Raw genomic sequence first — 57671 nt, forward strand, 5'->3', positions numbered from 1 at the left:
AATTCAGAGGAGCTTGATCTCGAAAAGAAATTAAGACCTCTTTCTTTTGATGACTTTGCTGGACAAGATCAGGTACTTGAAAACTTGAAAATATTTGTTCAAGCAGCGAACCAAAGAAATGAGGCGTTAGATCACACTTTGTTTCATGGTCCTCCAGGACTAGGGAAAACTACGCTTGCTAATATTTTAGCTAATGAGTTACAAGTAGGTATCAAGATTACTTCAGGTCCTGTTTTAGATAAGCCGGGAGATTTGGCTGGTCTTTTAACCAACTTGGAAGAGAGAGATGTGCTTTTTATTGATGAAATTCATCGTTTAAGTCCCATAGTGGAAGAATATTTATATTCAGCTATGGAAGACTTTAAAATAGATATTATGATAGAATCTGGTCCGAACGCTCGTACGGTACAGATAAATTTAAACCCTTTCACATTAATTGGTGCTACTACTAGATCTGGGTTGCTGACTGCTCCAATGAGAGCTCGTTTTGGAATCGCATCACGTTTGCAATATTATACAACTGAGTTGTTGACAACAATTGTAGAAAGAAGTGCGACGATTTTTAAAATGCCAATATCTATGGAAGCAGCTATCGAAATTGCAGGTAGGAGTCGTGGTACGCCACGTATTGCCAATGCTTTGTTACGTCGTGTTAGAGATTTTGCACAAATAAAAGGCAACGGAACTATCGATATTGAAATTGCACGTTATGCATTGAAAGCACTAAATGTAGATGCTCATGGTTTAGATGAAATGGATAATAAAATACTAAATACTATCATTGATAAATTCAAAGGTGGTCCAGTAGGATTATCCACTTTGGCGACAGCCGTATCAGAAAGTAGCGAAACAATTGAAGAAGTTTACGAACCGTTTTTAATTCAGGAGGGTTTTATTATGAGAACTCCAAGAGGTCGTGAAGTTACTGATAAAGCGTATAAGCACTTAGGTAAACTAAATACTAATATTCAGGCTGGTCTATTCTAAAGTTTTCTACATACTATAGTTTTATTTATTCTACCCTACAAATTAAACTATTTATTGCAATAATATTTTAATCTAAATTTGATATTAGTACAAAAACAACATATACAAAATTCATTAAATCCGAGGCCATACGTCTTGGATTTTTGTCTTGTGGAATATCGAAAGCTGGTTTTCTAGAGGAAGAAGCACCTCGTTTAGAAAACTGGTTAAATCAAAATCGTAATGGTCAGATGTCCTATATGGAAAATCATTTTGACATACGTTTAAATCCAACCTTGCTTGTTGAAAGTTCAAAGAGCGTTATTTCGCTTTTACTAAACTATTACCCCGAGGATTTGCAAAATTCTGATAGTTTTAAAATTTCTAAATATGCTTATGGTGAAGATTATCATTTTATAATTAAAGATAAGTTAAAAGAATTTTTGCACTCTATTCAATTCGAAATAGGAGAAGTTGGCGGACGTGCATTTGTTGATTCAGCTCCAGTTTTAGATAGAGCTTGGGCTGCAAAAAGTGGATTAGGATGGATAGGAAAGAATAGTAATTTAATTACACAAAAGGTTGGCTCTTTTTACTTTATCGCAGAGCTAATAATTGATCTTGATTTAGACTATGACCATGCCGTTACAGATCACTGTGGGAGTTGCACCGCTTGCATCGATTCCTGTCCTACGGAAGCTATAGTTTCTCCTTATATCGTAGATGGTAGTAAATGTATTTCGTATTTTACGATAGAGTTGAAGGAAAGCATTCCAGCTGCAATGAAAGGTAAGTTTGATGATTGGGCTTTTGGCTGCGATGTTTGTCAAGATGTATGTCCGTGGAACAAGTTTTCAAAACCACATAGTGAGCCATTACTTACTCCTCATCCAGACTTACTTTCGATGACTAAAAGGGATTGGATCGAAATTACTGAGGAAACCTTTAGAGCTGTTTTTAAAAAATCCCCTATAAAAAGAGCGAAATATCTAGGTTTAAAAAGAAATATTGATTTCTTAAAGTAGATTGTTTTTGCTTCTAAAAAATTTGATTATAGTCATGTTTAATATTCCGCTAAGACAAACAGATTACAATAAAATGAAATGATTTTTTTGTTATTTATTTATTTTAGTTGCTTTATGTTATATTTTTTTTAACTTTATGACTCACTAAATGAATGAGTTATGACGGTAAATCAAATTTTAAGCACTAAAGGAAAGGAAGTGTATTCCATTCTTTCAACAAACACTGTTTACGAAGCGCTGACAGTTATGAGTGAAAAGAACATTGGTGCAATTCTAATAATAGAAAACACGATTTTAAAAGGTGTTCTTTCTGAAAGAGATTACGCTAGAAAAATTGTTTTAAAGTCTAAGTCTTCTAAGAAAGCGTTTGTTCACGAAATTATGGAGACTGATGTTGTAACAGTAACTCCTTCAGATAATTTAGAATTTTGTATGGAATTAATGAGCAAAAGGAGAGTGAGACATTTGCCAGTTTTAGAAAACAATATTGTTATTGGAATTATTTCGATAAGTGATGTTGTAAAAGCAATAATGGAAATGCAAAAAGATACGATAGAGCACTTAAACTCATACATTACTCAATAAAATCCTTAAAGCGTAATATTTATAATAGCCACAGATATTGTGGCTATTCTTGTTTGTTTCTATTGATAGTACGGTGATTTTTAGAAAAGATTAAGATAAATGACAACTTTTTAAACCAAGTCCTCTATCTTTGTCGGCTAGAATAAAATCTAATATCAATGGAAAAGAATAGTAAAAGAAGAGAAGCGTTATTGTACCATGCGAAACCAACTCCTGGTAAAATTCAAGTAGTTCCTACTAAAAAATATGCAACACAAAGAGATTTATCTCTAGCTTATTCACCGGGTGTCGCGGAGCCTTGTTTAGAAATTGTAAAGGATGTAAATAACGTTTATAAATATACTGCAAAAGGAAATTTAGTTGCAGTAATCACAAATGGAACAGCAGTTTTAGGTCTTGGCGATATTGGTCCAGAGGCTTCAAAACCAGTAATGGAAGGAAAAGGCTTGTTGTTTAAAATATTTGCTGATATTGATGTTTTTGACATCGAAATTGGAACAAAGGATATCGAAGAATTCATTCAAACTGTAAAAAATATTGCTCCTACTTTTGGTGGAATTAACCTTGAGGATATTAAAGCTCCAGAATCTTTTGAAATCGAAAGAAGATTAGTTGAAGAATTGAACATACCGGTTATGCATGATGATCAGCACGGTACAGCAATTATCTCTTCAGCAGCATTATTAAACGCACTAGAATTAGCTGATAAAAAAGCAGAAGATGTAAAATTAGTTGTTTCAGGAGCTGGGTCAGCGGCGATAGCATGTGCTGATCTATATCTTTTATTAGGTGTGAAAATTGAAAATATTTTTATGTTTAATAGTAAAGGACTGTTGACAAAAGATAATCCTAAATTATCTAATTTGCAGTTGAAGTATGCTAAAGACATTCCACAAATGAATTTAGAGGAAGCATTGGTTGGTGCTGATGTTTTCTTAGGTTTGTCTACTGGAGATATTATGTCTGCTCAAATGCTGCTCGGCATGGCTGAAAACCCTATCGTTTTTGCGATGGCAAATCCTGATCCAGAAATTGATTACAATCTTGCAATTGCAACGCGTAGTGATGTAATTATGGCAACCGGTCGTTCTGATTATCCTAATCAAGTTAATAATGTTCTTGGATTTCCATATATTTTTAGAGGTGCTCTTGACGTTAGAGCTACGACAATTAACGAAGCTATGAAGATGGCAGCCGTTAGATCGTTGGCTTTACTAACTAAAGAGTCAGTTCCAGAACAAGTAAATGTTGCTTATGGCGCTACAAAATTAAACTTTGGAAGAGAATATATCATTCCAAAACCTTTTGACCCACGCTTAATTACTGTTGTTGCTCCGGCTGTTGCCAAAGCAGCGATGGATTCTGGTGTAGCTCAAAATCCAATTACAGATTGGAATAAATACGAAGAAGAGCTTTTAGACCGCTTAGGTAATGACAATAAAATGTTGCGTTTAATGACTAACAGAGCTAAAACAGATCCTAAAAAAATCGTTTTTGCTGAGGCAGATCATTTAGATGTCCTTAAAGCAGCTCAAATTGTGTGGGAAGATGGAATTGGTTTTCCAATATTACTTGGTAACAAACAAATAATTTTAGAATTAAAAGAGGAAATTGGCTTTAATGCTGATGTTCAAATTATAGATCCGAAAACAGACGAAGAAGAAGCACGTAGAAATAAATTTGCAACAACGTATTGGACTGCAAGAAAAAGACGTGGCATTTCATTTTTTGATGCCCAAAAATTAATGCGTGAAAGAAACTATTTTGCCGCAATGATGGTGAATGAAGGTGAAGCTGACGCTTTGGTTACTGGACATTCTAGAAGTTATCCTGCAGTGGTAAAACCAATGCTTCAACTTATAGAAAAAGCACCTGGAGCTTCGATTGTAGCGACTACTAATATGATGATGACTTCACGTGGTCCAATGTTTTTATCAGATACTGCAATAAATATCAATCCATCATCTGATGATCTTGCTAAAATTGCAATTATGACTGCAAAAACCGCAAGGATGTTTGGTGTAGAACCAGTTATTGCAATGATATCGTTTTCTAATTTTGGTTCTTCAACAAGTGAAAGTGCGACTAAAGTTAGAGAGGCAGTTGCTTATTTACATAAAAATCATCCAGATATAATTATCGACGGAGAAATTCAAGTTGATTTTGCATTAAACTCAGAGTTGATAAAAGATAAATTTCCGTTTTCAAAATTAGCTGGTAAAAAAGTTAATACATTGATTTTTCCAAATCTAGATTCTGCTAATATTACTTACAAGCTTTTAAAAGAGTTAAATAAAGTGGAGTCTGTAGGTCCAATTATTTTGGGATTAGATAAACCAGTTCACATTTTTCAACTAGGTGCGAGCGTAGAAGAGATGGTAAATATGGCTACTATCGCAGTTATTGATGCGCAAGAAAAACAGAGTAAAAAAGTAAAATAGTCTACTGTTACGTAACAAAGAAGTAAAGTTAAAGTTGTAAAATTAAGTTAATCGTATGTTAAATTTGTTATATTTGAACATATTTTACTACTCATGATAGCACATTTACAAGGCAAGTTAGTTGAGAAATCACCTACGCAAATAATTATTGATTGTGGAGGCGTTGGTTACCATGTTAATATCTCATTACATACTTATTCTTTGTTACCCAATACAGATTTCATAAAAGTGTATACGCATCTTCAAATTAAAGAGGATGCGCATACACTTTTTGGTTTTATGGAAAAGTCAGAAAGAGAAATTTTTAGACTTTTATTGTCCGTTTCAGGAATAGGTGCAAGTATAGCGCGTACAATGCTTTCCTCATTAGATCCGAAGCAAATTACTAATGCTATTGCATCTGCTGATGTTCTTACAATTCAATCTATAAAAGGCATTGGAAGCAAGACTGCTCAACGAGTGATATTAGATCTAAAAGAGAAGGTCTTGAAATTATATGATTTAGATGAAGTTTCTATGCCACAAAGCAATAGAAATCGAGATGAAGCGTTATCAGCTTTGGAAGTTTTAGGTTTTGTACGAAAAACTTCAGAAAAAATAATAGAAAAAATTGTTAAAGAAGATCCCGATGCTTCTGTGGAGACAATAATAAAAAAAGCATTAAAAAGCCTATAAAAAGTTATTTAAGAAACAAGAGTTATATGCATAAAATTTGTACTTTTTTACTTGTTTTATCTTGTGGTTTTGCAGCACGCGCACAAGTAAAAGAGGTTACTCAGGATACTGTTCAAACTGGTTTTTCTGTCGGAAAACTGCAGCTAAAAAATCCGCAAAGCATTCTCTCTGCGTACACTTATGATCCGGTAACAGATCGCTACATCTATACTAATTCAGTTGACGGTTTTTCTATAAATTACCCTATAATTTTGACCCCAAAAGAATATGAGAGCTTAGTCTTAAAAGAGTCTATGCGCGATTATTTTAAGAAAAAAGTTGATGCAGTTGATGGAAAGAAAGAGGGAAGTGAGCTTGACAAAAGAGATTTACTACCTCGTTATTATGTTAAATCGGGTCTTTTTGAATCTATATTTGGAAGTAATACAATAGACGTTAGACCTACTGGATCTGTAGAAATGGATTTAGGAATGCGTTACACGAAGCAAGATAATCCGTCATTTTCGCCTCGAAATCGATCTAATACTTCTTTTGATTTTGATCAAAGAATAAGTATGAGTTTAATGGGGAAGGTGGGTACACGATTAAATGTAAACGCCAATTATGATACTCAATCTACATTCGCATTTCAGAATTTAATTAAATTAGAATATTCTCCTTCTGAGGATGATATTATTCAAAAAATTGAAGTTGGAAATGTAAGTTTACCATTAAACAGTTCATTAATAAGAGGAGCGCAAAGTTTATTTGGAGTTAAAACAAAATTACAATTTGGCAAAACCACTATCACAGGTGTTTTTTCTGAACAAAAATCACAAACTAAAAGTTTAGTTGCTGAAGGCGGTGGAACAATTGAGAATTTTGAAATGTTTGCATTAGATTACGATTCAGATCGTCACTTTTTCTTATCTCAATATTTTAGAAATAGATACGATAAATCATTGGCAAATTATCCGTTTATTGATAGTAGAGTTCAGATTTCGCGAATTGAAATTTGGGTAACCAACAAGCAGAATAGAATTACTACAACAAATAATAATCTAAGAAATATTATTGCATTACAAGATTTAGGTGAAGCGCAGCTTTCTGGTTTAGCAGATAATGAGGTTGTTGTTTTAGATCCTGCTGCAGGAATCTTTAATAAGCCATTTGATTCTCCTACCGATAACACTAATAACGATTACGATCCCGCTCAAATAACTGTAGGAACTGGTTTATTAAATCCTAATATTCGCGAAATTGTAACTGCTAATTCAGGATTTAACGCTACTGTGAGTGAGGGTCAAGATTATTCCAAATTAGAAAACGCAAGAAAGCTAAATCCGAATGAATATACTTTTAATCCGCAGTTAGGTTATATTTCGTTGCAGCAACGTCTAGCTAATGATGAAGTGTTAGCGGTTGCCTATCAATATACGATAGGAGATAAGGTGTATCAGGTTGGAGAATTTGGTAACGACGGCGTAGATGCTACGATTGTCACAGGAAATACTCCAGCAACCACTGCGATTATTTCTCAAAGTTTAGTTTTGAAAATGCTGAAAAGTAACTTGACAAATGTTAAAAATCCAGTTTGGAATTTGATGATGAAAAACATCTACCAGATTCAAGGAGGTTATCAATTGAAGCAAGAAGATTTTAGATTTAATATCCTTTACACAGATCCTTCGCCATTAAATTATATTAGTGAAGTTCCTGGAAGTCCTTTTCCAGCAAATCCATCTAAAGAAAATGAAATTGCAGAAACTCCTTTACTGAAAGTATTCAACTTAGATAAATTAAATTATAATAACGATCCGCAAGCTGGTGGTGATGGGTTTTTTGATTTTATGCCAGGTTTAACTATCGACGCGCAAAATGGAAGAATAATCTTTACAACTAAAGAACCATTTGGTGAATTGCTGTTTTCCAAATTAGCAAACAACGGCGCTGGAGAAACGTATAGCAATCCGTCTTCATACAATGCAAATCAAAAGAAATATGTGTTTCGCAATATGTACAGAAATACACAATCTGGCGCGCTACAAGACAGTGATAAAAATAAGTTTTTATTAAGAGGAAAATATAAATCTAGCGGAGGCGACGGTATACCAATTGGTGCATTTAATGTTCCACAAGGTTCAGTGGTTGTAACTGCAGCTGGAAGAGTTTTAGTCGAAGGAATAGATTATAGTGTGAATTATCAATTAGGTCGCGTTCAAATTTTAGACCCATCTTTACAAGCTTCAAATACACCTATAGAAGTTTCTCTTGAAAACAATTCCGTTTTTGGTCAACAGACTAGAAGGTTCATGGGTTTAAATGTAGAGCATAAAATCTCAGATAATTTTGTAGTAGGTGGTACATTTTTAAAAATGTCTGAAAAGCCATTTACACAAAAATCAAGCTTTGGACAAGAGTCTGTAAATAACACCATATTTGGTTTTAATACTAACTTTTCTACAGAAGTTCCTTTCTTAACTCGTTTAGTGAACAAATTGCCAAATATAGATACTGATGTGCCTTCAAATCTTTCGATAAGAGGAGAAATTGCATTTTTAAAACCTGATTCTCCAAAAGCCGATCAGTTTCAAGGTGAATCTACTATTTACGTAGATGATTTTGAAGGTTCTCAATCTACTATTGATATGCGTTCTGCTTACTCATGGAGTTTAGCATCGACGCCTGCACGTAATTCGAGAAGCACTTATGATTTTAACGCTAGCGCCAATGACTTGAGTTACGGATTTAAAAGAGCGAAATTAGCTTGGTACACTATCGATCCAGTTTTTTATACACAAAAGCCATCGGGTATTTCTAATGAAGATCTTTCTTTGAATTCGACTAGAAGGATTTTTAGTAGAGAATTATATCCACTTACTGATATTGCACAAGGTCAAACTCAAGTTGTAAATACACTTGATTTGAGTTATTATCCATCTGAAAGAGGTCCATACAATAACAATGCAAATGTTGCTGCAGATCCAATTTCTAATTATGGTGGAATAATGAGAGCTATTAATTCAACAAATTTCGAACAAGGAAATGTTGAATATATTCAGTTTTGGGTATTAGATCCTTATGTAGGAAATGGCCAATCAAATCAAACCAATACTGGAAAAATCTACTTCAATTTAGGAGAAGTTTCAGAAGATGTTTTAAAGGATGGAAGAAAGCAATACGAAAATGGACTTGGACCTGACCAAATACTAACCAACCCAAGACCACTTTGGGGAGATGTCCCAGCTTCTCAATCATTAATTTATGCTTTCGATACAAATGCCGATAACAGAAAAAATCAAGATGTAGGTTTAGATGGTTTGTCAAATGCTAATGAAGGGTCAGTCTATACTAATTTTGCTACAGAACTAGATCCAGCAGCTGATGATTATACTTATTATTTAAATACTACAGGTGGAATTGTAGATCGTTATAAAAACTATAATGGTACAGAAGGAAACTCGGCAGTTAATATTAATGATCCTAATAGAGGATCGACTACACTTCCTGATGTAGAAGATATCAATAGAGATAATACAATGAATACCATCAATGCTTATTATGAATATAGTATTGATGTAAGACCAGGAATGAATGTAGGTCAAAATTATATTACTGATGTTAGAAATACTCAAGTAACCTTGCCAGATGGTTCTAGCACTGAGGCTAGATGGTTGCAATTTAAAATTCCAGTTTCACAGCCAGAAAATACAATTGGAAATATTTCTGACTTTAGATCCATTCGTTTTATGAGAATGTTTATGACTGGTTTTAGCTCAGAGGTGACGGTTCGTTTTGGAGCATTAGATTTAGTGCGAGGTGAATGGAGAAGATACACAAATACACTTGATTTTAATGATACAAATTTTGCAGATGACAAAACTGTTTTAGACGTTTTAGCTGTAAGTATTCAGGAGAATAATGAGAGATGTCCTGTAAATTATGTTTCTCCACCGGGAGTTGAAAGAGAACAATTGTATAATAACAATACAATTATCAATCAAAACGAACAAGCATTGTCTTTAAGAGTTTCAGGAGATGGTTTAGAACCTCAAGATTCAAGAGCGGTTTTTAAAAATGTAAGTATTGATATGCGTCAGTTCAAGAAATTGAAAATGTTTTTACACGCTGAATCATTGCCAGGTGAGATTGCTCTTCAAGACGATCAAATGGTAGGTTTTATACGTTTTGGAAATGACTTTACGCAAAATTTCTATCAAATAGAAATTCCGCTAAAAGTGACGCTTCCATCAGGAACATCTACTTCAGACTGTAGTTCTTTAAGTTCAGAATCTGTTTGGCCAGAAGAAAATGAGATTGATTTATCATTAGCATTATTGACCAAATTGAAAATACTAGCAATGAGTATTGATCCAACTACTTTGCCAACGGACGGAATTTACTATCCCGATTCAGATCCTAACAAACCTGAAGGTGACGGAACAAATAGACTGCGATTAGGTATAAAAGGAAATCCAAACTTTGGTTTAGTGCGTACTCTTATGGTTGGTGTTAAAAACAGCGATCTTCGTAATGATATTAAAGGAGAAGTTTGGTTCAATGAGCTTCGTTTAGCTGATATGGATAACCAAGGTGGTATGGCTGCAGTTGTAAACGTTGATTCAAACTTAGCTGACTTTGCTACTGTATCTGCATCTGGTAGAAAAAGCACTATAGGTTTTGGAGCTTTGGAACAAGGACCAAATGAACGTAGTAGAGAAGATACGAAGCAGTACAATATCGTTACAAATATGAATCTTGGAAAGTTACTTCCTCAAAAATGGGGAGTAAATTTGCCTTTCAATTATGCTATTGGAGAAGAGACTATTACTCCTGAGTATGATCCTTTCAATCAAGATATAAAATTAAAACAGTTACTTGAAAACACAACAGACCAGAATAAAAGAGATAATATAACAAGTCGCGCAGTTGATTACACAAAAAGGAAAAGTATAAATTTTATTGGTGTTAGAAAAGAGCGTCAGCCAGAGCAAAAACAGCATGTTTACGATGCTGAAAACTTTACTTTTTCGCAATCTTTTAACCAGGTTGAAAGACATGATTTTGAAATTGAAGAGTATGTGGATCAACAAGCAAATTCATCTGTTGACTACGGCTATACTTTTCAATCGAAACCAGTTGAGCCTTTCAAAAAGATGGAGTTTATGAAAAAAAGTAATTACTGGAAGTTATTAAGTGATTTCAATTTTAATTACTTGCCTTCAAATATTACATTCAATACTAATATTAATAGACAATACAATCGTCAACAATTTAGACAAGTTGAAGTAGAAGGAATAGGTCTTGATCCTTTATATCGTAGAAATTTTGCCTTTAATTATCAGTATGGTTTTAATTATAACTTGACTAAGTCTTTGAAGTTAAATTATACAGCATCATCAAGTAATATCGTTAAGAATTATTTAAACGAGGATAATGAACCTATTGATGCCTTTACAATTTGGGATAGCTATTGGGACATTGGAGACCCTAATCAGCACATGCAGCAGCTTGTTATTAATTATGAGATTCCAATTAACAAAATACCATTATTTAGTTTTGTAAAAGCAAATTATTCGTACACGGGTGATTATAGTTGGCAGCGAACTTCAAATGCACTTTCTCAAATACAAATTGATGGAGCAGATTATAACTTAGGAAATGTTATTCAAAATGCAAATTCTAATAATTTGAACGCCACGTTCAATATGGAAATGTTATACAAATACTTAGGTATTTCAAAGAACAGTGCTAAAAGTTTGCCGAAAGCTAAGATAATTGCTCCAAAACCAGGAGAGAAAATTGTCAGTGCTAATGTTAATCAAGTACAAAAGAACAATCCTTTTGTAGATGGATTGCTAGGAATATTGACAAGCGTGAAGAATGTACAAATGAACTATACGTATAACAGTGGTACAATTTTACCAGGTTACACACCAGGAATTGGATTTTTAGGATCTTCAAGACCATCATTAGGATTTATTTTTGGAAGCCAAGATGACATTCGATATGAAGCCGCAAAAAATGGATGGTTAACAGATTATCCTGATTTCAATCAGAACTTTACACAGGTAACTAATAAATTATTTAAAGCTACTGCGAGTATCGATTTGTTACCTGATTTAAAAATTGATCTGACACTAGATAGAGCTTTTTCTGAAAACTCTTCAGAGCAGTATGATGTAACTAATGGAGTTTATAATCCTAGATCTCCATACAGCGCAGGTATATTTTCTATATCAGCTGTTCTAATTAAGACTTCATTTGCTGCAAGTGATGAGAATGGTTCTGCTGCATTTGACGATTTTAGATCAAACCGACTTACAATAGCAAATCGTTTAGCATCAGATAGAGGAATTGATATTAATAATCCAATAAATAGGGATGCTGAAGGTTTTCCTTTAGGCTATGGTAAGAATAATCAAGCAGTATTATTGCCAGCATTTTTAGCAGCGTATTCTGGTGGTAACGCAGCTGATGTTTCACTTGGAATCTTTAGAAGCTTTCCTATCCCCAACTGGGCAGTTAAATACAATGGATTAATGAAATTCGGACTTTTCAAAGAAAATTTCAAGCGCTTCTCTTTACAACATAACTATAGAGCATCGTACACTATAAATGCATTCAGATCAAATTTCGAGTTTGACAATACGCCAAATGGGGTAGATGCAAGTGGTAATTTCTTTAATCAAACGATCATGTCTAATATTAATTTAGTCGAGCAGTTTAGTCCACTTATTCGTATGGATTTTGAATTGAAAAGTTCTTTAAAAGTACTGACAGAGATTAAGAAAGATAGGGCGTTATCAATGAGTTTTGATAATAATTTATTAACTGAAGTAAAAGGAGTTGAATATATAGTAGGTTTAGGATATCGATTTAAAGATGTGATTTTCTCATCGCGACTAGCAGACAGCCCAACAGGAATAATAAAAAGTGATATTAATATTGCAGCAGACATTGCTTATCGAAATAATCAGACTATTGTTCGTTATTTAGATTACAACAATAATCAATTAGCGGGAGGACAAAATTTATGGTCTTTGAAGGTAAAAGCAGATTACGCATTTAGTAAAAATTTGACAGCAATTTTCTACTATGATCATTCTTTTTCGAAAGCAGTAATATCAACTTCTTTCCCTTTAACAAATGTTCGTTCTGGATTTACACTTCGTTATAATTTCGGGAATTAATTTTTTAGATTCTGAACTATATATGTACAGAAGATTGTTACATTTGTAACAGAAAACATATAGTATCAATTAATAATTATCAATTACAATTTAGATGAATTTACCAGCAAATTTAAAGTACACAAAAGATCACGAATGGATTAGTATTGAAGGCGATATCGCAACAGTAGGAATCACAGATTTTGCACAAAAAGAACTAGGAGATATTGTTTATGTTGAAGTAGAAACTTTAGATCAAACTTTAGAGAAGGATGAAGTTTTTGGAACAGTAGAAGCAGTTAAGACAGTTTCCGATTTGTTTCTTCCTTTAGCAGGTGAAATTATTGCTTTCAATGACGATTTAGAAAGTAATCCAGAAAGCGTAAATTCTGATCCATACGGAGCAGGATGGATGATTAAAATTAAAATAGCAAATATGGATGAAGTAGAAGGTTTACTTTCTAGCGAATCTTATAAAGAACTAATAGGTGCATAAAAACCTTTATTTTTGGGCCGCATTAATCTGGTCTGGAGTAATTGCTTTTTTCTGTTTGGCACAATTTGAATCGGTTCCTTTAGGAGATGTCACAAACATCGATAAGTTGGTTCATTCTTTTTTTCATTTTGTATTGACTACTTTAAGCTTTTTATTTTTTAAAAGTAAGTTGGCTTCAAAGAGTTCTATAAAACCATTGTTGTTTTCATTTCTCTTTTCCGTTTTATTTGGAATCGGTATTGAAGGAGCGCAGAATTTAATGACTACCACCAGGCAAGCCGATGTATATGATGTAGTGGCAAACATGACTGGTGCGACTTTATCACTATTATTTATTATTTTATTTGGTTTGAATAAAAAAAGCAGATAAAAGTACAACCTAAAAATCCCGCAATAGCGGGATTTTTTGCCTTTAAAATATCCTACATTTCAATTTCAAAATTCTTAAAATGCTGTCTCTAGAATAGTACAAAGAAATCATAAGGTGTTTCAATTCCCCTAAAGCTATAAATGGAAGTATTATTTAGAAATTATGTGATATAAAATGTATTTTTGTCAGTCTGGATTTTTGTAATTACAAAAGAAAAAAATTATGAATATTAAGCAATATTTAGATTCTACTTATTTAAAAACTGCCGAACAAGCTGATATTAGTGAAGCAGAAAACATTGGCATATTCACAGAATTTATTCAGGAAGCTATCGACGAAAATTTCAAGCTAATTATGATTCGTCCTAATCGAGTTGCCTTAGCTAAAGAAATGATTGCTGAAGCTAAATCTACTGTGCAAATAGGAACTGTGATTGATTTTCCAGAAGGAAAATCTTCTCTAGAGGAAAAGCTTCACGAAGCTAAAGTCGCAATAAATAACGGTGCAGATGATCTTGATTTTGTTTGTAATTACGAAGCTTTCAAAAACGGAGATATAGATTTAGTAAAAGAAGAAATTAGGGAATGTACAGAGTTAGGACTGCTAAATAATAAAGTTGTAAAATGGATTATTGAAGTGGCTGCATTAAATGAAAAAGAAATAATTCAGTTGTCAAGCTTAATTAAAAATGTTGTTATTTCTACTTTCCAAGAAGATTGTTTTTCAAAGGTTTTTGTAAAATCATCAACTGGATTTTATAAAACAGAAAATAATTTACCGAACGGTGCAACCATCCCTGCAATAAAAATGATGGTAGAAAACGCATCGCCACTTCCTATTAAAGCCGCTGGAGGAGTTCGTACTTATGACGAAGCTGTTGCAATGATTAAATTAGGAGTAAAGCGCATAGGCACTTCTGGCGCAAAAATGATAGCAAATGGTCAAAGCTCTAATGATGAATATTAAATTGAAAAAGCAAATGCGCATGAATAAAATACTGATAGCATTATTTGTAGCATTTTTTTCTTGTTCAATGTATGCACAAGATGTTTCTAGTATTTCTGTCCAATCCGGTAATTCTGCGGAGCGCTTTCCAGTTTTTCCTAACTGTCAAAATTTACAATTTAAAGTACTAGAGAATTGCTTTTATAATGAAGTTCAAGATTTTGTGTTTAGTAATTTTGAGGTTCCGGCCCATTTGAAAGAAAATAACTTTCAAGGAAATGTAAAAGTACTTTTCGAAGTGGATAGCAATGGTATATTTAAAGTCATTTACGTAAATGCAAGTGATGAAAAATTAATCCAAGAGACTGGAAGAGTTTTTTCGAAAATGCCAAAAATTGAGCCGTCAACTTATAATGGCAAACCTACCTATGCAAAGTTCACAATGAACATTGCTATTCCATTAAAATCAAGCGAACTGCTCTCGCAGGAAGCTTTGGCGAAAGCCGAATTCGTACCAAATAAAACAGCGCAACTAACAGAACTAGATAGCATCGTTTATAAAAAATATGATAGTCCAGAATTTGACAGTCATTTAAATGTTCCGTTTTCCCATAGTTACTATGCTCAATTTGACGCATCGCTAAATCAAATGGGAAGTAATAATCATACTGCATCAAAACCATATACGTACGCAGAAGTTTCTAAATATTATAATCTTAAGGCAGTTAATCAAGGACTGAAGAAGAAAGCTACCAGCTGGTGGGAACGAAAATTATGGAATGAGAATACTGTCGAAATTAAAGGCGAAGATTACTGGTTTACACTAAATCCTATATTCGATTTGCAAGTGGGAAAGGCTTCTAAAAGCGAATCGTCTTATACTTACGTAAATACTCGTGGTATTAATTTTCGTGGAGGATTAGGTTCTACACTTAATTTTACTACAACTGTATTTGAAAGTCAAGGCCGTTTTGCTGATTATTACAACCGTTATGCTGAATCTATAAAGCCCGCAGGTGGAAATCCAGCGATTGTTCCAGGAATGGGAATTGCTAAAGGTTTTAAATCGGATGGATATGATTTCCCTTTGGCGGAAGCTAATTTAACATTTGCGCCAAGTAAATACATTGATTTACAACTAGGGTACGGAAGAAACTTTATAGGTGATGGATATCGTTCTTTATTGGAAAGTGATGGCGCGAGTCCTTATCCTTATTTCAAACTAAACACCAAATTTTGGAAAATTAAGTATACTAATACGTACATGTGGCTTAAGGATGTTAGACCAGATGTTACAATTGAGCGCACTTATGCGACAAAATTTATGGCAAATCATTATTTGAGTTGGAATGTTTCTAACCGTTTAAATCTTGGTTTCTTTGAATCAGTTATATGGACAAATACAAATGATAGGGGATTTGATATTAGTTTTGTAAACCCAATAATATTTTATAGATCAGTAGAATTTGCATCTTCTGCTCGAAGTGGAAATGCAGTTTTAGGATTGACTTATAAGTATAAATGGAGCAATCAAATTAATTTTTATGGACAGTTTATTTTAGATGAATTTTCTCTTAGCGACATCAAAGCGCGAGATAATAGTTGGAAAAATAAATATGGATATTAACTAGGAGTAAAATATTACAATGCTTTTAAAATTGATAATCTATTACTTCAGTTAGAATACAATCATGTACGTCCATATGTTTATTCTCACAGTATTGCAATCACTAATTATGGACACAATAATCAAAGCATTGGTCATCAATGGGGTGGTAACTTTCAAGAGTTAATAGCTATTGCAAGATATCACAAAGGAAGATATTTTGCTGATGCAAAATTTACAATGGGAACGAGAGGTTTGGATTTTGACACAACGGATAATTCTTTTAATTATGGAGGTAATATTTATAAAGATTACGATGAAAATCGCCCATTTGACAGTGGCGTAAAAGTGGGACAAGGAAATAAAACTTCGTTATTTATTGCTGATGTTCAAGCAGGTTATTTAGTAAATCCTGCAACTAATTTAAAGCTTTATGGAAGTGTAATTTATAGAAGTTTTGACCCTACTAAAAACACAGCTACGACATTTACGGAAAGTACAAGTTGGTTTAGTTTAGGACTACGAGCTGATATCTTTAATTGGTATTTTGATTATTAGTATTTATTTTAGAGATTGATATTCTTTTTATGAATTGTTTTTTGCCAAATCCCTTTTGATAACCTACTTTTGCAAAAGTTTTTACATAGCAAATAAACATTAGCATTGAACGCAACACAAAGTACACTTTCATTAAAATCTGTTTATATTGATTTCCGCGAGATCACTAAAGCACGTCTTGCTATTAGTGTAGTTTTTTCGTCGATAGCAGGATTTATGCTTGGAATCGCTGGTTTCGATTCACTGAATTGGATGACTTTGTTGAAGTTGGCAGTTGGTGGTTACTGTATGGTTGGTGCTTCTAATGCTTTTAACCAAGTTATTGAAAAAGATCTAGACGCTTTGATGGATCGTACTAAAAACCGTCCAGTTCCTGCGGGAAGGATGAGTAAGAGTACAGCATTGATTATTGCTAGTCTATTGACAATTATTGGAATTGTTTTACTGTACACCATCAATCCGAAAACAGCAATGTTTGGAGCGATATCAATATTTTTATATACAAGTCTTTATACGCCTTTAAAAACAATGACTTCGTTGTCTGTTTTTGTAGGAGCCTTTCCGGGAGCGATACCTTTTATGTTAGGTTGGGTTGCTGCAACTGGAGAATTTGGGATAGAAGCTGGAACTTTATTTTTGATACAGTTTTTTTGGCAATTCCCACATTTCTGGGCAATTGGATGGTTTTTGTATGAAGATTATGAAAAAGCGGGTTTCTTTATGTTGCCAACGGGTAAGAAAGACAAAGGAACTGCATTACAAGTTATTTTATATACCGTTTGGCTTATTCTAGCATCGCTATTACCAGCTTTAGGATTTACTGGTCAATTATTTATTACGCCAGTAGCAGCAGTGGTAGTTTTCTTGCTAGGATTATGGATGTTATTTTATTCCGTTAAGTTATACAAGTTGCGAACTGCAAAAGCAGCTAGGACCTTGATGTTAGTTAGTGTTATGTATATTACATTGTTACAGTTAGTTTATATATTTGATAAATTTTTAAGATAATTATGGAAATGATAATGACGGCAGAGGAGCAAAAATCTAGAAATGCAAGATCATATAAGTTGATTTTGTTATTTTCTATGGTTAGTATGATCATGATGTTTGCGGGACTTACGAGTGCGTTTGTGGTAAGTAAGTCACGAGTGGACTGGTTGAAGGATTTTCAATTACCCCCAGCATTTTATTACAGTACTATTGCAATTATTGGTTGTAGTGTGACTTTTCATTTGGCTAAAAAAGCGATTATGAAAGACGATCAAAGTAAAACGACAGTTTTTCTTTTAAGCACATTACTTCTTGGATTATTGTTTGTAGTTTTACAGTTTGTAGGTTTTGGGCAAATAGTTGAAAATGGCTATTATTTTACTGGTAGTGGAAGCTCAATAACTAGTACTTTTTTATACGTTGTTACGGTTGTGCACTTGATTCACCTTGCTGGTGGCTTGATTTCACTTCTAATTATAATTTATAATCATTTTAAACAAAAATACAATTCATCTCAAACCCTTGGAATTGAACTAGGTGCAATGTACTGGCACTTTCTCGACTTATTGTGGGTTTATTTGTTTTTATTTTTATATTTCTTTAAATAAGAAAAAAACGTAAATTTGTGAACTTTTTAACGAATAACTTATATGGAATCGACAGTTACTACTGCTAATAGTGAAGAAAAAACTTGGGGAGGCAATAATGAGCCAATGGGAGCAAGTTATGGTAAATTGATGATGTGGTTTTTTATCGTATCGGATGCCTTAACGTTCTCAGGATTTCTTGCTGCTTACGGTTTTTCTAGATTTAAATTTATTGATACTTGGCCTATCGCTGATGAAGTGTTTACTCACTTTCCATTTTTCCACGGTGTACCGGCTCCAATGTATTACGTTGCATTGATGACATTTATTTTGATTTTCTCATCTGTAACAATGGTCTTGGCTGTTGATGCAGGTCACCAGATGAAAAAAAATAAAGTTATTCTTTATATGTTTTTAACCATTATTGGAGGTGTAATCTTCGTTGGTTCACAAGCATGGGAATGGAAAAACTTTATCAAAGGGGAATATGGTGCTGTCGAAACAAAAGGAGGTTCATTACTTCAATTTGTTGATAAAGATGGTAATCGTGTAGCTTTAGATGATTTTGCAGCTGATTTAGGGGAAGTAAGAACGCAATTGACTAGAGACAAAGCAAAGTGGTTTATGAGTGAACCAAGCTTGCCATCGTATTCTGTTGCTGAAGTACAAGCCGGATTTAAAGCGCATCCTGAACTTTTGATTAGAACTGAGGTTTTGAATAAGGAAAAGCAAAAGACTATTTTATCTAGACAAGATTCAGAATCAAGATTAGGAGAAGCGCATTATGTCGTAGAAGGCGCTAACTTGATAAGAAATGAATACGGGAATAAATTATTTGCTGATTTCTTTTTCTTTATTACTGGTTTCCACGGATTTCACGTCATTACAGGTATTATCATAAATATTATAATCTTTTTTAATGTTCTTATCGGGACTTATGAAAAGAGAAAAAGTTATGAAATGGTAGAAAAAGTTGGTCTTTATTGGCACTTTGTCGATTTAGTTTGGGTATTTGTATTCACAGTTTTCTATCTAGTTTAATTTCAAAAAGTAATTATTATGTCACACGAACACGTATCAAACATAGGTAGAATCTGGAAAGTTTTCGGAATATTGTCTGCCGTTACAATAGTAGAGGTTTACTTAGGAATAGTAAAACCAGATTTTCTTTTTATGAATGACTTTTTAGGTATGAATATACTGAACTGGGTCTTTTATATCTTAACGATCTACAAAGCATATTACATTGTATGGGCATTTATGCACATGGAAGGTGAAAAAAGTACTTTACGAAGTGCAGTTGTTTTTCCAGTAATTTTTCTGATTTTATATTTGCTCTTTATTCTTTTGACTGAAGGGGATTATATTTATGAGGTGTTTAAAAACTCTAGTATTAAATGGAATTTTTAAAAAAATATTAATTCATAAAGAGGGTATCCATTTCGAGGGATACCTTTTTTTATATAATAAAATTGAAGCACAGTAATGAAAAAAAATATTGTCCTTTTCGTTCTTTTCATATTACCTATAGTGGCTTATTTGTTTTTTGCCTCTGGTGTAAATGGATATACTAAATTACCAGTTCTAACTCCCAATACTACTGATTTCGGTAAATGGAATACGCTAGATGGTAAAGAAATAACCCTTGATGGAAAAGTTACTATTCTTGGTTTCTCAGGAACAGATCTTAAAAAAAACAGAGGTAATCTTTTCAACTTGAATCAAAAAATTTATCAAACGTATCATAAATTTAAAGATGTGCAGTTTGTAATTCTATGTCCAAAAGGTACAGAAGACGATGCCAAGAAAATAGTAGATGCATTTGCAATGTTTACTGATGTTGCACAATGGCGTTTTGTATTTGCATCCCCTGAAGAAATTGAAACCTATTATTCTCAATTAAATTTAATAGAGAAGCTTGATGATAAATTAGGAACGTCAAAGGTTTATATCATCGATAAGAAAAGAAATCTACGTGGCAGAAAACAAGAGAAAGATAACAAAGAAGGCTATAATACATTTCATCCTGCTGAATTAAGCAATGAAATGTTAGACGATTTCAAGATTATTCTCTACGAATATAGAGCTGCATTTAAGAAAAATAAAAACGCAACTAGAAAAATTTAATTTTAACAGTTATGCTTAAAAATAAATCATACATAGGTATTTCATTTATCATCTTAATTTTTGGAATTTATGCTATTCCAAAAATAGTCGAACGAGTAAAGAATGGAAGTACAGTTCAAGGCGAAAGATTAGACCGTGTGAAACCAAAATCGGCTAACGAAGGGAAACTTATTAAAATTGGTGCTGTCCCGAAATTTGAATTAATAAATCAGGATAACATAAAAGTGACAAACGAGACCTATAAAAATAAGGTTTATGTTTTGGAATTTTTCTTTTCGACCTGTCCAACAATTTGTCCTAAGATGAATGAGAGTATGTTGATTCTTGAAAATACTTTCTTTGGTAATCCTAATTTTGGTATTGTTTCTATAACTATAAACCCAGAATTTGATACTCCGCAAGTACTGAAAGCGCACGCTAAAGAACTTGGAGTAAAATCTTCAAACTGGAACTTTTTAACTGGTGACAAAGATTATATTTTCAACTTAGCAAATAAGGGATTTAATTTATATGCAGGCGAAAATAAAAAAGTTGCAGGTGGATTTGAGCACTCAGGACTTTTTGCTTTAATCGATAAAAACGGTAATATTCGTTGCAGAAGTGACGATTATGGAAATCCAATATTATACTATGATGGTTTAGATAATAAAGGTGTTAGAGATATTCAACAGGATATTAATATTTTATTAAAAGAGCAGTAATGGTAGATAATTCTTTAGAAAAGAAATATAACAAGTTGATTATAGCAGTTTCAATTGTGGTGCCACTAGTGGTTGCTATTTTATTTGGCGTTAAGCTTAAGGATTTTGGATTTGACGTGGAGCCACTTTCGTTTTTGCCGCCAATATATGCTACTACAAATGGTTTTACCGCGGTACTTCTAGTTGCTGCAGTGATTGCGATTAAAAATGGCAACAGAAAGCTTCATGAAAGGTTGATGACTACCGCAATTTCTCTGTCTGTTGCTTTTCTTGTAATGTATGTTGCTTATCACATGACTGCTGATTCCACTAAATTTGGTGGAGAAGGAACGATTAAATATGTTTATTTTTTTATCTTATTTACTCATATTGTTTTGTCAATCGCAATAATTCCAATGGTTTTGATAACGTATGTTAGAGCATTAGCGAAAAATTTTGACAAGCATAAAAAGATTGCTAGGATTACATTCCCAATCTGGCTATACGTTGCTGTTACTGGAGTGGTTGTTTATTTAATGATTTCCCCTTATTATGTTAACTAAAACAAATTATAGAATGAAGAAGATGTCAATTTATTTCACACTTATTCTATTTATCGTCTTTTCATTTTCGTCTAATGCGCAATGTGCAATGTGTCGCGCAGCGTTAACTAGCGAAGGAAATACGGCTAAAGCAGCCGCAATCAATGACGGGATTGTCTACTTAATGGCAATTCCATATATATTAGTTGCAGGAATTGGTTATGCCGTTTACAGAATGAGAAAAAGTAAAGCCGCGAAGTAGTTAGTTTTATTTTAAACCATTTACCGATACGTTTACATTTCCTTTTACCTTAATGAAGGCAATAATAGCTTGATTTGTCAATTGGATTTTTTGGAATTGTATCTCGTCCATTTTTCCATTTACAAACACACCTGGCATTGGTGAGTAGTTTTTTAAGTACGTCATCATGCTTTTTTGACCTTCCTCTAAATTTGGTTTTATAGAGTAGCGGCAACTTTGCTCGATTTTCTTTAGTACAATCCCTTCAACGAGCCAGTTTGCAGTTCGCATCAATTTACTTTTTGTGTCTAATACATAAGTAAGTTGATCAAAATATATTTCTTTAGTTTGTTCATTATATTTGGGTGATCCCGAAAGATAAATAGTGCCGTTTATTGATCCTAGTAGATCTAATGCAATTATCATTTTTTCATTTTTGTTCCAAATGTTAACATTTTGAACCTTAACTTTTTTAGATCCTGAACCAAATTCTTGTCCAGAGAAGTTCTTAGTCATAATTTTTGAAGCTTCTCTATACGTTGAAATTGCCACGATGTTAGCAGTTATATCTTGAGGGATTTTCAATACAGGTTTTATGTTAATCTTCGAAGCATTGTATTTTGTTTCTGGTTCTTTTCCTACTATCGTTTCCATGTAGCATTTCATTCCCATATCTAAGATGAATGTGTCGTTTTTAAGTTTGGCATTAGTCGAGTATATTTCGATAGGAACAATTCTAAGCCAGCTTTCATAAGTATCACTCATTTTGAAAGGCGCTGAGATCTTTTCCACTGCGTCCAGAACGTTTGGTTTAAAATCCATTGATTTTGCAATGATGTCATCAATTTTATTTTCGATCTTTGTTTTAAAAAGCTTTACTCCCGGATTAATCAAATAGGTCACTGGTACATTTTTCCCAAAAACTGTCATAGTAGGATTCTCGTTCCAGTCTAAAGATTTTAATTCAGATTTAGTATTTAGCTTCCAGTTCACCAATGCTACATCGCTCACTACGGTTACGATTCCATCAAGATAAAATTCTCGAATGTCGTACATTTTTATGCCTAGTCTTTCTGTGCCAATTCTATATTTTACAGTGGCTCGTAATGGCATAACTGTTTTTATGCGATTTGTTTTAGTTCCATTGTCATTTTTAATTGTAATTGGAGCTGATTTCCATATTTTCATTTCAATGTCATCATCTTCTATAATATTGTCTTCATAAATTAAACCGTTCAATAAAAGATTAGTTTGATTTTCTATATCTTTTAATTTTACTGAAATAGGTAAGTTTATAAATGAAGGTGTGTTGTCATAGACTAGAGGCGTTGCATCATCCGGTTCCGGTTTTAAAGCATCAATTCTATTTGAAGTTGCACAACTTGAAAGAATTAGTATGGTGGAAATTATAATAAGTTTATGGATGAGTTTTGACATTTTATTATTTTTTAGTATTACAAAATTAACAAAAGAATTCTTTTTCTATTATTTTTTGTAACAAATGCTAAATTCTAAAGTCTAATAGTTTTATAACTTATTTATGGAGTAAAATATTTTCTATTAATACTTCAATCTTTGTTAGAAAAACTTAAATTTGTTTTGCAGCGATACTGCGCTTTTATTCAAAAAGATATGAAAAAAAGAATTTTACTCAGTTTGATCACCGTCGTAGTTGGTTGCGTAACTATGCAGGCTCAATCTAAAAAGTGGACTTTAGAAGAATGTGTGCAATATGCGATACAAAATAATATTTCAATCAAGCAAACTGAATTAGACTCTAAAACTGCATTGATAGATAAAAAAGGAGCAATAGGAAACTTTCTTCCTTCCTTAAATGCAAGTGCTTCTCACTCTTGGAATATTGGATTAAATCAAGATATAACTACAGGTCTTCTTCAAAACCAAACTACTCAATTTACTTCTGCTGGTGCAAATGTTGGAATAGATATTTATAGAGGTTTACAAAACCAAAATACTTTAAGAAAAGCAAATCTATCTATAGTAGCGGCCAAATATCAATTAATAAAAATGCAAGAGGATGTCGCTTTGAATGTGGCAAATGCATTTTTACAGGTACTGTTCAACAAAGAAAATTTAAAAGTACAGAAAGAGCAGCTTGGAATTAATCAAAAACAGTTTTCACGTTCGGAAGAATTAGTTAAAGTAGGATCAATACCACGCGGTGATTTATTAGATATAAAAGCCACTGTAGCTTTAAACAATCAAAATGTTATCGTTGCAGATAATGTGTTGCTAATTTCTAAATTAAGTTTAGCGCAATTATTACAACTAAAAGATTTTGAAAGCTTCGATGTAGTTGATGAAACTGACATTAAAGATGAAAATAATATTCTATCAGAAACTCCCGGAGTAATTTATCAAAAAGCTTTAGAAAGTAAAATCGAAAGTAAAATAGCTAGAACTAATCTAGAAATTGCTCAAAAAAATGTAGAAATAGCAAAGGGAGCTTTTCAGCCTACATTGCAAGGTTTCTACAGTTTTAATTCTAGGGTTTCATATGCTGATGTTCCCGCTTTTAGCAACACCGGAACTATCATTGGCACAAAAAGTCCAGCACCATTTTTTGATCAATTTAATGATAACAAAGGACAATCTTTTGGAGCACAGCTATCAATTCCTGTATTTAATGGCTTTTCTGTTCGAAACAATGTAGAGCGTTCTAAAGTAAATTTAGAAAAATCGAAAATTGCTGTAGAGCAACAAGATTTAGATCTACAAAGAAATGTATTTACAGCTTTTGCTGATGCTAAAGGAGCTCTTAATACTTATGAGTCATCTGTCGTTGCGCTTGAAGCGAGACAAGGTGCTTATGATTATGCTAAAGAAAAGTTTGATGTTGGTTTAATGAATGCATTCGACTTTAATCAATCGCAAGCATTATTAACTAATGCACAATCTGAAGTTCTAAGAACTAAATACGATTACATTTTCAAAATTAAAATATTAGAATTCTATTTTGGAATTCCTCTAATCAAAAACTAATTTATTATGTCTAAAAAAACAATTTACATCCTGATTGGAGGCGCTGTAGTAATTATTGCTAGTCTTGTTATTCTTTCAAAATCAGGCGTAATAGGAAATAAAGATAATGGAACTGAAGTTGAAGTAGCGCAAGTTGTACCTATGACTATCGTTGAAACAGTTTCAGCTACAGGTAAAATACAACCTGAAATAGAAGTTAAAATATCATCAGAAGTTTCTGGTGAGATTATATCGCTTAATGTTAAAGAAGGGCAAGTAGTAAAAAAAGGTGATTTACTAGTTAAGATCAATCCAGATTTATACACCTCAGGTTACAATCGTTCTGTTTCAAATTTATCAGGAACAAAAGCAAACTTAAGTCAAGCAGACGCTTCATTTAAAGAATCAAAATCAAGTTACGATAGAAATAAAACCTTATTTGATAAAGGGATTATTTCAAAAGCGGATTGGGATAAAGCAGTTGGTTCTTATGAAGTTGCAAAAGCAGCGAAGCAAACCGCTTACTTTAATGTTCAAAGTGCATCAGCAACTGTAAATGAAGCTAAAGACAATCTTGGTCGAACTACAATTTATGCTCCGGCAGATGGAACTATTTCAGTTTTAAATGTTGAGTTGGGTGAGCGTGTTTTAGGTACGCAGCAAATGACAGGAACTGAAATCTTGAGAGTTGCCAATTTAAATAACATGGAGGTTGAAGTAAATGTCAACGAAAATGACATTGTAAAAATCAAAGTAGGAGACGAAGCAAACGTTGAAGTGGATGCGTACTTAAAGAAGCAATTTAAAGGTACTGTGACAAGTATTTCTAATTCTGCTAGTACTGCTTTAACAGCGGATCAAGTAACTAACTTTAAAGTGAAAGTAAGAATTCTTAAGGAATCGTATCAAGATTTATTAGAAGGTAAGCCAGAAACTTATTCTCCTTTTAGACCGGGAATGACTGCAACGGTTGATATTATTACACAAACAAAAAATGATGTGCTATCAGTTCCTATTAGTTCAGTGGTTGTCAAATCTGATACTACAGCAGTAAAAAATATTGTTGTTGTTGATGCAAATGATGATCAAAAAGCTGCTCCAAAAGCTGATAAGAAATTTGAATGTGTATTTGTCAAAGTTGGTGACAAAGCTAAAATCAGAATTATAAAAACAGGTATTCAAGACGATACAAACATTCAAGTTTTGACTGGTCTTCAAAAAGGTGATGTTGTAATTACTGGACCTTATGTTACTGTTACTAAAGATTTGAACTCAGGTGATAAGGTTTCTCTTAAAGGAGAAAACGATAAATCAAAAGCTAAAAAGTAACCACTACTGATCTTAATAAATAAATCACAATTATAAAATTTTTATAGTTGTGATTTTCATTTTTAAATAAAATCTGAAATTGGAATATATATTAAATATTGAAACAGCTACTAAAAATTGTTCTGTAGCTTTAGCTAAAGGTGGGAAAAACATTTTATGTAAAGAAATTGCAGAAGAAGGTTATTCGCATGCTGAAAGACTACACGTTTTTATTGAGGAAGTTATAAAAGAAGCTGGAATCAGCATGAATGATTTGTCAGCTGTTGCAGTGAGTCAAGGTCCTGGATCTTATACTGGGCTGAGAATAGGAGTTTCTGCTGCAAAAGGCCTTTGTTTTGCTTTAGGAATACCATTAATAGCCATTGATACTTTACAAACATTAGCGTCTCAAGCTAAAGTAGAAATTGGCTTAATTATTCCTATGATTGATGCGCGAAGAATGGAAGTGTATAGCTCCGTATTCACATCAGCTTTCGAAAAAAAGCGAGAAGTATTAGCAGAAATTATAACGGAGGATTCATTTTCAGAATTAAAAGAAACTCTTTATTTTGTAGGTGACTGTGCTGATAAATGTAAAGAAGTTTTAACAAAAGAAAATTATATTTTTTTAGAAGATATTAAGTATCCTTCTGCTAGAGAAATGTGTTCTTTAAGTTATAAAAAGTTCAAAACAAACGACTTTGTTGATGTCGCTTATTTTGAGCCTTATTATCTAAAAGATTTTATGATCACTCCATCAAAGAAATAATTTAGTGACCAATCTAATTATCCTTTATTAGTTTCAGTAGTACCAGAAATAGATTCTTTTTTTGAAAGTTCCATAACAAATGGCTGAATACTAATTTCTGCTTTATCAAAAGCATTTTTACATTCAATGTAAGTTTCAGAGTAAACGCTCCAGAAATCTTCGTTTTTAGCCCATGGTCTAACAGCAAGTTGAATTCCAGTATCTGTAAGACTTTTTACAACCACATCAGGAGCGGGTGTTTCTAATACTTTAGGATTGCTTTTTAAAACCGACATGATTACCTCTTTAGCTTTTCTAATATCAGTGTCATAAGATATCGCTATTGTCAAATCTGCTCTTCTAGATTCTAAAAGAGAGTAGTTAATAATCGTACCATTCGATAACGAACCATTTGGTATGAAAATAGTTTGATTATTTGCGGTAATCATTTTCGTTACAAATATTTGTATTTCTGAAACAGTACCAATAACTCCTTGTGCTTCGATTGTGTTTCCAACTTTAAACGGTTTAAAAAGGATAATTAGCATTCCTCCAGCGAAATTTGATAATGAACCTTGAAGTGATAGACCAACTGCAAGGCCCATTGCACCTAATATTGCAACAAACGAAGACGTTTCAATTCCTAATTTAGAGATGAAAGTAACAAATAGTAAAACTCGTAGAGCCCACAATAAAATATCGGCTAAGAACTTAGTTAATGTAGGTTCTAAATTCCGTCTAATCATTAGTCTTCTAATGAACCTGTTTATAAGTCTGATGACATAAAGTCCAACAAATAGAATGATAAAAGCAGAAATTAATTTTGGGGAATAATCAATTAGCACTTTTATAAAACCATTAACGTAATTAGTCAGTTGATGTGGATCTAGATTCATTTTTTTTTAATAAAAAACCTTCCCGTAAGAGAAGGTTAAGTTAGGAAAGCAAAAGTACAACTAAATTGTTTTTTAATAAATTAATCTAGCTCTTCTTCTGTTTTATTTATGGTTTTTTTAGCAATTTCGCTTGCTCCTTCCGCAATATCATCAGCAACTGTATGCACACTATCTGAAATATTTTCTGCGGTTTCAGTTATTTCTTCTTTTGATTCAATGGCAATTTCGCGCACATTTTCTTTTAAGTTCTCTACGTTGTCTTCTATTATGATTTTAGACTCAGCCGATACTTCATTGAAGTTTTCTTTTACTTCCTCCACTTTTTCTTCTGTTGCATCTTTAGATTCACTCGTAAATTCCTCGATGTTTTCTTTTAAACCATCTATTTTTTCTGAAATTGTATCTTTTGCATCGTGAAATAATTCTTCAGCTTTTTCTTCAATCGGTTCTGACTTTTCTTTTATTGTATCGATCACTTCAGCAGCTTCTGTTTTTACCTCTGAAACAACTTCTTCTGCTTTTTCGTTAGCACTAATCGCTTTTTCTTTTATTTTTTCTGCCGTGCTGGAAACTGCACTTTTGGTTTCGCTAGCTAATTCTTCTTTTTTATCAGATAAAATACCTGCTTTTTCTTTTACAGTATCAAATGTGTTTTCTAATGATTGTCCCGCTTTTTCTTTATATTCATTTATCGTTTCTTTAGTCTGTTGCGCATATTGCTCTGCTTTCTCAATAATTGGAGCGCTTTTCTCTTTTACTTTCTCGATAGTTTCGTCTGTGAATTTCTCTGCTTTATCAACATAAGGTTTAGCAGTTTCTTTTGCTTTCTCATAGGTTTCGTCCGCAAAATTTTCTGCTTTTTCTAAATAAGGAGAAGCTGTCTCTTTAGCATTTTCAAATGTAGTTTCTGCTTTATCGGCTAATTCGCTTGCTGTTTCTTTGGCTGAGCCAAATAAGTTCTTAAAAAATGATGTTAGTCCCATGTTGATTTATTTGATTAGTCTTACAATAATACTCATTTTTTTTCAGCATTGGTTTATTAATGTAGTAATAATTTGCTGATTATCAGTATGTGTAGTGTTAACTGTAGTGTTGTGATTGATGTTGCTTACTTTAACAATTTTTCTATTTTATGTAAAAGAGATTTACTTTCGACATAAAAGACACTCATTCTCTGTTTTTTATTTAAACATTAAAAATTAGATAGATTTCAAAAAAAATTTCCAGATAAAAAAAGCGTCTCATTTGAGACGCTTTCTATTTATTGTTGTACCTATTCTAATTCGAAGGTGATTTTCATATTCACGCGAAATTCTGTGATTCCGCCATCTCTAACTTTTGCGCTTTGCTCTTTGATGTAAACAGACCTAATGTGCTTTACAGTTTGTGATGCCTTTGCAACGCCTTTTTGTGCTGCATCTTCCCAACTCAATTCTGAACTTGAAAGAATTTCAATTACTTTTAATACTGACATGATTGCTATTTATTAAGTTAAACATAAATATAAGCATTATTTTTAACATAGTAAATTGATTGCCAGTAAAATAGTTTTTAATTATCCATTAACCGCTTCTACTTTTATACTTTCGTCGTTTAACATGCTCTTCAACATATTCTCAATTCCACTTTTTAATGTGAAAGTTGATGATGGACATCCACTGCAAGCACCTTGTAAGATTACTTTAACTGTCTTGTCACTTTCATTATAAGATTCAAAAGCGATGTTTCCACCATCAGCTTGAACTGCTGGTTTTACGTACTCCTCTAATATGTTAATGATTTGTTGTGATGTTACGTCTAAATTGTCAAATGCAGCTGCTTTCGTGTCTTCCGCAACTATTGCAGTTGCAATATAATTTTCATCTAAAACAGGTCCGCCATTTTCAATGTACTGTTTGATAAAACTTCTTAACTCTAAAGTGATTTCTTGCCAGTCATTAATTTCATACTTGGTTACAGAAATATAATTTTCGTCGATAAAAATTTCTTTTACATACGGAAATTTGAAAAGCTCTTTTGCTAGAGGTGAAGCTGAAGTTTGATCAATATTTTTAAATTCAATCGCATTTTTAGTTAGCATTTTACTAACAACAAATTTTAGCGCTGATGGGTTAGGAGTAGTCTCACCATAAACAGTAACTGGTTGTTTCTTTGCTTTATTTTCATCGACAGTGATAATAGTTCCACCGTCTGCAATGAATTTTTCAATTTGTTCTGAGACTGCATCTTTCACATCATCCCATTCAACAATACTGTATTTTTCTATTGCTATAAAATTTCCAGATATGTAAACTGTTTTAACAAAGGGTAAATAAAACAGTTGCTGAGCAAGTGGTGAACTTTTTGCGTCGTCGATATTTTTAAATTCAAAACTTTCATTTTGAGTGATAAAGTCTTGAAATTCAAACTTTAGTATAGTTGGGTTTTGCGTTTCTTTTATGGTAACTTTGTTCATGGCTTTTCAAATTTTTACAAATTTAGTGAAGTTATTTTGGACGAATAACTATATTTGGTTTTTTAATGAATAAATTAACTTTAGTTTAGTTTGAGAAATTAATTTTCAATGATTTGACTAAGTTTTATAAGGATTTAGAATTATTTATCGTACTAAAAGTATTTAGATGTATCATAAAATCAAATTCTTAACGGCTGTACTACTGATCTCTCACTTTTCATTTGGACAAGAGGGAATTCCTGTATACTCCGACTATTTATCTGATAATTATTATTTGATACATCCTTCAATGGCTGGTGCAGCAAATTGCGCTAAAATTAGATTAACTGGTCGTAAACAATGGTTCGACCAAAAAGATGCGCCAGAACTTCAAACTCTTAGTTTCAACGGTAGAGTAGGGGAAAAAGCAGGTGCTGGTGTAATTCTTTTTAATGATAAAAATGGATACCATTCTCAAAAAGGTATAAAATTTACATACGCATATCATCTAATGTTTTCTCGTGACGAGATTGATTTGAATCAGTTGTCTTTTGGAATGAGTGCAGGATTTATCCAAAGTCAACTTGATGAAACTGAATTCTTGCAGTCTGGTGACTTCGATCCCATAATAGATGGAACTGTAGTTCAAAAAGATGCTTACTTTAATGTTGATGTAGGAGCTTCGTATAATTTTTTAGATTTCTATGCGCATGCAACTGTAAAAAATGTGATTGAAACTAGAAGAGATATTTACACAGAATATGAGAGTGATAATCTTCGAAAATACTTAGTAAGTGCAGGATATATTTTTGGCAACAGAGATAAAATTTTGTGGGAGCCATCAATACTTTTTCAAATGGTGGAAAAAACTACAGAGAAAGCTATCGATGTAAATTTGAAAGCATATAAAAATTTAGATTTTGGCAGAGTTTGGGCTGGTCTATCCTATCGTAGAAGCTTTGACGGTGCTAAATATAACAATGGCGCAAATGTGGTTTCACAAAAATTACAATACATAACGCCGATTGTTGGTGTTAATTTCAATAAATTTATGTTTGCTTATACTTACTCTCAGTTATCTGGGGCAGTAAAGTTTGATAATGGTGGCTATCACCAAATCACGTTAGGAATAGATCTATTTTGTAAACCTGTAAAATACGATTGTAACTGTCCAGCAATTAATTAATACAATTTTTATTATGCTTATTAAAACTGTGAATGGTAAAACGCCATCAATTCCTGATGATTGCTATGTATCTGAAAATGCAACTATTATTGGAGATGTGACTTTTGGAGAGAAATGTAGTGTCTGGTTTAATGCTGTGATTAGAGGAGATGTGAACTTCATAACATTTGGTAATAAAGTCAATATTCAAGATGGAGCTGTTATTCATTGTACGTATCAAAAACACCCCACAATTATAGGTAATAATGTTTCGATCGGACACAATGCCATTGTACATGGTTGCGTCGTACATGACAACGTTTTGATAGGAATGGGTGCAATTGTGATGGATAATTGTACAATTGAAAGTAATTCGATAATTGCTGCAGGTGCGGTAGTTACTCAAAATACTGTAGTCGCTTCAGGTACAATATGGGCCGGAGTTCCAGCGAAGAAAGTTAAGGATATTGATCAATCTGACTTTGCAGGTGAAATAGAGCGTATTTCAAATAATTATGTGATGTATTCGGGCTGGTTAAAGGAGTAATTCTATATTCTTTTTTAAAATTCTATTTCTTCAATTACATATTTGTGATTCAAAATTTCAGTCAATACATCTGAATTTGTATTTGTATAGAAAATTGGTTCGCTAGTTTGAGAAGACGATAGGCCAATTTTTTCAAGCAATACTTTTTGCGTTTGTTTAGCCACCGCTTGACCAGAATCAATTATTTGGATATGATCTGGAAGAATGTTTTTTATTTGTGGTATTAAATAAGGGTAATGGCTACAGCCAAGGACTAGATAGTCAATATTAGCATCAATCATCGGTTTTAAATAGGATTGTAATAATCTGGTCATTTCTGGCGAATTTATATTGCCTTCCTCAATTAATTGCACTAATCCTGTACCAACTTGTTCAATAATTTTTGTATCCTGATACTTTTCAGCTGTTTTATTGAACAATTCACTATTCAAAGTTCCTTGTGTAGCTAGAATACCAATAATTTGTGTTTTAGAATGTGTTACAGCGGGTTTTATTGCTGGTTCAATACCAATGAAAGGAATTTCATATTTCGATCTTAATTCTCGTATTGCATTTGTTGTAGCGGTATTGCAAGCAACCACAATCAACTTACACTTTAAATTAATCAAGTATTCGGTGTTTTTCATGCTTAGAGCAATGATTTCATCTTTGGACTTTTGGCCGTAAGGCGCATTTTTACTGTCTGCTAAATAAATAGTTTTCTCGTTAGGTAAAAGTTCGTGAATTGCAGACCAAATAGAAGTGCCTCCAATTCCCGAGTCAAAAATTCCTATAGCTTGATTATTTTCCATTAAAACAAAGTTAACTGCTGGAGATTACTTTTCCTAAAATTGACTCCAACAAAAAACCGCTCATTCAAAATTTGAAATGAGCGGTTGATTATTGATAATTTCTATTTTCTAGAAACCTAAATCTTTTTTTACATCCATAGTTAAGTTTGGACCATCTGCAAGTAAAAGAGAAGAACCATCAAGAACATACTGGAATCCTTTTGCTTTACCTACTTTTTGGATTGAAGCTCTCACTTTTTCCATTAATGGCTTAACGATATCCGATTCTTTTTGTTGTAATTCTTTTTGAGCATTGTCTCTGTAATCAACAATTCTTTTTTGCATATCCTGCACTTCTTTAGAACGATCTCCGTTTACAGCCTCAGTAACAGTAGCAGCTTCTGCTTCATATTTCTTTAACTTTGCTTGGTATTCTTCAACCATTTTTTTGTAGTCAGCATCATACGTAGTACTCAATTTATCTAATTGTTTTTGAGCATCTAACATCGCTGGCATTTTTGTCATAATTTCACTTACATCAACGTGAGCTGTTTTTGCTTGTGCATTAATCGTTTGATTTGCTCCTAACATTAATATCGCAGCAATTAGTAGAGTTTTGATTTGTTTCATCGTTTTTAAAATATTTAGTAATTAATTATTGTTTGTATTTTCTTTAATTTTTGCTTCTTTTGCTTTTTTGATAGCTTCTCTATCTTCTAGCGTTTTTAATCTTTTTTCTTCTAATTCTCTCTTGCGATCCTCCATAAGCTTTTTGCGATCTTCAATTAACTTTAATCTCGCCTCCGCTTGGTTTTGCTTAGCTGCTTCTAATACATCTTTTTTTGCATCAACATTTGATGTTGGTGTTTTAGCAGCCTCAACTTTAGCATTTGCAGAAACCGTGCCAGCTTTTTTAGCTTCTCTCTCTTCTAAAATCTGCTTTCTTTTATCTTCAAATTCTTTTCTTTTTTGCTCTTGAAGTACTTTTCTATCCTCAATTAATTGATCTCTTGCGGCTTTCTTTTCGTCTAAGATTTTCTTTCTTTCAGCAAGAACAGGATTGTCATCAATTGCATCTTCTTTTAATTCTTTAGCTTCAGCTTCCTTTTGTTGTTTTTTAGTTAACTGCTCTCTTTTTTCAGTGCGGTTAAGTACACGTAAAACTTGCTCGCTGATGTCAAATCTTTTGGCAGCAAATAGCATTGTTAAGTCTGATGATTTATCAAATATGAAGTCATACTTCAATCGCTCAGAAATATCTTGTACCGCTGTGAAAACTTGATCTTGTATTGGTTTTACTAATATAGATTTTTGTGTGATCAAATCTCCGTTTGCGCCAAATCTTTTTTGCTGGTAATCTAATGATTCTTTTTCAAGAAAATTAATTTCAGCATCTCTTTCATCAATTAATTCCTTTGTTAATAATGCTTTCTCCGCTTTTAGGGCATCCTTAAGTTTATTTATTTCAATTTTTTTTGTCTCAATCTCTGATTTCCATTTCTGAGCCTTTTGTTCTAATTGAACTTTAGCTTCAGTATAATCTGCTACATTTTCTAAAATGTATTCCATGTCTATGTAACCTACTTTTGTTCCTCTGGACTGAGCATTAATAGTAGCCGTTGCTATAAAGGCTAAAATTATGTATAAAAATTGTTTTTTCATAAACGTAAACTATTAGAAGTTTTTATGTAACTATTTTATTAAAATTGCTGTCCAATGATAAAGTGAGTTTCCCAACCATTTGCTTTAGCTTGTCCTGGCAAAGCATCAAATCCATGTCCAAAGTCAATTCCTAATAATCCAAATGCTGGCATAAATACACGTAGTCCAACTCCAGCGGAACGACTTACGTCAAATGGATTATAGCTTTTAAAATCAGCATAAGAAGAACCTGCTTCCATAAACGCTAATGCATAAATTGACGCTGATGATTTCAATGTTATAGGATAACGCAATTCCATTGAGAACTTGTTGAAAACTGTAGCTCCAATTTGCTCTCCAGCATTGTTTACTGGTGTCAATGAATTGTTAGGATATCCTCTTAACTGAATTGTTTCTCTACCATCCATCGAGTAATTAGCAAGACCATCACCTCCTAAGTAAAATCTTTCAAAAGGAACTGCTCCTCTTTCCTGATTGTAAGCTCCAAGGAAACCAAATTCAACTAATGTTCTAAGAACTAATTTACCATATATTTTACTATAAGTATCTGCTTTGAATTTAATTTTATAGTATTCTAACCAATTAAATCTCTTTTGATCCACTTTACTAACATCTGCAGCAGCTAAAGTAAAATCATTAACTTTATTTCCATTGATGTCTATATAATCACCAATATTTACAATGTTTCCATTCGCATCAGGAACGTTTTGTCTATTAACTGTATTCTTTAATTTATACTCTTCTTGATCTCCTAAAGTGGCATAATTTGTTCCATTTAATAATGAATATGGAGGAGTCAATTTAGCGGTTAAACTGAATTCAGAACCGTACGTTGGGAATATAGGATTTAAACCTTTACTACTTCTTGTAAGTCCTACAGTGTACGCTAAGTTTCTAGAAGTACCGTTTCCAAAAGTAAATAATCCAGTATTATAATTGTTCAAGGCATAGTGCTGGTAACTTACCGCTTGCGATAATACAAAATAATCATCTGGCACAGTAAGTCTTTTAGCGATACCAACAGATAATGTCAAGATATCAAAACTTTTAGTTCTATCTGCTTTTTGTGTAATGTAGTTATTTAAAAACTGTTTACTGTACGATAACGATGTGCTAAAAGAAACTGGTTTTTTACCACCAAACCATGGCTCAGAAAACGAAACACTATACGTTTGAAAGAATGTACTTGCTTGTAAACGTAAAGATACTTTTTGTCCATCTCCCATAGGAAGTGGTTTGTAAGCATCTTTATTTAATAAATTCCTAGCAGAAAAGTTATTAAATGATAATCCAAGTGTTCCAATGAAACCACCACCACCGTAACCTCCTTGAAGTTCGATCTGGCTTGCTCCTTTTTCTACAAGATTGTATTCAATATCTACAGTTCCAGCTCCTGAATCTACGTTCTTAAATTTTGGATCGATTGATTCTGGATCGAAAAATCCTAATTGACCAATCTCTCTAATTGTTCTTACTAATTGATCTTTACTGTATTTTTCTCCCGGCTTAGTTCTTAATTCACGGTAGATAACACGGTCATTAGTTTTGTCATTTCCTACAACAGAAATCTTGTTGAAATAAGCAATAGGCCCTTCTGTAACACGTATTTCAAAATCAATAGTATCATTAGCTGTTCTTACTTCTACAGCATTAATATTAGAGAATAAATATCCGTTGTTTTGGTATAAGTTAGTAATGTCTTCAGCGTCCGGTTTAGTTTTATCAGCAATTCTTTTTTCAAGTAAAACACCGTTGTAAGTATCTCCTTTTTTAACTCCTAATATTTGACTTAATCCTTGATCTGTATAAATTGTGTTGCCTAAAAACTTGATATCTCCAAAGTAATATTTATTACCTTCTTCAACATTAATTTTAATATCTAGTGCTTTCTTAGATGTATTATAAGCAACCGAATCTGAAATGATTCTCGCATCACGATATCCTTTTTCTTTGTAAACGGCAATTACTTTATCTAAATCTGCTTTGTATTTATCTTTAATAAATTTCGAAGCTTTTAAAATACGTATAGGATTTTTTTGCTTCGTATCTTTCATTGCTTTTCTCAAAGTCTTGTCAGATAGTTTTGTATTACCAACGAAATCAATGGTCTGGATTTTTACTTTATCTCCTTTGTCAATCGTGACAAGCATTTTTACTTGGTTAGTTGTCGCAGTATCTTTTACAGTATTAATGTTTACTTTAGTGTTATAGTAACCATCTTTTTTATATTTGTTTTCTATGTAGTTTTTAGTAGTTGTAATTAAGTTTTCGTTAACTACTTTCCCTTTGTTTAAACTGTTATCCTTAATTAACGCTTCAACTTTTGATTTCTTAACTCCTACAAATTTTACTTCACTAAGTTTTGGAAGTTCGATGATGTTTAAGTCAAGATAAATACTGTCATTTTGTATTTTATTCACATAAAAAGAGATTTCGTCAAATAAACCTAGTTTACCTAATTTTTTAATGGCTGTGCTAATTTCCTCACCTGGAATTGTGATTTCTTGACCTTTTTGTAATCCTGAAAAAGTAACAACAGTTTGAGAATTGAAACTGATATCTCCTACGATGGCTACATCTGCTAAAATATATTTTTTACCTTGATCAAAAGGAACTCTTTCTTGTGCTTTAACGGATGCAAAACCTCCAAAAATCAAAACGGTAAGGGCTATTTTTATTCTTTTATTTAACACTAAAAAATTATTTAATTTGTTCACTTGTTTTTCCAAATCTGCGTTCTCTTTTTTGATAACTAATGATAGCCTCATATAAATCTTGTTCTTTAAAGTCAGGCCACAATATATCAGTAAAATACAATTCTGCGTAGGCAATTTGCCACAACAAAAAGTTACTTATTCTATGTTCTCCACTTGTTCTTATTAGCAAATCTACGTCCGGTAAATTTTGCGTGTAAAGATGCTCATTAATAATTGAATCGTCAATACTGTCTATTGAAATTATATTATTTTTAACTTTACTACATATATTTCTTACCGCATTGACAAGTTCTTCACGGGAACCATAGCTTAACGCCAAGGTTAGAGTCATTTGCGTATTGCCTTTGGTTTTGTCTATAACATCAAGAAGTTCCTTTTGTGCCGACTTTGGTAGCTTGTCTAAATTACCAATTGCAGTAAGTTTGATGTTGTTTTTTTGTAATGTAGTAAGTTCCTTTTTAAGTGAATTTATTAAAACTCGCATTAAAGTTTCAACTTCTAATTTAGGTCGGTTCCAGTTCTCAGTTGAGAACGCGTAAAGCGTAAGAAATTCAATTCCTAACTTAGCACTAGATTCAATAATAACTTTTACTGATTTTGTTCCGCTTTCATGACCCAAAGCTCTTAAAAGTCCTTGTTGTTTTGCCCAACGACCGTTTCCGTCCATAATTATGGCAAGATGTTTTGGTAATCGTGCTAAGTCAATATTTTGTAGTAAATCCATTTATTTATTGTGCACAATAACAGGGTTTTTCGCCAAAAGTATACGTTAACGTAGCTCCTGAGAATACATACCAATCATTATTATTTATATTTCCAATATTGTAATTAAAACTTCCTTCTATATTATCAGTCAAAGTATATCGTGCTCCAGCTTCCAAGGCAAGAACTAAACGAGGTGAAATATTTGACTTTATACCAATAATAACTGGTATCGCAATTGATTTTTTTCTTTCTGTTCGTCCTTCTGCAGGCATTCTTGGATCACCTGGAAATAATACATTATCAATTTTATAGCGAGTTAAAAAATATGCGAGTCCTGACGATACATAAGGAGTAACTTTTGTTTCTGAATCATGTAAATTAAAGTCAAAAAAATTGAATTCTAGACCTGCATAAACTTCTTTTAAGTTACTTTCAAATTGATAACCTCTTGCATTTCTGCTGATTTCTTTAGAATCTAAATCGCTAGCAGTAATTTTAGATTGAGTATAAGAAAATCGATAGGAATGTCTCGGACTTTTATTCCATTTGTACAATAGTCCAAAAGCTGGTTCGTTAGGTGATACATAAGTTGTAGGACCTATATCACCAATATAATTGCTTCCACCTAAAAAAACACCAACCTCATGTATCTGAGCATGTGCGCCCGTAAAGGGTAAAACTAAAATAAGTAAGTAAAAAATCTTGTTCATTTAATCCAAAATTGCGTGCAAATATAATAATTATCAATTCGTTTCAATACCCATTCAGTTAATTCTCTCTTTTTTTAGATGGAATTTTAATCTAACAGAGAATAAGTACTTGCTTCATTTAACGTTAAAAGTTGATAGAATCGTATTGCGTTGCAATAAAATGATTTAATTTCTCTTGTCTTCTCCCCAAAGTAATTTTTTTCGTAGCGTTTTTACAAAAGTCTCTTCCGGTATTTCTACCATATTAATATGAAAAGGCGTTTTTCGTAAAGTTAAAATCGATTCGTTTTTCACTGATGTAACTCTAGAGTCTAGTGAAATCAAGTAATTAGGCTCTCTTCCAGAAACTTTTAATCTTATTTCTGTGCTATCCGGCACTACTAATGGTCTGGTTGTTAGATTGTGAGGAGCAATTGGTGTAATTACTAAGCTTTTTACATCTGGAGTTAAAATGGGACCACCGCAGCTTAAGTTATAGCCAGTAGTTCCAGTAGGAGTGGAGATGATTAAACCATCTGCCCAATAGGAGTTTAGGTATTCATCATTCAAATACGTATCAATTGTAATCATCGCAGTAGTATCTTTTCTACTAACCGTAATTTCATTCATAGCAAAGTTCATTTCTTCGATTGATTCATTTGGCGTCGAGCATTCGATACTAATCAAAGCTCTCTGAGAAATTGTGTATTTTTTATCTAATACAAATTGAAGAAATTCAGAAATATTTTCTTTTTGAACACTAGCTAAAAAACCTAATCTTCCTGCATTTATACCTAAAATTGGAATTCCAGAATCTCTTACTAATGTCGCAGCTCTTAAAATTGTTCCGTCTCCACCTATGCTAATTAACATGTCAAAACTCGAGTCTAACTCGGTGTGGGAACTAAAAGTTTTGTAACAGCTGTCTACTAATTTACGTTCATATATCATCGATAAAAAATTAGCTTCGATGATCATCTCTACATTATTTTTGGTAAGAAAAACAAAGATGTCGTTTATAATGGGTTGTGTGCTATTTTGATAATATTGACCGTAGATCGCTACTTTCATTTTTTTAAAAATTAATTAATGATAGGAAAAGCATCAACTGGAAACAAGATTTTAATTAAACCCTTTAGCTGATAGTCTTCTTCAATCATTCCGTTATATATTAAGGTATTTGTCTAAGTATTCAGAACGCTCCTTTAAGTTGTTGATGTAATTGTCTTCTTGATGCTCAGAAATAATTTCGTAGTCGTATCTTCTAAAAGTTTGAATGATTTCATTCATCGCTCCTAAACTTATTTTTAAAGTGACTTCAACACTTTTCACATCAGCGTCAGAAATAAATATGCCTAAAACTTTTCCATTGTTGCTTTCTACAATTTGAGTAATTTGGCTCATTGAGTAATCTAAAATCGGTTTTTTTACGATGATAATTGCGCCAGATTCTTTTAGAAAAGGTGTTTCATGAAAGTATTTCATGATGTCTTCTATTTCATAATAACCAACATAAGAATTGTTTTCATCCAAAACAGGAACTAAGTTCGTATGATTTTTTGCAAAAACTTCTAAAACATCCAACCAAATAGTGTTTGTTCTAGCGTAAAAACCTTCTAGCGTAAAGCGATAATCAATAACTTTTTTATCACTATCAAATGTCTCAATATCTTCCGATGCAATACTACCAATGTAAACTCCCTCTTCCACGATAGGAAAATGCGAAAAGTTTAAGTCGTCAAAAAACGTTTGCACATCAGATATGGTATCTTGACTGTCAAGCGCTTTATAATCATTAGTAATGTATTCTGTAATTTCTGTCATAAATCATTCCTCAATATTTGATGCAAAATAATCAAAAATAAGCAAAAACTCCTAGGTTTTACTTTGTATTTTTGCTCCTAGTTAATAGTAGTATCAAAATAAAATTCAGTTTTCATGACAAAGTTAAGTGTAAATATCAATAAAATAGCCACTTTGCGTAATGCTCGCGGTGGAAATGTTCCAGATTTATTAAAAGTAGCCACCGATATTCAGAAATTTGGAGCACAAGGAATAACAATTCACCCTCGTCCAGATGAGCGTCATATTCGCTATCAAGATGCGCGTGATTTAAAACCTATTGTTTATACTGAGTTTAATATTGAAGGAAATCCGCAGCACAATTTCATAGATTTAGTTTTAGAATGCAAGCCAGAACAGGTGACATTAGTTCCTGATGCTATTGGCGCTATAACTTCATCTGCAGGTTGGGATACAGTGAAACATCAAGCTTATTTAACAGAGATGATTCAGGAATTTCAACGTCACGGAATTCGGACTTCTATTTTTGTAGATCCTATTCAAGAGATGATCGAAGGCGCAAAAAAAACAGGAACGGATAGAATCGAATTGTACACAGAAGCTTTTGCACATCAATATGGTTTGGGTAACGAAAGAGGAATTGATCCCTACATCAAAGCGGCTGCTTTCGCAAATGAGCTAAATCTAGGAATCAACGCCGGTCACGATTTAAGTTTAGAGAATATCCAATTTTTCAAACAGAATATCCCGGGATTATTAGAAGTTTCCATAGGTCACGCGTTAATTTCCGAAGCTCTTTACTTAGGCTTAGAGAATGTTGTGAATATGTATTTGCATAAAATGAAATAGTAAAAAATAATAGTAAAAAATAATAGTAATAATTTTAGATATCAGTTTATATCTGCAATCTAAAATCATTAATCTACAATCTAAAATTAAATGTTATATTCAAAAATAGAAGGTTCTGGACAACCACTTTTAATTCTTCATGGGTTTTTAGGAATGTCTGACAACTGGAAATCACTTGCTACCCAATTTGCGAATAATTTTGAAGTGCACACTCTAGATTTACGCAATCATGGTCGCAGCTTACAGTCGGAAGAGTTTAGCTATGAAATTATGGCTCAAGATATATTCGAATATTGTCAAGTACATGATCTTGCAAACATCAACATAATCGGGCATTCAATGGGTGGAAAAGTTGCCATGCTTTTAGCAACAAGACATCCTGACTTAGTTAGTAAGTTAATTGTTGCTGATATTGGTCCAAAGTTTTATCCGCAACATCATCAGGAAATTTTGGCAGGATTGAATGCAGTTGATTTCTCGGTCAAACCAAGTCGCTCAGATGTGGAAGAGATTATGAAAAATTTTATTCCCGATTTTGGAACGCGTCAGTTCTTGATGAAAAATTTATATTGGGTAGAGCCGGGTCAATTAGCTTTCCGATTTAATTTGGCCGTTTTCAATCATAAAATGGATGAAATAGGAGTTGCACTTCCAGAAGAACTAGTTTTTACTAAACCAACTTTGTTTATTCGCGGCGGAAATTCTAAATATATATTAGACCGTGATTTCGAAAATATTAAAAAGCATTTTCCTGATTCAAGTGTAGAAACTATTCCGAATGTTGGACATTGGCTTCATGCAGAAAATCCAGCTGAGTTCTATCAACAAGTAACTGCTTTTTTAGAATAGTAAAAGCTATTTTATTATTACTACATTTATTAAAATTTAAAATATATCAAAATGAATTTACTTATTAAAATAATAGTAACTGCAGCTTTAGTGTTGCTTATTTCAAACTTTATGCCTGGCGTTCATGTGGCTGGATTCTCAACAGCACTAATTGTGGCAATTGTTTTGGGATTGCTTAATATTTTTATTAAACCAATTTTAGTGATTTTCACTTTACCAGTTACCATTCTAACTTTAGGATTGTTTTTACTAGTGATTAATGCACTGATTATAATATTGTGCAGCAACATTGTTGGTGGATTTAGTGTCGATACTTTCTTGACAGCATTATTGTTCAGTATTGTATTATCGGTATTGCAATCTGTAATGAATGCAGTGTTAGGTGAAGGGAAATAAATAACATGCTTACTATAATTTATAAAATGCTTGAAATCTTATAGAGTTCAGGCATTTTTTTTGTGCAAAATTTTAAATAACATGATTTAGGATTTAGGAATTCAGTGCTTAAAAAGTACATTACGGTTTGTATCAAATTTATTGCAAAAATAATTTGAAGTCGTATGATTGTATGCAGGTAAATAGATTTGAGAATAGGTTTAATTTGTGGTAAAAGTTGTAATGATTTTAACTCTAGCTTCATTAAAGTATATATAAAATAGTGAAAGTGCATTTAAAATCAGTAAATTTATGGTTAAATGTAATTTGGTTTTAAACCAAATTAAAAAATTAATCTCAAAATCAATAAAGTAATGACCACAATAAAAAGCACAATGATAGCAATGATCGCATTGTTTTCAATTTCTAATGCAAATGCAACAATTACAAATCCTCAATCAGTAAATTTAAGTATTGATAAACAAATTGTTTTGTCAACTGATGCGTTCGAAAGCAATAAAATAGATAGCAAACTAAATGCTGTTTTTGAAAATTACTTTCTACTAAAAGATGAATTAGTAAAAACGGATGGTGTAACGGCTTCTGCCAAAGCAAAACTATTGTCTACTTCTTTGAGTGCGGTAAAAATGGGTGAACTTTCAAAAGACGTACATAAAGTATGGATGAAAGTGATGAAAAATGTAATGGCAGACGCTAAAGGAATCTCAGCTACAAAAGACGTAAAAGCGCAAAGAGTACTTTTTGTCTCTTTATCTAAAAAGATGTATGATTTAGTAAAAGTAGCTAAGTTTCAAACTCCAGTTTATTATCAATACTGTCCAATGGCAAATAATGGAAAAGGTGCTAACTGGTTAAGTAAAGAAAATGCAGTTAAAAATCCTTATTATGGTTCTAAAATGATGACTTGTGGTGAAGTAGTGGAAACTATTAAATAACAATGAATCTTCATATAAAAAACATGGTTTGTAACCGATGTATAATGGCAGTGGAGTCTGAACTGATAAAGTTTGGACTCCAACCCATTTCGGTTGAACTAGGGATTGTTGAAATTTCTGAAAATTTAAATAAAGAACAAGAACAAAACCTCAATTCAAAATTAGTTGCTTTGGGTTTTGAAATTATCGATGATAAAAAAAGTCGGGTTGTAGAAAAAGTAAAAAATTTGATTACTGATTTAGTTTACTTTAAAGACAATGAGTTCAAAACAAATTTGTCTGATTATATAGTTTCAACTATTGGCCAAGATTACAGTTACATCAGCAATTTGTTTTCGCAACAAGAAAATGCAACAATTGAACAATATTACATTCTCCAAAAAATAGAAAGAGTTAAGGAATTGATTATTTACGATGAATTGACTTTAAATGAAATTGCACACCAACTTCATTACAGCAGCCCCTCTCATTTAAGTAAGCAGTTTAAAAAAAGTACTGGCCTAACTCCAACAGCCTTTAAAAATTCCAAGCAGCAAAAAAGACAATCGATTGAAAATCTATAAATGATGCATAACTGCACCAAAATTGTATAAGTTTTTATATCATTGTTAATAGTAATTTTGCTCCCAACATTAAATTCTACACATAATGACCTATAAATATACGATTACAGGAATGTTTTGCGATGGTTGCCGAACCAAAGTTGAGAAAACATTAAATGCAATGGAAGGAGTAGAAGCAACGGTTACTTTAGATCCGCCAATTGCTACTATTAGCATGCAGAAGCCGATTCAAACTACTGATTTTCAAGAAGTACTTACCGCCGCTGGAAAATATTCCATAAAGGTTTTTAATCCAAACGATTTAAAATTACCAGTAGAAGAAGTAGCTGTTGAGCTTCCAAAAAACGCAGCTGGGAAATATTACTGTCCTATGTTTTGTGAAGGTGAAAAAGTCTATGATGATGCGGGTGACTGTCCGGTGTGCGGAATGGATTTAGTAAAAGCACCAGACTTAGATTCGGCAAAATTACTTTTTACGTGTCCCATGCATCCAGAAATAGTTGAGGATCATCCTGGTGCTTGTCCTATTTGCGGGATGGATTTAGTTCCTATGGAACCGAAAGATAGCGAAGAAAACAAAGCGTACAATGAGCTTTGGTCTAAAATGAAGATTGCGTTATTGTTTACAATTCCCATTTTTATCATTTCTATGTCAGATATGATTCCTAACAATCCACTTACTAAAATATTAGATACGCAAACATGGAATTGGGTGCAATTGGTTTTATCTCTTCCAGTTGTTTTCTATGCGTGTTGGATGTTTTTTGTAAGAGCATGGAAATCTATTCTAACTTGGAATTTAAATATGTTTACGCTAATCGGGATTGGATCTGGTGTGGCTTTTCTTTTTAGCTTAGTGGGGTTATTTTTTCCAGATATTTTCCCAGACGAATTTAAAACCCATCACGGTACGGTACATCTTTACTTTGAAGCAACAACGGTTATTTTAACTTTAGTTTTATTAGGACAGTTATTAGAAGCTAAAGCGCACAGCAGAACTAGTGGCGCTATTAAAGAACTTTTAAAATTAGCACCAACACAAGCTACAATCGTAAATGATGGAGTAGACAAAGTGATTTCAATTCATGACATCAAAAAAGGTGATTTACTACGTGTGAAACCTGGTGATAAAATTCCAGTTGATGGAAAAATTACCACTGGAGAAAGCACCATTGATGAGTCAATGATTTCTGGGGAACCCATTCCAGTGGATAAAAAAATAAATGATGATGTTATAGCGGGAACTATAAATGGAAATAAATCGTTTGTGATGGTTGCGGAGAAAGTGGGTTCAGAGACCATGCTTTCGCAGATTGTACAAATGGTAAATTCTGCCAGTCGTTCTAGAGCACCTATTCAAAAAGTCGCCGATAAAATTGCGAAGTACTTTGTTCCAATCGTTGTTCTCGCATCGATAGTAACTTTTATTGTTTGGGCAAATTTTGGTCCTGAACCCGCTTTGGTTTATGGATTTATTAATGCGATTGCAGTTTTAATAATTGCATGTCCATGTGCTTTAGGTCTTGCAACGCCTATGTCGGTTATGGTAGGTGTTGGAAAAGGAGCACATTCTGGAGTTTTGATAAAAAATGCTGAAGCCTTAGAAAACATGAACAAAGTTAATGTCGTGATCATTGATAAAACAGGAACAATCACCGAAGGAAAGCCATCGGTTGAAAAGGTGTTTTCAACACAAAATAATGAGGCTGAATTGCTGCGAAATTGTGCTTCGTTGAATCAATATAGCGAACATCCTTTGGCGCAAGCCGTAGTGAAGTTTGCCAAATTAAAAGAAATCCCATTAATCGAAGTCAATGATTTTGAAGCGATTTCTGGAAAAGGGGTTATAGGAACTGTTAGTAATGATAAAGTAGCTTTTGGAAATAAAAGCTTGATGGAGCAAGTAGGTGCAACCGTAACTACTGAACTAGAAAATAAAATTATTGCCGAACAAAAACTTGGAAAAACAGTTTCTTACATTGCAATTAATAGCGTAGCGCTAGGTTTTATCGCAATTACAGATGCTATTAAACCAACCAGCGTAGCAGCGATTGAAGAATTGATGCGACAAGGGGTTGAGGTAATTATGCTTACGGGTGATAATGAAAATACTGCAAAAGCAGTAGCACAAGAATTGAATTTAAGTTCTTTTAAAGCGGGTTGTTTGCCAGAAGATAAATTAAATGAAATTAAACGCTTGCAAGCTGAAGGGAAAATCGTGGCTATGGCAGGAGACGGAATCAATGATGCTCCAGCTTTGGCGCAAGCCGATATTGGAATTGCCATGGGAACTGGAACAGATGTAGCGATCGAAAGTGCTAAAATAACTTTGGTAAAAGGAGATTTACAAGGAATTGTAAAAGCGAAGAATCTCAGTCATGCGGTGATGAAAAACATTAATCAGAACTTATTTTTTGCATTCTTTTATAATGTACTTGGTATTCCAATTGCGGCTGGAATTTTATATCCATTCTTTGGAATTTTGCTTTCGCCGATGATTGCTGCCTTGGCAATGAGTTTTAGCTCGGTGTCAGTAATAGCAAATGCATTGCGATTGCGTAATGTGAAGTTGTAAGGTTATTTCAAGTGTTTATTATGTCAAATTTTTAAAAATTTACTGCTATGAATGATAATGTAAATGTAGGAATACCAGCAGAAGCTTACTCTTTTTTTGGATTGCCTTTATTTTGGTGGGTTTCAATATTGATTTTTGCTGGTATCATTTTAGCGGCAGCTCACTTATATAGAAAAAGACGAAAATAAAATGCTTTTTTGCGTTCTTATTTAATTCGTTTTTTCTATCATTTCATTTTTAAATGTTTTCGAATTGAATTTATGTTAAAATATAAATTCAATTCTGCTTTACGCTAATAGCTAGTTATGAATTGATTGTAAATTTGAAATAAAAAAAAGACGATTTCGTATCTCTAGTTTCAGTGTTTGACTTTGCGCATGTCAAAAATAGTGCTACTTTTGCACTTGAAATTAGAAGTAAGGCCCGTTCGTCTATCGGTTAGGACGCATGGTTTTCATCCATGTAAGAGCGGTTCGATTCCGCTACGGGCTACTAAATTAATTTTTATTTTCTTTAAAAAAAGCCTCAAAATAATTTTATTTTGAGGCTTTTTTTATGTGTTCCGGTTTTACTACATTTAAATGCGCTTTTAAAGTTCCGATAGTTTTCTAGACTTACTTTTAGGCTTTAATGTAAATTTTAAAAATACAAAACCTAACAATCCTGCAGTGATGGAAGCAAGTATGATAGCAATTTTAGAACTATTTATTAAGGCGACATCATCATAGGCAAGAATAGTAATGAAAATAGACATCGTGAATCCAATTCCACCTAAAAATCCAACACCAACAATATTTTTCCATTGCAATCCTTTTGGTAATTTGCACAATCCGATTAAAGCTCCAGTAAAAGCGAAAGCTACAATTCCTATAGGTTTTCCTAAAATTAACCCTGCCATAATACCAATACTGTTTGACTCACCTAATCCATTTTGCCAATCAGCGCCAATAGCGATGCTGGTATTAGCAATTGCAAAAAGAGGTAGAATTATAAAGGCAACCGGTTTGTGTAGAAAATGTTGCAAAACATAAGATGTTGATTTTTTATCACCATTGCCAAACGGAATTGCAAACGCTAGTAAAACTCCAGTTATGGTAGCGTGAACTCCAGAGTTATACATAAAATACCACATTACAACTCCTCCTAAAAGATATGGTATTAAGTTTTTAACTTTCAGTCGGTTGAGTATTAATAATACTGCAAATACTGCTAGAGATAATAATAAGTTTGCCCAAATAATAGTTTTTGTATAAAATATTGCAATAACGATAATAGCAATTAAGTCGTCGATTACGGCTAATGCAGTTAAGAATATTTTTAATGATAGCGGAACTCTGTTGCCTAACAAAGATAGAATTCCAATGGCAAATGCAATATCGGTGGCCATTGGGATTCCTGCTCCAGCTTGTGTAGCAGTACCAAAGTTGAACAAAAGAAAAATACATGCTGGAATGATAAAACCGCCCATAGCTCCAATAAGAGGAAAAGAAGCGTTTTTAATATCAGAGAGTTCTCCTTTGTAAATTTCGCGTTCTAATTCTAATCCAATTAGCAAAAAGAACACCGCCATTAACGCATCATTTATCCAATGCGTAATGCTGTGACCGCCCATGTCAAATTCCCAAAAGGCAATATAACTGGATTGAATAGGAGAGTTTGCCAAGGCAAGAGAAATAATAGTTACAAAAAGTAAAATAAGACCTCCTGCTTTTTCGCTTTCGTAAAATTCTTTAAATAGAGCAGTAATCTTCATGGATTTGTTTTTATGGAATCTTTGAAATTCTAAATCCAAGCAAAACAAGCGCTAGACCTTAAATCATACAGATAGAAACCTTTGATTTTCCGCTTTTTCTACGGTTTTACCAAATATACCTTTTTAATAATTTAAATAAATCTTGTTTTGTGTCTGTTTTATAGTTGAGCAATTTATCATGAAGCCTGATATTAAATTTCATTACAGAATTGAAAGTTTGGTGAGATCTGCTTAATATAATTTAGAAAATAGAGGAAACATAACTAAAACGACTTCTGTTTATTAAAAATTGTCAATTTTAAGGGAGTTGATTACTGAATAAAAAAAATGATTTCTTTACTGCTAATTTTAATGTATGATGAAATATTGACCATTAGTTCCTTGAGAACTTTAACGAATTTTTTTTAAATTTATTGAATAGAATTTAAAATCGAAACTAAGTTTTTGAGTTCATCAGGGATTTCATCTAATAAATTTACTCTTCTGGTTTTGTTGTTTTTTAATTTTATATCAAGGAATGAGTTTCCAAATCTATTTTTCAGCGCTATTGTTTTAATACTCGAATTCTCAATTGTATTTTTACTTGTTCTAAAAATTGTAAAAATTAAGATTATTAGATGAGCAATTCCTATAAATAATCCACTCCACAGGACAAATTGATCTTCAGTCTTAAGTCCTCTAAAAACTGATAGAATTCCGTAAACGGTCCAAATACTAGATAGTAGTATTTTTGTTCGAATTTCCTTTTTAGCGCTATCAATAATTACAATTTTGTTTTCATCAAAAATGATTTCACCGTTCTTAATATTGTATTTCTGTTCCATTTTTTAGATTTTTAAAAGCAGCAGGGAATTTATTTACTAATTTTTTTTCAAAATCGAATTTAATTAATTTTTTTATTTCTCTTTTAAAATCGAGTATTATTATATTACATAAGTTTTATCTAGTGCGAAAGTCCCGCTGAAACCAAAGTTATTTAGTTGAGGTTTTAGCGCTACAACTTTGTCATTCTGACGAAGAAAGAATCTTTGAGTTCGCGAGCGGCAATCAAATTCCAGCTAGGCGAATTTCTGATACAAAGAGAATATTTATCTTGTTTTTATTCAACTTATCTATTTAGTAGGATTGTATTAAAACATCGGTTGGAATGTGTAAACTTTCATGAAGCTGTCTTATCATATCTAATGAAAGTTTTCTTTTGCGATTTAAAATTTCACTAGCTCGACTTTTCAATCCTATAATATTTGCTAAATCAGTTTGATTGTACCCCATTTGCTCCATTCTGAATTTAATTGCTTCGATAGGATCCGGCAAACCAATTGGGAAATTTTCATTTTCATATTGATCAATTAAAATTCCCAGCACTTCTAATTCGTCGCCTTCTGGAGAATTCAATTTTGCATCAAAGATTATTTCAAGTCTTTCAAGAGCTTGATTATAATCATTTTCGGTTTTTATAGGTTTTATATTCATCTGTAGATATTTATTGTTTATTTAAGGTTTTAACCCTACAACTTTGTCATTCTGACGAAGGAAGAATCTTCGCTTGTTGCTCTTATTTGCTTAAATGACAAAAAACATTTTTTTTTAATTATTTACGGTTAATACAATACTTCGTGATAGTGCGAGCGTTCTGCTAGTGGCCATTATTAGAATCTTTGGTTTTCTATTTCGAATGTATCTAATCTCTAACGGATTAATATTTATATTTTAACGAACTGTTTTTTATCACAAAATTTAAGGACTAAGCATTTATCTTACTGCAAGTTGTATAATCTTTGTGTCGCAATCTTTGTGTTCGTGACCGGGATGCTCACGCCAGCAAGTATTACTTATTATAAAAAAGCTTTTTATTAATTAATAAAATACTTAATTATAAATCCAATTATAAAACTAATTACTGCTATATACCATCTAAATCTAATATCCCAATTACCTAGCCTTAAATTATCTCTAGTTAAATTACGAATTTCATATTCTTTATTTCTTATTGATTGTTGGTATTCAGCAGCTTCTTTTTGAAGTTTTAGATTGTCTAGTTCAAGTTTGTTCTTTATTTGTTTGTCCTCAATATCATCAAAACTAAAAATAATTCCTTTATTGGTAAGTTTATACGTCCCTTTGGATATGGACGTCATTAATTCAAGTTCATATTTTAAAATTTCGGTAATTATCTTTACTTCACTTATATTATTAACACATTTATTAAATTCGGTTATTTCTATTGTATAAGCATCGTTTTCCTTGAACTTAGAAATTAATTTAATTATTATAAGTTTTCTTGATTCTGTTAATTTCATTTTTAATCGGTTCTTTTTCGTTTCTACCAAACTGAATTGTAGATTGCATATAAGTCTAACTTAATCAGATTTATTATTCCATAATTAGGTAGCTAACTCTCTATAATAACATCTTTGTATACTTCCCAAATATACTAATTAATCTTACAAAAATTGTTTTTCTATTCTCAAATATAGACAATTCGGTTTTGCGATAAATCGAAATTCCATACACAACCCGCGTGAAGGATTGCAGTGAAAATCCTTTTTTATCATGCAGCGACAGCGGAATGATAAAAAAGATTGCAACGAAAAGCCTGACCCGCCGTAGAGGAACGAAGGTGGGACACGCCCAAAATACAACACATATTCTGCATTTCTAACCTTAGAATCCACTGATAAGGTTCAGTAGTAAAAAGCTTGTGGAACTTGTAAAAATTTTATAATTTTGCAGTCCGAATTTATAATAATAAATTAAAGAAGAAGATGGATATCAAAAGAGTAGCAATAGACGCTGTAAACGAGACAATTGTAATGACTGTAGTTCACATGGATTACAAAGGTCAAGTAGCAAAAAGAATAAACGAAAAAATGCCTTTGGCAACCGTTAAAGGATTTAGAAAAGGTGCTGTGCCTAAAGATCTTGTTGAAAAACAATACGGAAAATCGATCAAACAAGAAGAAGTTCAAAAAGTGGTTGACTTAGCTCTTGAGCGTTTTGTGCAATCAGAAAGATTAAACCTTCTTGGAACTCCACTTCCTAAAGTAAACGAGAATTTTTCTTGGGACGCTGAAGAATTGGTTTTTGAATATGAAATTGGACTAGTTCCTGACTTTACTTTAGATCTTGAAGGTAAAAATGACGTAGTAAAATATATTGTTACTGCTGATGATAAATTGATTGATGGTCAAGTAGCACGTATCCAAAAACAATTTGGAACTGCAATTCCTCAAGAAGCTGTTGTAGCAGATTCAGATATTACTGGAACTTTTGTAAACGAAGAAGCTGGAATTAATAATGCAACTACTATTTCTTTGGATCTTTTTAAAGACAAAGCGACTGCTGATAAATTCATTGGTAAAAAAGTAGGTGACGTTGTGACTGTAAATACAAGTGGTTTGTTTGAAGACGCACATCAATTGATGGACGTAATGAAAATAGGTCATGATGACGTTCACACAATAGCTGTTGATGTAGATTTCACAATCGAAGCAATCAACGGAGCTGAACTTGCTGAATTAAACCAAGAGTTGTTTGACAAATTGTTTGGAGCTGGAACTGTAGCGACGTTAGAGGAATTGAAAGCTAAAATTAAAGAAGATGCTGAAACTCAATTCGCGCAGCAAGCAGACCAAAAATTATTAGCTGATGTTCAAGATTTCTTGATCGAAAGTACAAAATTTGATTTACCAGCTGAATTTTTGAAAAAATGGTTGCAAACAGTAGGTGAGAAAAAATTGTCTCCTGAAGAAGCTGAAGTAGAATATGCAAGATCTGAAAGAGGATTGCGTTTTCAGTTGATAGAAGGTAGAGCAATGGCTACAAATGAAATCAAAGTTACTTTTGAAGACTTGAAATCATTCACTACAAAAAATATCCGTCAACAAATGGCACAATTTGGTCAAACAAACCCAACGGACGAAGAAGTTCAAGGAATTGTTGCTAGAGTGTTGTCTAATCAAGACGAAGTAAAAAGACTTTCTGACCAAGTGGTAGGAGAAAAAATGCTTGACTTGTTTAAAGAAAAAGCAAATCCAAAAACTAAAGAAGTTACTTACGAAGAATTTATTGCCGCTTCATACGGAGAATAAATTTAGTCTGTAAAGTGGTAAAGTCGAAAGTCAAAAGTCCCTCAGCGGGCTGAGATTAGTAAAATTTTATTATTTGCTTACCAATTGGAAACAATAAATAATAAGTATATTTGAGCGTCAAAAGAAACATTTTTTGGCGCTCTTTTTATTTGCAATACTGTCAGGAGCTAATCCAGTCCCGAAGCTTCGGGATGGTACAAGTTTTTTCATCTGGTTTGCTTTTTTCCAAGCAAGAAAAGGAGCTTCTTCAAGTCGCTCTTTTCGTGCAAGAAAATAGGCAATACGATTTCAAAAAGCTTTTGATTGCTACCTGGGATAAAAACGAGACATATTGACACTAACTATAAAGAGGTACGACCTTTGCAATAGTAAAGGAACTAGATATAACGTAAAACTTAGAATAAAAAAATATGAACTACGGTAAAGAATTTAAAAAATTTGCTACAAAGCACCAAGGAGTGAACTCAATGTATTACGATAAAATCGTAGGTGCAATGACTCCTCCAACTAATATGACTCCTTATATTATTGAAGAACGTCAGTTGAATATTTCACAATTGGACGTTTTCTCAAGATTAATGATGGATCGTATTATTTTCTTAGGAACAGGAATCGACGACCAAATTGCAAATATCGTTCAAGCACAGTTACTGTTTCTTGAAAGCGCTGATGCTTCTAAGGATATTCAAATTTATTTGAACTCTCCAGGAGGAAGTGTTTACGCAGGATTAGGAATTTATGACACGATGCAATATATCAAACCAGATGTAGCAACTATTTGTACAGGAATGGCAGCTTCTATGGGTGCGGTTTTACTATGTGCAGGAGCAGCAGGAAAACGGTCGGCATTACCACATTCAAGAGTTATGATTCACCAACCATCAGGAGGAGCACAAGGAGTTGCTACTGATATGGAAATCAACTTGCGTGAAATGTTGAAATTGAAAGATGAATTGTACCATATTATTTCACAACATTCAGGACAAACTTTTGATAAAGTTCATGCTGATAGTGAACGTGATTACTGGATGATTGCTGAAGAAGCGAAAGCTTATGGAATGATTGATGAGGTTTTAATAAGAAAGTAAAAATATAGTCGAAAGTCGAAAGTTGAAAGTCAGGAGCAGTGCTAATGACTTTCAACTTTATGACTTTATGACTTTAGACTTAAAAGAATGGCAAAAGCAGTATTAGAATGTTCGTTTTGTGCGAGAAAGAAACCAGAAACCAGCTTGCTGATTGCTGGAATCAATGCGCATATTTGTGATAAATGTATCGAACAGGCGCACGGAATTGTTTTAGAGGAATTAAAATCTGGCGGGAGTTCAAAACTTGTTGGCGATTTGATTTTGAAGAAACCAAAAGAAATTAGAGCGTTCCTAGATCAATACGTTATTGGTCAAGATCAAACTAAAAAAGTAATGTCGGTTGCCGTTTACAATCACTACAAACGTTTGATGCAACAGCAATTAGACGACGAAGTAGAGATTGAAAAAAGTAACATCATTATGGTGGGACAAACGGGAACAGGAAAAACATTAGTAGCGAAGACTATTGCTAAAATGCTTGATGTTCCTTTAGCAATCGTTGATGCAACAGTACTTACTGAAGCGGGTTATGTAGGAGAAGATGTTGAAAGTATTTTAACTCGTTTACTTCAAGCAGCTGATTATGATGTTGCAAAAGCAGAACGCGGAATCGTATTTATTGATGAAATAGATAAAATTGCTCGTAAAAGCGATAATCCATCAATTACACGTGACGTTTCTGGAGAAGGAGTACAACAGGCTTTATTAAAATTATTAGAAGGAACCGTTGTAAACGTACCACCTAAAGGAGGACGTAAGCATCCAGACCAAAAATTTGTTGAGGTAAACACACAAAATATTTTGTTTATCGCTGGAGGTGCTTTTGATGGTGTAGAAAGAATTATTTCTAAACGATTGAATCGTCAGGCTGTTGGTTATTCTACTTCAAAAAATGTAGATAATATCGATAAAGACAATTTATTGCAATATATTATTCCGAAAGACATCAAAGATTTTGGATTAATTCCTGAGATAATTGGTCGTTTGCCAGTATTGACGCACATGGATCCATTAGACAGAGAAACGTTGAGAGCAATTTTGACACAACCTAAAAATGCGTTAATCAAACAATATGAAAAGTTATTCTTGATGGACGACGTAGTTTTCACTATTACGGATGAAGCTTTAGATTTTATTGTAAATAAGGCATTAGAGTATAAATTAGGAGCTCGAGGATTGCGCTCGTTATGCGAAGCAATCTTGACTGATGCAATGTACGAATTGCCAAGTTCTGACGATAAAACATTGGAAATTGATGTGAAGTACGCACAGGAGACATTGAATAAAAATTTATTAAAGCGTTTAGAGATCGCTTCATAAAATTACATATTTCATAATAAGACTAGCCCGTTCATTACATTGAGCGGGTTTTTTTATGCCTATTTTACACTATTTGTTATTGTGCGCAAAAAGGAACATTATTTTTTTTTATCATCATTAGAATGCCGATTTTTGTTGCTTCATAATCAAATTAATACAGCATGCAAGTAGAGGATAAAGAAGTTATTTTATTAAAAGTTTCTGGTCAGGATAAATTAGGAGTTACCGCTGGTTTAACATCTGTATTAGCGAATTATGATGCTATAATTTTAGATATCGGTCAAGCTGATATTCATGACACCCTTTCTTTAGGGATTTTATTCGAAATAAAAGCAGGATCAACTTCTGGGCCCGTCTTAAAAGATTTGTTGTTTAAAGCGTATGAGCTTGGCGTTAAAGTTAAGTTTATTCCTATCTCAGTACCTGATTATGAAATATGGGTGAAAGGACAACGCCAACAGCGTTATAGTATCAATGTCCTGGGAGAAACGCTTACTGCTGTTCAATTAGCTGCTGTTACCAGAATTTTGTCTAATCAAAACTTAAATATTGATGCAATAAAGAGATTAACCGGTCGCGTATCTATTGTAGAAGAAGATGAATTTCCGCGTTCTTGTATACAGCTTTCCGTGACTGGTACTATTGTAGATAAAACTTTCATGACCGCTAGTTTTATGGAGATTTCTAGAACTTTAGATGTCGATATTTCTTTCCAAGAAGATAATATGTATCGAAGGAATCGTCGTTTAGTCTGTTTTGATATGGATTCTACGTTAATACAAACCGAAGTTATTGATGAATTAGCGGAGTTAGCAGGAGTGGGAGAGCAAGTACGCACAATTACTGAAGCAGCTATGAACGGAGAAATAGATTTTAGCGAAAGTTTTAAGCAACGCATGGCTTTACTAGAAGGACTTAGTGAAGATGTTTTACAAAATGTTGCAGAAAATTTACCAATCACAAAAGGTGCGCATCGATTGATGAAAGCCTTGAAATATTACGGATATAAAACTGCTATTTTATCTGGTGGATTTACCTTTTTCGGAAAATATTTACAGAAGGAATTAGGAATCGATTATGTTCATGCAAACGAACTCGAAATTATTGATGGTAAATTGACTGGGAATTATCTTGGGGAAATAGTAGATGGTAAAAAGAAAGCAGAATATTTACAAGCCATTGCAGACAAAGAGGGTATACATATTAATCAAACAATAGCGGTGGGCGATGGAGCTAATGATTTACCAATGTTAAGTTTAGCAGGTTTAGGAATTGCTTTTCATGCAAAACCAACGGTAAAAGAAAAAGCAGGAAGTTCGATATCAAGTTTAGGTCTAGATGGAGTTTTGTATCTTTTAGGATATCACGACAGGCACATTGATATGATGGAAGATGATAATTAGAATTGCAATTTGACTATTGAGCTGTTAATAAATTTTATTGACAGCTTTTATTATGCTTTGTCATTAGCATTTTGGTTCGAATCATGAACAGAATGAATTGTAATTGTTTTACAAATTCCTCTGGCACCGCAGCCCATTCTTTTTGGTCCACAAGAAACTAGCAAAATTAAAAGAGCGAATATATAAAGTATTCTTTTCATAATTATACAATTATACTTTGTTCCATTTCCTTTAACTGTTCCAAATAATCTCGATGGTTTGACAATCTCGGAATTTTATGTTGGCCTCCCAATTTATTATGGTCCTTTAGCCAATCATAAAATAGATTTTTTCTTGCCACATTAATTACTAACGGGTTTAACGTCATGTTATTATGTCGTTTGGCTTCATAATCAGAATTCAAAGATTGTATTGATTCGTCTAATATCTTTTGAAAGCTAGAAATATCAGCTGGACTTTGTTTAAATTCTATCATCCATTCATGAGAACCTTTTTCTTTACCTTCCATGAATACGGGAGCAACAGTATAATCAACGACTTGAGTGTTTGTTAATCGACAGGCTTTGGCAATAGCCTGATCCGTATTTTCTACCATCAGTTCTTCACCAAAAACATTAATATGATGTTTAGTTCTACCTGTAACTCTAATTCTGTAAGGATTTAAGGAAGTGAAACGAACAGTGTCACCTATTAAATAACGCCATAATCCAGAGTTGGTCGTTATCACTAAAGCATAATTTCTAAATAATTCTACATCAGCTAACCGAATTGATTTTTGATTGGGTGTACCAAAAGTATCCATTGGAATAAATTCATAGAATATTCCATAATCTAACATTAACAATAAATCACTAGAATTGTTTAAATCTTGAATTGCAAAAAAACCTTCGGAGGCATTGTATATTTCGTAATATTTAAAATCTTTCTTTGGAACTATTTTTTGATATTGTTCGCGGTACGGTTCAAAGTTTACACCACCATGAAAGTACACTTCTAGATTTGGCCATATTTCAAGTAGATTTCCTTTGCCCGTTTCCTCCAGCATTTTATTCATTAGAACTAGCATCCATGAAGGAACACCAGCAAAACTAGTTACATTTTCATTTTTAGTTTCATTTATAATGGCAGCGATTTTAGATTCCCACTCGCTCATCAACGAAATTTTATTACTTGGCGTGCTGCTAAACTCGGCCCAGATAGGCATGTTTTCAATTAAAATAGCGGAAAGGTCTCCATAAAAAGTATCGTTGTCTTCATAGATCTGTGAGCTTCCGCCAAGTCGCAGACTCTTACCTAAGAATAGATGGGAATTCTCGTTGTTATTTAAATAAAGGCATAGTAAATCCTTACTTCCTTTATAATGGCAATCTTCAAGCGCTTCGTTACTTACGGGAATGAATTTGCTTTTTGCATTTGTCGTTCCACTAGATTTTGCAAA

Annotated in this window: 52 protein-coding genes, 1 tRNA gene and 1 pseudogene (2 of these 54 running past the window's edge); 35 read left to right on the forward strand and 19 right to left on the reverse strand. The window is 32.8% G+C overall.

Features of this window, described 5'->3' with window-relative positions:
* The 18 genes and pseudogenes from ruvB to BC961_RS00870 all read left to right on the forward strand — a co-directional run.
* Window positions 1-987: the 3' portion of a Holliday junction branch migration DNA helicase RuvB gene (gene ruvB, locus BC961_RS00785; RefSeq protein ID WP_121923960.1), read on the forward strand. Its footprint begins 36 nt before the window's first position; 987 of the gene's 1023 nt are visible here — the last part of the coding sequence; the start codon falls outside the window, past its left edge; the stop codon is at window positions 985-987.
* A gap of 83 nt (window positions 988-1070) precedes the next feature.
* A complete protein-coding gene (queG, locus tag BC961_RS00790; protein ID WP_121923961.1) occupies window positions 1071-1991 on the forward strand; it encodes a tRNA epoxyqueuosine(34) reductase QueG in 921 nt (306 codons plus the stop codon).
* 159 nt (window positions 1992-2150) lie between these two features.
* Entirely contained in the window at window positions 2151-2576 is a 426-nt protein-coding gene (locus tag BC961_RS00795; RefSeq protein WP_121923962.1) for a CBS domain-containing protein, read from the forward strand.
* 158 nt (window positions 2577-2734) lie between these two features.
* Window positions 2735-5017, forward strand: a complete 2283-nt coding sequence (locus tag BC961_RS00800; protein WP_121923963.1) for an NADP-dependent malic enzyme — start codon at window positions 2735-2737, stop codon at window positions 5015-5017.
* Between the two features lie 93 nt (window positions 5018-5110).
* On the forward strand, window positions 5111-5692 hold the full coding sequence (gene ruvA, locus BC961_RS00805; RefSeq protein ID WP_121923964.1) for a Holliday junction branch migration protein RuvA: 582 nt from the start codon (window positions 5111-5113) through the stop codon (window positions 5690-5692).
* A gap of 26 nt (window positions 5693-5718) precedes the next feature.
* A complete protein-coding gene (gene sov / locus BC961_RS00810) occupies window positions 5719-12864 on the forward strand; it encodes a T9SS outer membrane translocon Sov/SprA (protein WP_121923965.1) in 7146 nt (2381 codons plus the stop codon).
* Between the two features lie 94 nt (window positions 12865-12958).
* Window positions 12959-13339 (forward strand): glycine cleavage system protein GcvH, encoded by a 381-nt coding sequence (gene gcvH / locus BC961_RS00815; RefSeq protein ID WP_121923966.1) that lies wholly within the window; start codon window positions 12959-12961, stop codon window positions 13337-13339.
* Window positions 13332-13709: a VanZ family protein gene (locus BC961_RS00820; RefSeq protein WP_121923967.1), complete on the forward strand. Its 378-nt coding sequence runs from the start codon at window positions 13332-13334 to the stop codon at window positions 13707-13709. Before gcvH ends, BC961_RS00820 begins: the two co-directional genes overlap by 8 nt.
* A 222-nt stretch (window positions 13710-13931) precedes the next feature.
* Window positions 13932-14675, forward strand: coding sequence for a deoxyribose-phosphate aldolase (deoC, locus tag BC961_RS00825; RefSeq protein WP_121923968.1), 744 nt, complete (start codon window positions 13932-13934; stop codon window positions 14673-14675).
* A gap of 67 nt (window positions 14676-14742) precedes the next feature.
* Window positions 14743-16818 (forward strand): annotated as a pseudogene (locus BC961_RS00830) (energy transducer TonB).
* Between the two features lie 105 nt (window positions 16819-16923).
* Window positions 16924-17826, forward strand: coding sequence for a heme o synthase (gene cyoE / locus BC961_RS00835; RefSeq protein WP_121923969.1), 903 nt, complete (start codon window positions 16924-16926; stop codon window positions 17824-17826).
* A gap of 2 nt (window positions 17827-17828) precedes the next feature.
* Window positions 17829-18416: a cytochrome c oxidase subunit 3 gene (locus BC961_RS00840; protein ID WP_121923970.1), complete on the forward strand. Its 588-nt coding sequence runs from the start codon at window positions 17829-17831 to the stop codon at window positions 18414-18416.
* A 42-nt stretch (window positions 18417-18458) separates the two neighbouring features.
* Window positions 18459-19436, forward strand: a complete 978-nt coding sequence (locus BC961_RS00845; RefSeq protein ID WP_121923971.1) for a cytochrome c oxidase subunit 3 — start codon at window positions 18459-18461, stop codon at window positions 19434-19436.
* Window positions 19437-19454: 18 nt separating this feature from the next.
* The gene (locus BC961_RS00850) at window positions 19455-19805 is read left to right on the forward strand and encodes a cytochrome C oxidase subunit IV family protein (protein ID WP_121923972.1); all 351 of its coding nucleotides are present in this window, start codon (window positions 19455-19457) and stop codon (window positions 19803-19805) included.
* Between the two features lie 75 nt (window positions 19806-19880).
* On the forward strand, window positions 19881-20522 hold the full coding sequence (locus BC961_RS00855) for a GNAT family protein (protein WP_121923973.1): 642 nt from the start codon (window positions 19881-19883) through the stop codon (window positions 20520-20522).
* A gap of 11 nt (window positions 20523-20533) precedes the next feature.
* Window positions 20534-21223, forward strand: a complete 690-nt coding sequence (locus tag BC961_RS00860) for an SCO family protein (protein WP_121923974.1) — start codon at window positions 20534-20536, stop codon at window positions 21221-21223.
* Window positions 21223-21765, forward strand: coding sequence for a DUF420 domain-containing protein (locus BC961_RS00865; RefSeq protein ID WP_121923975.1), 543 nt, complete (start codon window positions 21223-21225; stop codon window positions 21763-21765). Before BC961_RS00860 ends, BC961_RS00865 begins: the two co-directional genes overlap by 1 nt.
* A gap of 13 nt (window positions 21766-21778) precedes the next feature.
* Entirely contained in the window at window positions 21779-22006 is a 228-nt protein-coding gene (locus BC961_RS00870) for a hypothetical protein (protein ID WP_121924493.1), read from the forward strand.
* A gap of 6 nt (window positions 22007-22012) precedes the next feature.
* On the opposite strand, the gene BC961_RS00875 is transcribed toward BC961_RS00870, so the two are convergent.
* Window positions 22013-23422, reverse strand: a complete 1410-nt coding sequence (locus BC961_RS00875; RefSeq protein ID WP_121923976.1) for a DUF4403 family protein — start codon at window positions 23420-23422, stop codon at window positions 22013-22015.
* A 195-nt stretch (window positions 23423-23617) separates the two neighbouring features.
* On the opposite strand from BC961_RS00875, the gene BC961_RS00880 reads away from it, so the two are divergent.
* The 3 genes from BC961_RS00880 (at window position 23618) to tsaB (ending at window position 27044) form a co-directional block, all read left to right on the forward strand.
* Window positions 23618-24988: a TolC family protein gene (locus tag BC961_RS00880; RefSeq protein WP_121923977.1), complete on the forward strand. Its 1371-nt coding sequence runs from the start codon at window positions 23618-23620 to the stop codon at window positions 24986-24988.
* Between the two features lie 6 nt (window positions 24989-24994).
* Window positions 24995-26296: an efflux RND transporter periplasmic adaptor subunit gene (locus BC961_RS00885; RefSeq protein ID WP_121923978.1), complete on the forward strand. Its 1302-nt coding sequence runs from the start codon at window positions 24995-24997 to the stop codon at window positions 26294-26296.
* Window positions 26297-26375: 79 nt separating this feature from the next.
* Window positions 26376-27044: a tRNA (adenosine(37)-N6)-threonylcarbamoyltransferase complex dimerization subunit type 1 TsaB gene (gene tsaB, locus BC961_RS00890; protein WP_121923979.1), complete on the forward strand. Its 669-nt coding sequence runs from the start codon at window positions 26376-26378 to the stop codon at window positions 27042-27044.
* A gap of 17 nt (window positions 27045-27061) precedes the next feature.
* Here the strand turns inward: tsaB and BC961_RS00895 are convergent, their stop codons facing one another.
* The 4 genes from BC961_RS00895 to BC961_RS00910 all read right to left on the reverse strand — a co-directional run bounded on the left by BC961_RS00895 (window position 27062) and on the right by BC961_RS00910 (window position 30374).
* Window positions 27062-27919: a mechanosensitive ion channel family protein gene (locus tag BC961_RS00895; RefSeq protein ID WP_121923980.1), complete on the reverse strand. Its 858-nt coding sequence runs from the start codon at window positions 27917-27919 to the stop codon at window positions 27062-27064.
* 80 nt (window positions 27920-27999) lie between these two features.
* Window positions 28000-28902 carry a hypothetical protein gene (locus BC961_RS14780; RefSeq protein ID WP_211331297.1) on the reverse strand — a complete coding sequence of 301 codons (903 nt, stop codon included), beginning with the start codon at window positions 28900-28902 and terminating at the stop codon, window positions 28000-28002.
* 290 nt (window positions 28903-29192) lie between these two features.
* Window positions 29193-29393, reverse strand: coding sequence for a dodecin family protein (locus tag BC961_RS00905; protein WP_121923981.1), 201 nt, complete (start codon window positions 29391-29393; stop codon window positions 29193-29195).
* A gap of 81 nt (window positions 29394-29474) precedes the next feature.
* Window positions 29475-30374, reverse strand: a complete 900-nt coding sequence (locus BC961_RS00910; protein ID WP_121923982.1) for a NifU family protein — start codon at window positions 30372-30374, stop codon at window positions 29475-29477.
* 166 nt (window positions 30375-30540) lie between these two features.
* On the opposite strand from BC961_RS00910, the gene BC961_RS00915 reads away from it, so the two are divergent.
* The gene (locus BC961_RS00915; RefSeq protein WP_121923983.1) at window positions 30541-31539 is read left to right on the forward strand and encodes a PorP/SprF family type IX secretion system membrane protein; all 999 of its coding nucleotides are present in this window, start codon (window positions 30541-30543) and stop codon (window positions 31537-31539) included.
* Between the two features lie 13 nt (window positions 31540-31552).
* Window positions 31553-32065, forward strand: a complete 513-nt coding sequence (locus tag BC961_RS00920; RefSeq protein WP_121923984.1) for a gamma carbonic anhydrase family protein — start codon at window positions 31553-31555, stop codon at window positions 32063-32065.
* Between the two features lie 14 nt (window positions 32066-32079).
* On the opposite strand, the gene murI is transcribed toward BC961_RS00920, so the two are convergent.
* From murI to BC961_RS00960, 8 genes are all read right to left on the reverse strand, one after another.
* Window positions 32080-32856 (reverse strand): glutamate racemase, encoded by a 777-nt coding sequence (gene murI / locus BC961_RS00925; RefSeq protein ID WP_121923985.1) that lies wholly within the window; start codon window positions 32854-32856, stop codon window positions 32080-32082.
* Window positions 32857-32964: 108 nt separating this feature from the next.
* Window positions 32965-33465, reverse strand: coding sequence for an OmpH family outer membrane protein (locus tag BC961_RS00930; protein WP_121923986.1), 501 nt, complete (start codon window positions 33463-33465; stop codon window positions 32965-32967).
* A gap of 21 nt (window positions 33466-33486) precedes the next feature.
* Window positions 33487-34497 carry an OmpH family outer membrane protein gene (locus BC961_RS00935; RefSeq protein WP_121923987.1) on the reverse strand — a complete coding sequence of 337 codons (1011 nt, stop codon included), beginning with the start codon at window positions 34495-34497 and terminating at the stop codon, window positions 33487-33489.
* A 38-nt stretch (window positions 34498-34535) separates the two neighbouring features.
* Entirely contained in the window at window positions 34536-37265 is a 2730-nt protein-coding gene (bamA, locus tag BC961_RS00940) for an outer membrane protein assembly factor BamA (protein WP_121923988.1), read from the reverse strand.
* Window positions 37198-37938: an isoprenyl transferase gene (locus tag BC961_RS00945; RefSeq protein WP_121923989.1), complete on the reverse strand. Its 741-nt coding sequence runs from the start codon at window positions 37936-37938 to the stop codon at window positions 37198-37200. The genes bamA and BC961_RS00945 overlap by 68 nt, the downstream gene beginning before the upstream one ends.
* 4 nt (window positions 37939-37942) lie before the next feature.
* The gene (gene porG, locus BC961_RS00950; RefSeq protein ID WP_121923990.1) at window positions 37943-38629 is read right to left on the reverse strand and encodes a type IX secretion system protein PorG; all 687 of its coding nucleotides are present in this window, start codon (window positions 38627-38629) and stop codon (window positions 37943-37945) included.
* Window positions 38630-38794: 165 nt separating this feature from the next.
* Window positions 38795-39679: an NAD kinase gene (locus BC961_RS00955; RefSeq protein ID WP_121923991.1), complete on the reverse strand. Its 885-nt coding sequence runs from the start codon at window positions 39677-39679 to the stop codon at window positions 38795-38797.
* 93 nt (window positions 39680-39772) lie between these two features.
* On the reverse strand, window positions 39773-40432 hold the full coding sequence (locus tag BC961_RS00960) for a CBS domain-containing protein (RefSeq protein WP_121923992.1): 660 nt from the start codon (window positions 40430-40432) through the stop codon (window positions 39773-39775).
* 114 nt (window positions 40433-40546) lie between these two features.
* Between BC961_RS00960 and BC961_RS00965 the strand changes: the two genes are divergently transcribed.
* The 8 genes from BC961_RS00965 (at window position 40547) to BC961_RS00995 (ending at window position 47070) form a co-directional block, all read left to right on the forward strand.
* Entirely contained in the window at window positions 40547-41260 is a 714-nt protein-coding gene (locus BC961_RS00965; RefSeq protein WP_121923993.1) for a pyridoxine 5'-phosphate synthase, read from the forward strand.
* Window positions 41261-41350: 90 nt separating this feature from the next.
* Window positions 41351-42109 (forward strand): alpha/beta fold hydrolase, encoded by a 759-nt coding sequence (locus BC961_RS00970; RefSeq protein WP_121923994.1) that lies wholly within the window; start codon window positions 41351-41353, stop codon window positions 42107-42109.
* Window positions 42110-42160: 51 nt separating this feature from the next.
* Window positions 42161-42505, forward strand: coding sequence for a phage holin family protein (locus BC961_RS00975; protein ID WP_121923995.1), 345 nt, complete (start codon window positions 42161-42163; stop codon window positions 42503-42505).
* 353 nt (window positions 42506-42858) lie between these two features.
* The gene (locus BC961_RS00980) at window positions 42859-43440 is read left to right on the forward strand and encodes a DUF3347 domain-containing protein (RefSeq protein WP_121923996.1); all 582 of its coding nucleotides are present in this window, start codon (window positions 42859-42861) and stop codon (window positions 43438-43440) included.
* A gap of 2 nt (window positions 43441-43442) precedes the next feature.
* Complete coding sequence (locus BC961_RS00985) at window positions 43443-44003, forward strand: helix-turn-helix domain-containing protein (RefSeq protein WP_121923997.1); 561 nt, start codon at window positions 43443-43445, stop codon at window positions 44001-44003.
* 85 nt (window positions 44004-44088) lie between these two features.
* A complete protein-coding gene (locus BC961_RS00990; RefSeq protein ID WP_121923998.1) occupies window positions 44089-46578 on the forward strand; it encodes a heavy metal translocating P-type ATPase in 2490 nt (829 codons plus the stop codon).
* Between the two features lie 47 nt (window positions 46579-46625).
* Complete coding sequence (locus BC961_RS14640) at window positions 46626-46766, forward strand: protein BatD (protein WP_147440524.1); 141 nt, start codon at window positions 46626-46628, stop codon at window positions 46764-46766.
* Between the two features lie 232 nt (window positions 46767-46998).
* Window positions 46999-47070 (forward strand) — tRNA-Glu (locus BC961_RS00995).
* Window positions 47071-47167: 97 nt separating this feature from the next.
* On the opposite strand, the gene nhaA is transcribed toward BC961_RS00995, so the two are convergent.
* The 4 genes from nhaA to BC961_RS01015 all read right to left on the reverse strand — a co-directional run bounded on the left by nhaA (window position 47168) and on the right by BC961_RS01015 (window position 50631).
* Complete coding sequence (gene nhaA, locus BC961_RS01000; protein WP_121923999.1) at window positions 47168-48331, reverse strand: Na+/H+ antiporter NhaA; 1164 nt, start codon at window positions 48329-48331, stop codon at window positions 47168-47170.
* A gap of 410 nt (window positions 48332-48741) precedes the next feature.
* Window positions 48742-49155, reverse strand: a complete 414-nt coding sequence (locus BC961_RS01005; protein ID WP_121924000.1) for a hypothetical protein — start codon at window positions 49153-49155, stop codon at window positions 48742-48744.
* A gap of 292 nt (window positions 49156-49447) precedes the next feature.
* Entirely contained in the window at window positions 49448-49804 is a 357-nt protein-coding gene (locus BC961_RS01010) for a helix-turn-helix domain-containing protein (RefSeq protein WP_121924001.1), read from the reverse strand.
* A gap of 380 nt (window positions 49805-50184) precedes the next feature.
* Window positions 50185-50631, reverse strand: coding sequence for a hypothetical protein (locus BC961_RS01015; protein WP_121924002.1), 447 nt, complete (start codon window positions 50629-50631; stop codon window positions 50185-50187).
* A 465-nt stretch (window positions 50632-51096) separates the two neighbouring features.
* Between BC961_RS01015 and BC961_RS01020 the strand changes: the two genes are divergently transcribed.
* The 4 genes from BC961_RS01020 (at window position 51097) to serB (ending at window position 56233) form a co-directional block, all read left to right on the forward strand.
* Window positions 51097-52422 (forward strand): trigger factor, encoded by a 1326-nt coding sequence (locus BC961_RS01020; protein WP_121924003.1) that lies wholly within the window; start codon window positions 51097-51099, stop codon window positions 52420-52422.
* A 410-nt stretch (window positions 52423-52832) separates the two neighbouring features.
* Window positions 52833-53510, forward strand: coding sequence for an ATP-dependent Clp endopeptidase proteolytic subunit ClpP (gene clpP / locus BC961_RS01025; protein WP_121924004.1), 678 nt, complete (start codon window positions 52833-52835; stop codon window positions 53508-53510).
* 87 nt (window positions 53511-53597) lie between these two features.
* Complete coding sequence (clpX, locus tag BC961_RS01030) at window positions 53598-54830, forward strand: ATP-dependent Clp protease ATP-binding subunit ClpX (protein WP_121924005.1); 1233 nt, start codon at window positions 53598-53600, stop codon at window positions 54828-54830.
* Between the two features lie 161 nt (window positions 54831-54991).
* Complete coding sequence (gene serB, locus BC961_RS01035) at window positions 54992-56233, forward strand: phosphoserine phosphatase SerB (RefSeq protein ID WP_121924006.1); 1242 nt, start codon at window positions 54992-54994, stop codon at window positions 56231-56233.
* Window positions 56234-56283: 50 nt separating this feature from the next.
* Here the strand turns inward: serB and BC961_RS14665 are convergent, their stop codons facing one another.
* Together BC961_RS14665 and BC961_RS01040 are read right to left on the reverse strand one after the other, a co-directional pair.
* A complete protein-coding gene (locus tag BC961_RS14665) occupies window positions 56284-56433 on the reverse strand; it encodes a hypothetical protein (RefSeq protein WP_170151273.1) in 150 nt (49 codons plus the stop codon).
* Between the two features lie 2 nt (window positions 56434-56435).
* Window positions 56436-57671: the 3' portion of a GH3 auxin-responsive promoter family protein gene (locus BC961_RS01040; protein ID WP_121924007.1), read on the reverse strand. Its footprint extends 291 nt past the window's final position; only the last 1236 of its 1527 coding nucleotides appear in the window; its start codon lies beyond the right edge, outside the window; its stop codon occupies window positions 56436-56438.

The sequence above is a fragment of the Flavobacterium weaverense genome (assembly GCF_003688495.1).
GTDB lineage: Bacteria > Bacteroidota > Bacteroidia > Flavobacteriales > Flavobacteriaceae > Flavobacterium > Flavobacterium weaverense.

Excerpts from the sequence above, each read along its gene's own strand:
- BC961_RS00850 (WP_121923972.1), top strand. The coding sequence starts at position 19,455 with ATGTCACACGAACACGTATCAAACATAGGTAGAATCTGGAAAGTTTTC.
- porG (WP_121923990.1), bottom strand. The coding sequence starts at position 38,629 with ATGAACAAGATTTTTTACTTACTTATTTTAGTTTTACCCTTTACGGGC.
- BC961_RS00875 (WP_121923976.1), bottom strand. The coding sequence starts at position 23,422 with ATGTCAAAACTCATCCATAAACTTATTATAATTTCCACCATACTAATT.
- BC961_RS00960 (WP_121923992.1), bottom strand. The coding sequence starts at position 40,432 with ATGACAGAAATTACAGAATACATTACTAATGATTATAAAGCGCTTGAC.
- ruvA (WP_121923964.1), top strand. The coding sequence starts at position 5,111 with ATGATAGCACATTTACAAGGCAAGTTAGTTGAGAAATCACCTACGCAA.
- BC961_RS00980 (WP_121923996.1), top strand. The coding sequence starts at position 42,859 with ATGACCACAATAAAAAGCACAATGATAGCAATGATCGCATTGTTTTCA.
- BC961_RS00910 (WP_121923982.1), bottom strand. The coding sequence starts at position 30,374 with ATGAACAAAGTTACCATAAAAGAAACGCAAAACCCAACTATACTAAAG.
- BC961_RS00870 (WP_121924493.1), top strand. The coding sequence starts at position 21,779 with ATGAAGAAGATGTCAATTTATTTCACACTTATTCTATTTATCGTCTTT.
- BC961_RS00920 (WP_121923984.1), top strand. The coding sequence starts at position 31,553 with ATGCTTATTAAAACTGTGAATGGTAAAACGCCATCAATTCCTGATGAT.
- BC961_RS00985 (WP_121923997.1), top strand. The coding sequence starts at position 43,443 with ATGAATCTTCATATAAAAAACATGGTTTGTAACCGATGTATAATGGCA.
- clpP (WP_121924004.1), top strand. The coding sequence starts at position 52,833 with ATGAACTACGGTAAAGAATTTAAAAAATTTGCTACAAAGCACCAAGGA.
- BC961_RS00955 (WP_121923991.1), bottom strand. The coding sequence starts at position 39,679 with ATGAAAGTAGCGATCTACGGTCAATATTATCAAAATAGCACACAACCC.
- BC961_RS01020 (WP_121924003.1), top strand. The coding sequence starts at position 51,097 with ATGGATATCAAAAGAGTAGCAATAGACGCTGTAAACGAGACAATTGTA.
- BC961_RS00945 (WP_121923989.1), bottom strand. The coding sequence starts at position 37,938 with ATGGATTTACTACAAAATATTGACTTAGCACGATTACCAAAACATCTT.
- clpX (WP_121924005.1), top strand. The coding sequence starts at position 53,598 with ATGGCAAAAGCAGTATTAGAATGTTCGTTTTGTGCGAGAAAGAAACCA.
- BC961_RS00935 (WP_121923987.1), bottom strand. The coding sequence starts at position 34,497 with ATGAAAAAACAATTTTTATACATAATTTTAGCCTTTATAGCAACGGCT.
- BC961_RS00905 (WP_121923981.1), bottom strand. The coding sequence starts at position 29,393 with ATGTCAGTATTAAAAGTAATTGAAATTCTTTCAAGTTCAGAATTGAGT.
- BC961_RS00855 (WP_121923973.1), top strand. The coding sequence starts at position 19,881 with ATGAAAAAAAATATTGTCCTTTTCGTTCTTTTCATATTACCTATAGTG.
- serB (WP_121924006.1), top strand. The coding sequence starts at position 54,992 with ATGCAAGTAGAGGATAAAGAAGTTATTTTATTAAAAGTTTCTGGTCAG.
- BC961_RS01015 (WP_121924002.1), bottom strand. The coding sequence starts at position 50,631 with ATGAAATTAACAGAATCAAGAAAACTTATAATAATTAAATTAATTTCT.
- BC961_RS00795 (WP_121923962.1), top strand. The coding sequence starts at position 2,151 with ATGACGGTAAATCAAATTTTAAGCACTAAAGGAAAGGAAGTGTATTCC.
- murI (WP_121923985.1), bottom strand. The coding sequence starts at position 32,856 with ATGGAAAATAATCAAGCTATAGGAATTTTTGACTCGGGAATTGGAGGC.
- BC961_RS00800 (WP_121923963.1), top strand. The coding sequence starts at position 2,735 with ATGGAAAAGAATAGTAAAAGAAGAGAAGCGTTATTGTACCATGCGAAA.
- BC961_RS14665 (WP_170151273.1), bottom strand. The coding sequence starts at position 56,433 with ATGAAAAGAATACTTTATATATTCGCTCTTTTAATTTTGCTAGTTTCT.
- BC961_RS00895 (WP_121923980.1), bottom strand. The coding sequence starts at position 27,919 with ATGAATCTAGATCCACATCAACTGACTAATTACGTTAATGGTTTTATA.
- BC961_RS00885 (WP_121923978.1), top strand. The coding sequence starts at position 24,995 with ATGTCTAAAAAAACAATTTACATCCTGATTGGAGGCGCTGTAGTAATT.
- nhaA (WP_121923999.1), bottom strand. The coding sequence starts at position 48,331 with ATGAAGATTACTGCTCTATTTAAAGAATTTTACGAAAGCGAAAAAGCA.
- BC961_RS00880 (WP_121923977.1), top strand. The coding sequence starts at position 23,618 with ATGAAAAAAAGAATTTTACTCAGTTTGATCACCGTCGTAGTTGGTTGC.
- deoC (WP_121923968.1), top strand. The coding sequence starts at position 13,932 with ATGAATATTAAGCAATATTTAGATTCTACTTATTTAAAAACTGCCGAA.
- BC961_RS00990 (WP_121923998.1), top strand. The coding sequence starts at position 44,089 with ATGACCTATAAATATACGATTACAGGAATGTTTTGCGATGGTTGCCGA.
- BC961_RS00865 (WP_121923975.1), top strand. The coding sequence starts at position 21,223 with ATGGTAGATAATTCTTTAGAAAAGAAATATAACAAGTTGATTATAGCA.
- BC961_RS00965 (WP_121923993.1), top strand. The coding sequence starts at position 40,547 with ATGACAAAGTTAAGTGTAAATATCAATAAAATAGCCACTTTGCGTAAT.
- gcvH (WP_121923966.1), top strand. The coding sequence starts at position 12,959 with ATGAATTTACCAGCAAATTTAAAGTACACAAAAGATCACGAATGGATT.
- BC961_RS00915 (WP_121923983.1), top strand. The coding sequence starts at position 30,541 with ATGTATCATAAAATCAAATTCTTAACGGCTGTACTACTGATCTCTCAC.
- BC961_RS00975 (WP_121923995.1), top strand. The coding sequence starts at position 42,161 with ATGAATTTACTTATTAAAATAATAGTAACTGCAGCTTTAGTGTTGCTT.
- BC961_RS14640 (WP_147440524.1), top strand. The coding sequence starts at position 46,626 with ATGAATGATAATGTAAATGTAGGAATACCAGCAGAAGCTTACTCTTTT.
- BC961_RS00845 (WP_121923971.1), top strand. The coding sequence starts at position 18,459 with ATGGAATCGACAGTTACTACTGCTAATAGTGAAGAAAAAACTTGGGGA.
- sov (WP_121923965.1), top strand. The coding sequence starts at position 5,719 with ATGCATAAAATTTGTACTTTTTTACTTGTTTTATCTTGTGGTTTTGCA.
- bamA (WP_121923988.1), bottom strand. The coding sequence starts at position 37,265 with ATGAGGCTATCATTAGTTATCAAAAAAGAGAACGCAGATTTGGAAAAA.
- BC961_RS00930 (WP_121923986.1), bottom strand. The coding sequence starts at position 33,465 with ATGAAACAAATCAAAACTCTACTAATTGCTGCGATATTAATGTTAGGA.
- BC961_RS01005 (WP_121924000.1), bottom strand. The coding sequence starts at position 49,155 with ATGGAACAGAAATACAATATTAAGAACGGTGAAATCATTTTTGATGAA.
- BC961_RS01010 (WP_121924001.1), bottom strand. The coding sequence starts at position 49,804 with ATGAATATAAAACCTATAAAAACCGAAAATGATTATAATCAAGCTCTT.
- BC961_RS00840 (WP_121923970.1), top strand. The coding sequence starts at position 17,829 with ATGGAAATGATAATGACGGCAGAGGAGCAAAAATCTAGAAATGCAAGA.
- BC961_RS14780 (WP_211331297.1), bottom strand. The coding sequence starts at position 28,902 with ATGGGACTAACATCATTTTTTAAGAACTTATTTGGCTCAGCCAAAGAA.
- BC961_RS00860 (WP_121923974.1), top strand. The coding sequence starts at position 20,534 with ATGCTTAAAAATAAATCATACATAGGTATTTCATTTATCATCTTAATT.
- BC961_RS00970 (WP_121923994.1), top strand. The coding sequence starts at position 41,351 with ATGTTATATTCAAAAATAGAAGGTTCTGGACAACCACTTTTAATTCTT.